Genomic DNA, 45,639 nt, shown 5'->3' with positions numbered 1-45,639 from the left:
ACCCGAAGCAGACCTTCGAACCCACATGCGCAGAATATGGTCCCCGGGCTCGCGAGCCGTGGTCTGCCCTCTAATGCCGGCTGCCGAGCCGCCAATCTTGGCCGCGATCGAGCAGATCGCCGCCCACTCCGAGCCATGCTCCCCGGCGCCGTCCGGCGCCAGCCGCAATCTTCTCTCCTTGACGGTTACGATGTGCCAGAAATCTTCCGCTCCGGCAGCCCGATGTTGAGCCTGGCTGGCCGCATCGGTCGCGCTGGCTGGCGGCGCGCGAACCGCGTCCAGATTTCGACCGGCAGGGTATAATCGCCGCCGCAACGGCGAGCGCCGACCGATCAGCCGCGACGCAAGAGCCGTTGGATCACCCATACGGCCATCGCTGGATGGCCCGATGGGCCGGCCATCCGGGGAATGTCGGCTCAAAGGGTCGCTCAGGTCACCGCGGCATCCCCAGCACCACCAGCCGATCTCCGACACGGGCCTTGTATTGTGCGCGTGTGGCCGACCAAGCCAGCCAGGGACTGCTGTTGACGAACCAGCGCTGGCTGATTTCCGGTGTCATGGTCCGCAGATGGTCGATATTGCGTCGCGCCTGATCGTCCAAGCCGAGCAGCGCGTAGCACGACGACAGGATGCGTCGCGGCACCACGTCCTGCGGGTTCAGCGAGAGCGACTTTAGCGCCAGCGCGGCGGCCTGCTCCGTCCGCCCCTCCCAGAGATGCGCCTGCGCCAGGCTGTTGAGGCACCCCGATATCGGCGCGCGCGGCCCGTTCAGGCCGATGGCGTGCTCGATGTGCCGGATGCCCCGGGCGGCATTGCCCGAGGCGACGTGATAGTACCCGCTCCGCTCCCAAGCCCATGACGACCCCGGGCTGATCGCGACGGCGCGAGACGTCAGCAGGTCGGCGGCGGCGGCGTCGCTCACGTGCATCGCGACGATGCTCCGCGCCGCCAGCGACAAGGGCTCGGATGGGTCGAGCGCTGCCGCGCGCGCATCCCAGCGGATCGCCATCGCCCGGTCGCCGGCCCAGTCTTTCGAGGCGCCGAGACCGACCCGCCGCGCGTAGCATGCGCCGATCAACGCCGCTGCCGCGGCATCGGTAGGATCGAGCTCCGCTGCGCGCATCGCGATACTGAATGCGCTCTCGTTGTTGGCGGCACCGCTGGCCCGGATCAAAGATATCGCGCGCATCACCAGGTCCCGCGCGAGCAACCGCTCCGGCGGCAGCCGCCACGCCCGCTCAGTTGCCGCATCTTCGATCCGCCCATGCATCGTGGCGGCGGCGCCGAGCACCTCGTCCTGCAGAGACAGCGCATCAGAGGGCATGCCGTCGAAGGCATCGCCCCATACGTGGGTGCCGTCCGTCGCGTCGAACAGTCGCAGCACCACCCGCAGCCGGTCGCCGGAACGCACGACGCGTCCCGCCAGGGCGTAGCAGGCCGAGCCGGCATCGGCCACCACCCGTTCACCCGGCCGTACGAGCCGCACCGGACCGGAGCGGATGCGGCTGAGCGCCATCGCCAACTGCTCTGCAAGCGCTTCGGCGAAGTCGCAGTCCTCCCGGCGAGCCGTGCCCTCGCTGCAGGCGACAGGGAGCACCAGGACAGGCGGTCCGCGCCCTGCCAGCGACGCGGCCGGCATGCGGGCGGCGACCACGGCCGCGCGCCCACGTTCCAGTGTCGCCGAAGGTGGCTCGCCGAAGCGGCGTCGGTAGTCCGCCGCGAAGCGCGCGAGGTGTGCTATGCCGAAGCGCGTCGCAGCCGCGCCGACGGTCTCGTTTGCCTGCGGTGCCAGCAGGGCCTCGCGGATCGCGGTGAGCCGCGCCTTATGCAGCCATTGCTGCGCCGACACGCCCAGGAACCTCCGGAAATGGGCCCGCAGGGTGCGTTCCGGCAGGCCGGCCGCCCGCGCCAGTTCGCGCCCGATCAGCGGGCGCCCGAGGTCGGTGCGCAGAAATGCGATTGCCCGGTGAAGTCCGCCGGGCAGTGCGTTGGCGCCCGGTTCGTTCGGATGCTGCGTGTCCATCCTGGATCCTCGCAAGCTATGCACCGGCATCAGATTGGCACCGCGTCACCCCGCTTCGCAGCGGAAACCTTCCCGAGGGCGGGCTATCTCGGCGCGGAGATAGTCGATCGGCCGATGAACGCTCCCCGGCAGCGGACCGCAGCTTCGCCTGTCCTGTTCCAGCGAGCCCATAAGGCACTCGTCAGCAACAGACCCGGTTCACGTTGGCACGGCAAAGCCGCTGCCCGCACGTGAATTCTGCCGCGAGTGGATCAATGGTGCCGCATCCGGATAACGGCTTGGCATCGGCCGCATGCAACAATGCCGCCGCTTCCTGGGCAGAGTGTCGGCGAGGAGGTGGGGCACATGGACCGCGTGACGCACACGATGTTGAGGCAGAGCGCGGAACCGGTTGCCGCCAATGGCTTGCTGCACCGAAGATTGCTAGTTTCGTTTGGCGCTGCGGCCGGTGCTTCGCTCTACGCGAGCGGCGATGCCCTGGCCACGTCCGAACCTCGCCTTTCGTCGCCCGCGAGCATGGTCGCGCCCGGAACACCGTTCCGCGCATATGGGATGCCGGCCAAGGCTGAAGAGGGGGTCCAGCGCGGCATCCCGCGGCCATTCGGCGATCTCGCCCCGGGCACGGGCCCGTCGAATACACCCCTGCACCGGCTCGAGGGCATCATCACGCCGATCGGCCTGCATTACGAGCGCCACCACAACGGCGTGCCCGACATCAACCGCGATGCACACCGGCTGCTAATTCACGGGCTGGTCGAGCGCCCCCTCACCTTCGGTGTGCCCGATCTGCTGCGCTACCAGATGACCTCGCGGCTCCTGTTCATCGAATGCGGCGGCAACAGCATGCAGTACGCAGCCAGGGAAGCGCCGCAGCTTCCCTTCCACATGATCAACGGGCGGGTGTCCTGCGCTGAATGGACCGGTGTGCCGCTTCGGACGCTGCTCGAAGAGGCAGGCATCGATCCGCGCGGGCGGTGGGTACTGGCCGAGAGCGCCGATGGCGCGGGCTACGGCCGCTCGCTTCCTGTCGAGAAGGCGATGAGCGACACACTCGTCGCGCTCTACCAGAACGGTGAGCGTGTCCGGCCGGAGAACGGGTATCCGATACGCCTCGTGGTACCCGGCTGGATTGGAGCTATCAGCGTGAAATGGCTGCGGCGCATCAAGGTTACCGAGGGGCCGACGCAGACGCGGGACGAGACTTCTCGCTACACCCACCCGCGTCCGGATGGCTTGGCGTGGCAGTTCAAGACGGCGATGGACGTGAAGTCGCTGATCTGCCGTCCAGCGCGCGGCCTGGCCATGACCGGGCCGGGCTTTTACGAGATCTCCGGCATTGCGTGGTCTGGGCATGGCCGCGTGGCGCGGGTCGAGGTGTCGGCCGACGGGGGCGCGTCCTGGGCCGAGGCCGCGTTGCAGGACCCAGTGCTGCCGTTGTGCCTCACCCGATTCCGTATCCCCTGGCGCTGGGACGGTGCGCCCGCCGTACTGATGAGCCGCGCGACTGACGACCAGGGCAACGTGCAGCCGAGTCGAGAGCAATGGCTCGCGCAGTACGCGCCCGGCCAGCCCTTTGGATACAACGCGACCGTCGCGAGCCGTATCGCTGCCAACGGGGAGGTGTTCAATGCATATGCGTAGCGCCTTCGGCGTCACCCTGGCGCTGCTGGCAACGAGCACGCCGCTCGCTGCGGATCATGCCACCTCGCCGCGGCTTGGCCGCCCGGCCAGTTCGGTGGAGGTGGAGAGCTGGGACATTTCCGTCGCGCCAGACGGCGAAGGTTTGCCGCCGGGGCGCGGCACCGTCGCGCAAGGGCGCGAGATCTACGTCCAGCGCTGCCAGTCCTGCCACGGCGAGCGCGGACAGGGGCGACCGGCCGACCGGCTGACCGGCGGTGTCGGCACGCTTGCCTCGCCCGCACCGATCAGGACGGTGGCGAGCTTCTGGCCGTACGCGACCACGTTGTTCGACTACGTCCGACGCGCCATGCCGATCCAAGCGCCGCTGTCGCTGACGGATAACGAAGTCTACGCGGTGGTTGGCTATATCCTCTCAGTCGACGCGATCGTCCCAGAGACGGCAGACCTCGACGCAGCGGGCATCAGGGCGATCCGCATGCCGAATCGAGACGGGTTCGTGCCCTGGCCGTCGAGCCGCTGATACCCACGACACTGAAATGGACACGCGATTGGGCCCCAGGCACCAACCCGCAATGCAACGCTGCGGGAGCAGCGCCCGCCGTCGCGCCACTGGTAAAGGGTGGGTTTGGCAAGAGGTGCATTGATGTTGCACGAGATGGCCAATGCTCGGCAGCATCCAAGCCAGTTGCGCTGTGACCGCCGCGCGAGCACGCCGCTGCAGATTAGATGGGAGAGCATGCCATGCGAACCGCCCTGACCGGGATGGCTGCTGCCGTGCTAGCGGCGCTGCTGCCCGTTAGCTCACCGGCCCAGCCGAGCGCCGACACCATTGCGGTAATCCGTGCCCGCGGGCAGCTCGTTTGCGGCGTCGGGATGAACGTCGTGGGCTTCGCCCGGCCAGATTCACGCGGCGAGATGCGCGGCCTCGACGTCGATGCCTGCCGCGCGGTCGCTGCCGCCATCCTCGGCGATGCGAACAAGGTGCGCTTCGTGCCAACCAGCACGCAAGTGCGCTTCACCGCGCTGCAGTCGGGCGAGGTGGACATGCTAGCGCGCAGCACGACTTGGACGCTGGGACGCGAGGCGCAACTCGGTCTGGCCTTCGCTTCGATCAATTTCTACGACGGCCAGGGCTTCATGGTGAAGCAATCCTCCGGTGTCACCTCTGCGCGCCAACTCGACGGCGCGACGATTTGCGTGTCGCCCGGCACGACGACCGAGTTGAACCTTGCTGACTTCTTCCGCACGAACAACATGCGCTTCACGCCGGTGGTGATCGAGCAGGGCGAGGAGATTCGCGCCGCCTTCATCGCCGGTCGCTGCGATGCCCTGACCAATGACGCCTCGGTGCTTGCCGCTTTCCGCGCCAGCCAGGGCGCGGCGGGCGAGCAGTACATCCTACTGCCGGAGATCATCTCGAAGGAGCCGTTGGGGGCGGTAGTGCGCAAGGGCGACTGGCGATTCTTCGACGTGGTGCGCTGGAGCCACTTCGCGATGGTGAGCGCGGAGGAACTCGGGATCACCAGCGCGAGCGTCGATAGCCACATGGACACCCGGAATCCCGACGTGCAGCGCCTGCTTGGGCGCAGCGGCGACTTCGGCCGTGCCATGGGGCTCGACAACGACTGGGCCGTCCGGATCATCCGCCAAGTCGGCAACTTCGGCGAGAGCTGGGAGCGCAACATCGCCCCGCTCGGCGTGCCGCGCGGGATCAACAACCTCTGGACCCGCGGTGGCCTACATTACGCGCCGCCGATCCGGTAGGAGCGAGGCAGGCACGCGGGCAGTGTCATTGTCGTGAGGTCACTGCTCCGGTTCCCACGCACTCAGCAGCGACGGTTCGAATCCCGTCGCACTCGCTCCACCGTGGACCGGAGCCGCGCCTCAGAGGCGCTCAGGCTATCGGACGTAAGTCGCTCCGTTAACATCCAGGGTCGCGCCCGAAAGGTGGCGGCAGCGGCCTTCAGCTAGAAAGGCGACCAGATCGGCCAGTTCCTGCGGCGGAACCCATTCGCCCATCGCGAGCGTCGCCGTCACGCGATCCTCTCCGCCCTGGAGCCGGGCAAAGTCCTCAGACATCTTCGTCCTGACGATTCCCGGCGCGATGATGTGGCTGAGGATTCCGTCCTTGGCGCCAGTACGTGCGATCGTCTTGGCCGCCGCAGTGATGGCGCCCTTGGTCGCGGCATAGGCGATCTGTGCCGCGCTGGTAGATCCACGTTGTGCGTTCCAGCTCGAGAAGGTGATGAGAACTCCGCCGCCACACTGGCGGAAATGATGCACTGCGCTCCGCATCAGCCAGGCCGGCGCCATCACATTGACCTGCCACTGGCTCGACCAGCTGTCCGCCCAGACTTCCGCACTGTCGTCCAGCCCACCATCGAAGCGCGTGATAGCCGCATTGAGTACGACGACGTCGATATGGCCCTTCCATCGGACGGCCGCGTCCCAGACCTCGCCGGCCGCCGACGACATGGAGAAGTCGCCCTTCACTGCCAGAAGGCGATCCGGCGCCGCGGAAGCCGCAAGCTCGGCCATGGCACCGTCATGTGCCGCGTCGCCGAAATAGTGCGCGACCACCGAAGCGCCCCCAGCGAGCAATGTCCGGGCCGTGACGGCGCCCACACCACTCGACGCGCCGGTCAGCAGTACCGTCCGTCCGTTCAGAGTGCCCACTTGCGTCGCTCCTGGAATGCGCGTGATCCGACTGCTACACCGACGCGGCGATTGTCCTTCGGAGGTGTCGCATGTCGATGGCCCTGCGCGAGTTCGGTGACCGGATCGCGATCGCCGAGGTCCTGGCGCGCTACTGCCGGCACCTCGACGAGATGAACCTGGACGGAATTCCGCCGCTTTTCACGCGGGATTGCTTGGTCAGCTACGGCCCCGACCCGCTGCTCGAAAGCCATGGGGCGGAGGCGCTGGCGCGCTCCCTCCAGAGGCTCTGGCGATGGTCGCGGACCTCGCACCATCTCTCGAATATTGAGATCAGCTTCGACGACGACGCGCATGCGAGGGTCCGAAGCTACGTCATCGCTTGGCACGAGCGAGACGACGGTTCCACCGCGACGCTGTTTGGGTCGTATTGCGACGAATTCCTTCGTGACGGCGAGATATGGCGGATCGCAAGACGGCGACAGGAGATGCACGGCAGCGACGCCGGGTTTCGCGTGAACCTCCATCGCCTTGCGCGGCGCCCGCCGCCGCGGGGGTGGCAGCCGCCGCAGATCGACGGCCGCTGAGGCCGCGACGCCGCCTGGTCGCCTACTCGCTAGCGTAGCTGCTGCGGCAGCCACAGCACGATTTCCGGAAAGGCGATGATGAGCCCAAGCGCGACGCCCTGCAGCAACATGAACGGCACGACCGAGGCGAAGATGTCCTCCAGCCTGATCTCCGGTGGCGTCACGCTCTTTAGGTAGAACGCGGACGGCCCGAAAGGTGGCGACATGTAGCCGATCTGCATGTTCATGCAGAACACGACCCCGAACCACACCGTATCGTAGCCCAGTTGCCGGATGACCGGGATGAAGATGGGCAGCGTCAAAAGGGCGATCCCGACCCAGTCGAGCAGCATCCCGAGAAAGATCAGGATGAGGTTCATCACGATAATTACGCCGATCGGCGGCAAGGGAAGACCGCTGATCAGCCCGGAGACGTAGGTGATCCCGCCGACGAGGGTGTAGATACCGACGAGGCTGGTGGCGCCGAAGAAGGTCCACATCACCGGGCCCATGGCACGCCCGGTCTGGACGATCGTGTCGTGGACGTCGCGCAGCCCGAACTTGCCCGTCATCAACGCCGCGAGGAGTGCGCCGGCGGTGCCGACGGCCGCCGCTTCGGTCGGCGACGCGACGCCCGCGTAGATCGAGCCGAGGACCGCGCAGACGATGCCGATCGGCAGGATGAGGTGACGGGCGAGCGCCAGCTTGTGTCCCAGCGGCAGATTCCGCTCCTCGGCGGAGGGCATGGGGGCGAGTTCAGGCTGCAGGACGCAGCGCGTCACCACGTAGACGGCGTAGAGCGCCGCAAGGATGAGCCCGGGGATCAGCGCCGCGGCAAACAACTCCGCAATGGAAGCGCCGGCGATCAGCCCATAGATCACGAGCACCAGGCTTGGCGGAATCATGGTGCCGAGCGTGCCGCTAGCACACACGACGCCGAGCGCCAGTCGGCGGTCGTAGCCGCGCCGGAGCATGGTCGGGAGCGCGACGAGACCGAGTGTGATGATGTCGGCGCCGACCACCCCGACCATTGCTGCCATGATCGCGCCTGCAAGAACGCAACCGACCGCCATCCCGCCCGGAATCCGGGCCGTCCATATGTGAAGTACGTTGAAGAGCGCCTGGGCGATCCCGCCCTTCTCCATGACGACGCCCATCATGATGAACAGGGGAACGGTGATCAGCACGTAGTTTGTGGAGGTGTCGTAGATTCGCCCGGCAATCAGCAGCAGGCTGTTGAAGCCGAAGCCGACGGTTCCGACAACGACGGCCGTGGCAAGCGTCGAGTAGCCGAGAGGAACGCCGGCCACGATCATCAGGAGCAGGAGCGAGAATGTCAGGAGGGTCGCGTACTCAGGTGTCATCCGACGCTCTCCGAGGCAGGAAGGACGCCGCGAGCAGCAGAATCATCAGGAGCAGGGCGACAGCCAGCGCGAGCTTGAGGATCACGGGAAGCGGCGAGTTCAGGATGGTCCCTGCCCTCTCGTCCCGTTCGATCGCTGTCCACGCCTGGATCGCGGCCCAGTAGAGAACGGCCGACATCGCGACTAGGCCGATGAGTCGGCCGAAAGCGTCCGCGGCACGCCGCGCAGGGGCCGGAAGGCGATCCGCGAGGAAGCTGATCCGAATATGGAGATCCGCAGCAATGGACTGCGGCCCGCTGAAGAAATAGTGGAGCGCCGCGACGATCAGCGCGACTTCGAGCGTCCATTGCGTCGGAGCGCGAAACGCATACCGCATCACCACTTCATAGATCGTGAGCAGAAAGACGATCGCATAGGAATAGGAGAGCAACTCGCCCAGTCCAACGCAGAGCTTCCTGATCGCCATCTGCTCTCCCTACCGAGCGGTCATCGCCCGGCTGTTCACCGACAAGCCCGCACGTTCGGCGAGCGCGCGCTCGGCCGGAACCCGCTTTCGCGGCTCCCGCCCGAGGCATTGTCGAGCGACTATTGCACGCCGCCCGCACGGATCGGGCGCTAGAGCTTCCCGATGCGCCGCAGATAAGCGATGTGGTTGTCGATCACCCGCTTCGAGAAGGGCGTGCGCGACGCCCACTCGGTCCACACCTCCTGGGCAAGCCGACGGTAGGTCGCGCGGTCCTCCGGTGTGAACTCCGCGACCTCGACGCCGCGGGCGCGGACCTGCGGCAATGCGTCGATGTCCTCGCGGTTTGCACGCAGGATGTTGCGAATCATCGTGTCCCGCACAGCAACCTGCAAGATCTCCTTGAGATCATCGGGCACGGCGTTCCAGCGAGCCCTGCCAACCGACACGTCGTAGAAGCCGTTGGAGTGAGGACTGTTGAGCAGCGTGAACTTCGCCTGCGCATAGTCGCCGTTCTGGAGATTGTAGGCGAGCGTCCCGTCATCCGCCGCGTCGATCACGCCCCGCTCCAGGGCGCTGAAGACCTCGCTTTGCGGCAGGTTGATGGGCACCGCGCCGAGCCGCTGCCAGATGAGGGAGCTGATCCCCGGCGGAGAGCGGAGTTTCACGCCCTGGAAGTCGGAGAGGCGCCGGAGAGGCACTCGCGAGGGGATGGCTTCAAAGGACCCCGTACCGGTCCCGATGGTAAACATATCGAAACGCGCATACGCCTCCCGCATGAGTTCCAGTCCGCCGTTGGCGTACTGGTATTCGTAGAGCTGGAAGGGAGCGTCGAAAGCGCCCGGCAGGTCTGCCAGCGGAGCGAAGCCGGCATCGATGCCCGAAAAGATAGTGGAGAACGAGACGTGGCCGTCGAGAACGCCGGCTCGGACGACATCGATCGTCTGGTTGGGGCCTGCGACGGCACCGACGGGCAGCATCTCGACTGTCAGCCGGCCTCCCGACATCACCCGCACCCGGTCTGCGAGCCCCTTGATCTCGTCGAAGAGGAGGTTGCCTGGCGGCCAGTTAGTCTGCAGACGCCAACTGATCCGGGCCTGCGCCCGCGCAATCAAAGGAGTGAACAGGACGCCCAATGCCGCTGCTGGGGCTAGGGTCAACGTCGCGCGCCGGGTTACCGTGCGACGTCCTTGCACTTCCTCAGCCAAGCTTTCCTCCTCCGGGTTCTGGCGACTTCTTCTCGTTCTGGAACCATTGTGACAGCTTTTGACACTGCGCGAGGCGAGCTGGGTGCCGATATACGCAGACGGGAGGGTCTCGAAGTCAGCGGCCCGCTGTTCTCACCTGCACGCAGACGACGGCGGTGGTGAGGCCGTCAGGGCAACCGCAGAGCGCGTAACGGTTCGACCGCGGATGCGTGTTCGATTATCACACCGCTCGGCTGACGGGCGTCAACCTCGTTGGTTGGATGACCCCATCGCTTTGGCGGACGGCGTGCACTTGCTCATTTTGCGAGCGATCCACCGCTCCGGCTCGCGTCGCCCAGTCGCGGTCGCCATTCTCTGCACCAGCCGGTCGCTGCGCTCGGCGTGGGCGGCGGTCAGCGCGCCCACCTCCAGCTCCGTCAGGTGCTTGGCGGCAAAGCCGATCATTCGCCGCAGGAAGCTCGCATCCAAGCCTTTCGCCAGCAGGTCGCAAAGGGCAGTCTGAACATCGTTGATCACAGTTAGTTCCGGAGTGAGGTTCAGCAGCCCAACCTTTACCCACAGCCACCGCCGTGCCCCGCCGCGGTCAGCGACATTCAGGCCCTACACCATCATCTGGGACCACCTCATAACGACATCGGCAGCCGACCACATGCAGCGACGGTTCGAATCCGGGTGCACTTCCTCCAGCATACGGGAAGCCTCGAACATGTCGGGGCCGGACTTCACCGCTGAGGCGCGGAGGACGTGGGTCACGGATCTCGATCACCTCCTTCAGCAACCCTCCTGTGCCGAGGAGAGTCCGCTTCCCGCCCAAGCCAGACTTTCGGAGTAGCCGTGTGCGGGGCAGAGCGCCGGGTTGCGACTCAGTAAGGCAGCCCGTCAACGTAATCAGGCCGGACACCGGATCGGCAACTCTCGGTGGCCTCTGGTCCCCGATTTGAACCTGCGCGGCAGGGGACGGCCTCAACACGATGTGCGCGTATCGAGGTAGGAGGGGCCAATCCCCATGGCCGCTCCAAGGAGCGCCGCCCGCACATTCCGCTCGACTTCCCTGCGACAGGAAGCATTGGTGCTGACACGCCGCGGGTAAAGGCAGCCCGCGAGAGCAAACCCGGCAGGTCCCGGGCTTCGGGTGGTGGGAGCGCCGCACGGGGCGGCGTCCCAGCAAGGAGCCATCCGATGCCCACCACCAAGACCCTCACTGTCGCCCAGTTGCTGATCCTCACCACCGCCGCGCAGCGGCCGGATCACATGGTCCTCCCCCTGCCGCCGACGATCCGGGCCCGCGGTGGCGCCCAGCGCAGCCTGCTCAGTGCCCTGCTCAAGATGGAACTCGTCGAGGAACTGCAGGTCGACGACGCGACCATCGCCTGGCGGACCGACGAGGCCGGCCAGCACCGCGGCCTCCGCCTCACCGCCGCCGGGCTGGCCGCCGCAGGCGCACTCGCCAATGCGACGGAATCGAAGGGGACCGACGGTGACAACGCAGAGGTTCCCGCCTCGACAGGCGGCGACGCCGCCGCGGAAGGCGAGCCTGCCGCAGAGCATGGCTCGCAGGACCCTCCGCCCCGGCGCCCGACCGGCAAGCTGGGCGAGTTGCTGCAGGCGGTCTCGACCGAAGCGGGTGCGACGCTCGCGGAGATCACGATGCTGACCGGCTGGTTGCCGCACACCGCCCGAGCCGCGGTGACCGGGCTGCGCAAGCGGGGTTTCGACGTGGCGCTCATCCAGCAGGACGGCCGCAAGGCCTACCGCGTCACCTCGGCGGGCTGACGAGGAGCGAATGCCGAGGTCGCGCAAAGCAGGCTCTGGCCTGGGCCGGCTGACGCTCAACATGCTGCTGTCCTTTGCCCAGTTCGAGCGAGAGGTCACCGGCGAGCGCATCCGCGACAAGATCGCTGCTTCCAAGCGCAAGGGCATGTGGATGGGCGGGTCGGTCCCGCTCGGCTACGAGGCCCGGGACCGAAAGCTCGTGGTCCACCCGGCCGAGGCCGCGCGCGTGCGGTCCATCTACCAGGCGTATCTCGATCTGGGGACGGTACGACTGGTCCAGCAGCACCTCGCAGAGGCGGGCATCTTGGGTAAGAGCGGCTGCCCTCTCGCCCGTGGCGCCCTATTCCACCTGCTGCAGAACCGGGTCTACCGAGGCGAGGTACCCCACCGCGGCAACGTGTATCCCGGCGAGCACGAGGCGATCGTCGATGCGGCACTATGGGAGGCGGTTCAGCAGCGCCTGACCGAAGGCCGGGCTGATCGCCGTCCGGGCGGCCATGCCAGCCATCCGAGCCTGCTGGCCGGGATGCTGACCGACCAGGCCGGGCAGCCGATGGTTCCGACGCATGCCACCAAGGGTGGGCGTCGGTATCGCTACTACGTCTCGAACGGCCTGGTGACCGGCACGCGCGAGGACCATGCGGATGCGCTGCGGGTTCCGGCGGCGGCGCTGGAGCGCGTCGTCACTGGCCGCATCACCCGCCTCCTGTCCGATGGGCCGGAATTGCTGAGCGCGATGCGACTCGTCGGAGCGCTACCAACAGAGGCGGCGCAACAGCGGCGGATGCTCGAGGCCGCAGGGAAACTGGCGCGCCGCTGGCAGCAGCAAGGCCTTGCAGCGCAGCGCGGGATCCTGCTTGCCCTCCAGGCTGATATGACGGTGCATCGGCAGGAGATCACCATTCATCTCGCGCCGCATGGATTGCTTGCTGTGCTCTCGGGCAGGAGCCCGTCCGCTGTCGCCGGCAACGATATCGGCAAGGCAAACGGGCACGGCAAAGATCGACATCTCCCGCGCATCACCCTCACTGAGCCGGCGGCCCTGCGTCGCGCCGGTCGGGAGATGGCGCTGCTGGTGGGATCGACCGTTGCCGCCGATCGGTCGGACCCGTCGCTGGCTCGCCTGATCGCCAAGGCCTGGGCGCTGCGTGAGGCGTTGGTGTCGAGCACAGCGCCCAGCCTGACTGCGGTGGCGGCGGAGCAGGGCATCTCGCAATCCTATGCGACCCGGCTGGTGCGACTCGCCTGGCTCGCGCCGGATATCGTCGGGGCGATCTTCGGGGGGTGCCAGCCGGCAAACCTGACGGCATCGCGGCTGATGCAGGACACCCGCATCCTGACCGACTGGCACGACCAGCGCCGGGTGGTCGGGTTCATCTGAGCCAGGTCGGCGCGCGTTGCGGTTGGGGGACAGCATCTCGCTTCCCCTTCAGCGTCCGTCCCCCCGAACACGTCCGACGCGGCAGAACTCGGGGGGCACAGCCTCGGTGTCCCTTCCTGAGGGCATCTAACCCAAGCCGTACATGCCGGGAGGGCCTGGAGAGACAGATCCGGCATTTCCCGGGCTGAACCCGCCGGACCGGCGTCTCTCAGGTACGAGTCGCGAATTGCCTCCGCGTGTCAGGCCGGAAAGCCGGGCCTTTCGCGGGCATGACCCGCGAAACCCAAAATCGTATGCGACACGCGGACTGGCTGGTTGGGGCGCCAGGATTCGAACCTGGGAATGGCGGTACCAAAAACCGCTGCCTTACCGCTTGGCGACGCCCCAGCGGAGGCGTGCAACTAGCCCGGACGGGCGCCGCATTCAACCGGGCCGGCGTGAACGCCCTGTGCCCGGCGTTCACGCCCTCTTCACGCCCGCACCGCACAATGGAACCCGCGGGGCGCGCCGGCGCGCAGCCCCTGTCCCGCAGGAGGCGGAGCCAGGCCGGGTCAGGAGGACCGGCCGACTCGCCGCCCTTCGAGCGACCCCGACGCGACATGTGCTGGCTCTGCTGGGCCAAGGATCCGGACGACGCCCTGGCCCCCTCGGCCGGGCTGACCGCAGATTCGCCGCAATCCGGTGCGCCGCGCCTGTTCCTCACCCCGACCGGCAACGCCGCGGTCGACGGGCTCTTCAGCGGCTATGCCTGGACGCTGGCCGACCCCGTCAGCTTCTCCTTCCCCGACAGCGCGACGGATTACGAGGCGTTCTACGGCTCGGCCGAGCCGTCCCGCGGCTTCGTGCAGATCGGCGCGACGATGCGCGATGCCGTGCGCAAGATCCTGCTCGGCGACGCCGCGGGCGTCGCGACCGGGCCGGGCAGCCCGGGACCCTCGGTCACCGGACTGACGAACCTGGCCATCGTGCAGGCCGCGCAGGACAATCTCGCAGATATCCGCATCGCGCGGTCCTCCGCCCCGTCCACGGCCTGGGCCTACTACCCGAATGCCAGGGAAGGCGGCGATGTCTGGTTCGGCAGCCGATACGCCTTCGACAACCCGCGGCTCGGCACCTACCAGTTCGTCACCGCCCTGCATGAGATCGGCCATGCGCTCGGCCTGAAGCATCCGCATGACGCGTCCAACGGCTTCTCGGCGATGCCGCTGGAATGGGACACGCTGGAATTCACGGTGATGTCCTACCGGTCCAAGGTCGACGCGTCGGTCACGCAGGGCTACACCAACGGCACCTTCGACTACGCCCAGGGCTACATGATGCTCGACATCGCGGCCCTGCAGCGGCTCTACGGCGCGGATTACGGCTATCGCGCCGGCGACACGCGCTATGCCTGGAATCCGCTGACCGGCGAGACCTTCGTGGACGGCGTCGGCCAGGGCGTGCCGGGCGACGGCAGCGCCGCGTCGAACCGCGTCTTCCTGACGATCTGGGACGGCGGCGGGGTGGATACCTACGATCTGTCGAACTACGCGAACGGCGTGGCAGCGGATCTCGCGCCCGGTGGCTGGTCCGTGCTGTCCTCCGCGCAGCTCGCGGTGCTCGACACGCGCGACGGCACCAAGCCGCGCGGCAACGTGTTCAACGCGCTGATGCAGGACGGCAACGCGGCCTCGCTGATCGAGAACGCGACCGGCGGGGCCGGCGCGGACACGCTGCTCGGCAACCCCGCCGCGAACCTGCTGCGCGGTGGCGCGGGCAATGACTGGCTGGACGGGCGCGACGGCGCCGACGTGCTGGATGGTGGGGAGGGCGCGGACACCATGACCGGGGGCGCGGGGGCGGACATCTTCGTCGTGGACGATGCGGGCGACGTCGCCATCGAAGCGCGCGGCGGCGGGGTGGACGCCATCGTCGCCGCGACCGCCGCCGCGATCCGTCTGCCCGCCAATGTCGAGATCCTGCGCCTCGGCACCGCCGGGCGCGCCGGGATCGGCGGGCCGGGCGCGGATTTCCTGTTCGGCAGCCCCTTCGCCGACCGGCTGGAGGGTGCGGCCGGCGCCGACGTGATCGAGGCCTGCCGCGGCAACGACACGCTGGTCGGCGGCACCGGGGCCGACCAGTTCATCCTGCGCCGCGGCGACGGCTTCGACCGCATCGAGGATTTCGCCCCCGGCCAGGACCACCTGGTGCTGACGGGCTTCGGGCTGACCGCGGCGCAGGTGCTGGCGCGCGCCACGGCGTCTCCAGGCGGCGTGGCGATGGACCTCGGCGACGGCGACGGCGTGCTGCTGGCGGGGCTGACGCTCGCGCAGGTCTCGGCCGGCGACCTGGTTCTCTAGGCCCAGAGTTCCGGCCGGGCGAGCTCCTCGGCCAGCCTTGTCGAGCCGGATTCCAGCAGCCGCTCCCCCTTCTCCGCGCTCGCCGCGCCGGGATCGCCGATGACGCCGGTGTCGGTCATCTCCGGAAAAGGGCGGGAGCGCCGGAACCCCGGCGGCGCCGGCGGGCTGAAGCGCCTCGGCACGGCGCGCGCGATGTTCTCGCGGCGCACGCAATCCGGCTGTACCGCCATCATCATGGAGGTCTCGGCCTCGCAGGCATGCATCACGTTGGGCTGGGTTTCCAGGATGCCGCCGAAGGTGTCCTCGTTCGCCAGCCAGTAGGTCACGCCGACGACGGGCACGCCAAGCGTGCGCGTGAGCTCGATCGCCGAGGCGGCGATCGCCTCGACATTGCCGCCATGCCCGTTGAGCAGCGCGATGCGCCGGAAGCCGTGCCGCGACACCGACCGCGCGATGCCGCCGACCATGGCCGAGAAGGTCGCGAGGTCGAGCGTCAGCGTGCCGCCGAAGGCCATGTGGTGCTCGGCCAGTCCTGCCCAGAGGCAGGGCGTCGCCAGCGCCGCGGTGCCGCCGGCCTGCAGCTTGCGCGCGGTGCGTTCCGCCATCGCGCCGGCGAGCCACATGTCCACGCCGGTCGTCAGGTGCGGACCGTGCTGCTCGACCGAGGCGACGGGGATGATGACGACCGTGCCTGGCGCGGCACGCGCCTGGATCTCCTCCGCCGTCAGCCGCGCCCAAAGGACCTCATCCGCCATCGCCGCCTCCTCTCGCTCCCGGCAGGAGGCTAGCGGCGATGGCGGGGCGAGTCAGGCCGCCTTCGCGGCCTGGTCGCGCCGGGCGCTGCCGCGCAGCGACAGGGCGAGCATCCCGGCACCCGCCAGCAGCGGCAGGTAGGCCGGACCGGGATCGATGCGGATGTTCCGCGTGCCCGCGATCTGCTGGATCATCGCGCGCAGGCTCGACCAGGCGTCGAGCGCGCTGACGAAGCCCCAGAGCGCGGGCGCGACGGTCAGCACGATCGCGAGCACCGTCGCCGTCTCCGCCCAGCGGCGCAGGCTCGGCACGAAGCGGGTCGCGAGGGCGGCAGTGAGCGCCAGGAAGGCGATCGCGCTCAGCACCGGCAGCTTCTCGATTATCGAGAGGTCGTGCACGGCGTTGCCCGTCCCCTTGAACACGATGGCCGGCATCACGTAGCCCAGCACGGCGGCGAAGGTGCCGGCCATGAGGAGCATGGTGCGGGTGTTCTCGGGATCGTCGCGGGACACGCTCATTGGGGACCTCCTTCAGATGGACGTTTCGTGGCTTGCCGGTAATGTTTCCGCGGGCCGAAGGCAAGGGGAAAGCGCATTGCGGAGGGCGTCGGCGCGATGGCTGGTCCTGCTGATGGCGCTGACCCTGCCGGCCGCGGCGCAGGAGGCGGTGCATGGCGGGCCGGTGCGGGCGCTGGCGCTGTCGGGCGGCGCGCTCGCCTCGGCGGGGTTCGACCAGTCCATGATCGTCTGGGACCAGGAGGCCGGGCGAGCGCGCGCCGTGGTGCGCTGGCATGCCGGGGCGGTGAATGCGCTGGCGGCGCTGCCGGGCGGCGGCTTCGCCTCTGCCGGAGAGGACGGGCGCATCGCGCTCTGGCCCGCCGCACCGGGATCGCGGCCTGACCGCGTGCTGGAAGGCCATACCGAGCCGGTGGCGGCCCTCGCGCTCTCGCCCGACGGCGCCTGGCTGGCCTCCGCGTCCTGGGACGGGACGGCAAGGCTCTGGCCGCTGGCGGGAGGAGAGGCGCGGGTGCTGGAGGGCCACCGCGGCAACGTCAACGCCGTGGCTTTCCGGCGGGATGGCGTGGTCACGACCGCCGGGTTCGACGGCACCATCCGGCTCTGGCCGGCGAACGAGGCGCCGACCGTGCTGGCGGAATTCGGCCTGCCGCTGAACGCGCTGGCCGCGCTGCCCGACGGCACGCTGGCGGCGGGAGACGTGGACGGGATGCTGCGCCTGGTCGCGCCGGACGGCGTGGTGCGGGAGGTGCGGGCGGGCGCGCGGCCGGTGGTGGCGCTGGCGGCCCCGGCGGATGGGGCGGTGCTGGCGGCGGGCTCGCTCGGCGGTGCCGTGACGCTGTGGGATGCCGCGACGCTCAGGCTACGTCACATGCTGGACGGGCCGGGGCTGCCGGTCTGGTCGGTCGCCTTTTCCGCAGACGGGCGCAGCCTCTGGACGGGCGGGGCGGACCGGCGCGTGCGACGCTGGGACGTGGCGACGGGGCGGCCGGTCGGGCCGATTGGCGGTGACTCCGCGGACGAGGTGCCGGCCGGCGCCGATCCGCAGGGTGCCCGGGTCTGGCGGGCCTGCGCGGCCTGCCATGCGCTGACCGCCGAGGGCGGCAACCGCGCGGGTCCGCATCTGCACGGGATCTTCGGCCGACGCATGGGCAGCGTCGCGGGATACGAATACTCCGACCGGCTGGCGCGCGGCGACATTGTCTGGACGCGCGAGACGGTGGCCGAGCTCTTCACCCGCGGCCCGGACGAGATGACGCCGGGCACCAAGATGCCGGTCCAGCGCGTCGGCAATCCCGAGGATCTGCACGCGCTGCTCGACTTCCTCGAGGCCGCGACGCGGTAGGTCAGGGCAGCAGGCGGTAGATCGTCACCTCGCGCAGGGTCCGGTCCTCGAGTTCGAGGCTGGTGGGCACCGCGTGCTTCGCGATCGGCGCGAGGCCGCTGCCCGGGAGGTAGGCGCGGCCGGGATCGGCGACCCAGACCTCCGCCTGCGCCGCCATGGCGCGCAGCCAGGGCAGGATATGCGCCGTCATCGGAGCCTCGTAGCAGACATCGCCGGCGAGGATGACGTCCCAGCGGCAGGGGCTGCCGACGACGTCGCCCTCGGCCACGTCCAGCGACACCGCGTTGAGCGCGGCGTTGAGGCGCAGCGCGGCGGTGGCGAGCGGATCTATCTCGGCGGCTTCCACGGTCGCGCCCGCACGCGCCGCGGCGATGGCCGCGATGCCGCAGCCCGCGGCGAAATCCAGCACGCGCCTGCCGGCCACGCGCTGGGGCTGGTCGAGCAGCAGCCGCGCCGTGGCCTGGCCGCCGGGCCAGGCAAAGGCCCAGAAGGGCGGCTCGATGTTGCGTTGCGCCAGCCACTCCTCGGTCGCGTGCCAGATCGGCGTGATCTCGGTGGCGAGGTGCAGCGCGATCTCCGGCACCAGCGAGGCGCGGGCGACGGCGGTGTGCGACGCGATGAACTGCTCGGGCGTCACATCCGGCCGACCAGATAGGCCAGCGCCACCAGCAGCCCGACTTCGCGGTTCAATTTGAACAGGCGAAGGCAGCGCGCGGGATCGTTGATGTCGAGCGTCGCGACCTGGTACGCGAGCAGCCCCGCCGCCGCCAGCAGCGCCGGCAGGAACAGCCAGTGCAGGCCGGCGAGCCAGCCCGACACGGCGAGCAGCAGGAGCATCGCGCCGTAGCAGGCGACCAGGAAGGGCCGCGTCGTCGTCTCGAAGCGCCGCGCGGTGGAGCGGATGCCGACCAGCGCGTCGTCCTCGCGGTCCTGGTGCGCATAGATCGTGTCGTAGCCGAGGATCCAGCAGAAGCCCGCGGCCCACAGCGCGATCCCGGCAGGGTCGAGGCCGCCTGTCGCCGCCGCCCATCCCGTCGGCGCCGCCCAGCTGAACACGAAGCCCAGCACCGCCTGCGGCCAGTCCGTCACGCGCTTCGCGAGCGGATAGAGTGCGATCGGCACCAACGAGAGCAGCCCGACCACGATCGCCGCCCCGGACAACTGGAACAGCACCGCGGCGCCCGCCAGGCAGAGCCCCGCCAGGAACCACAGCGCCTGCATAGGCGTGACCGCGCCGGAAGCCAGCGGCCGCCCGCGCGTGCGCTCGACCTGCTTGTCGAGGTCGCGATCCCAGAGGTCGTTCACCACGCAGCCCGCGCCGCGCATGGCAAAGGCGCCGACCAGGAAGAGCAGGGCCAGCCGGGTGCCCTCGGCCCAGGAGGGCGCGGTGGCGGCGAAGGCCCAGAACCCCGGCAGCACGAGCAGCCAGGCGCCGATCGGACGGTCGAAGCGCGCGAGCAGCGCGAAGGGGCGCCAGCCCGGCGGCAGAAGCGCGACCCATCCCCCGGTCCGGATATCCGTATAGCCCTGCACGAAGCGTCTATAGGCCCGCGCAGGCCCCCACCCCAACCCTCCCCCTCAAGCGGGGCGAGGGAGAATTCAGCGCCGGTACTGTTCGGCGCTGACCGGCTCCAGCCACGCCACGGCCTTGCCGTCCAGCCTTTCCTGCATGGCGATGTGCGACATGCCGGTGGCGGGCGCCGCGCCGTGCCAGTGCTTCTCGCCCGGCGGGAACCACACGACGTCGCCGGGGCGGATCTCCTCGACCGGGCCGCCCTCGCGCTGCGCCCATCCCAGGCCGCTGGTCACGATCACGGTCTGGCCGAGCGGGTGGGTGTGCCAGTGGGTCCGCGCCCCCGGCTCGAAGGTGACCAGCGCGGCGGCGATCCGCGCGGGATCGGGGGCCGTGATGAGCGGATCCAGCCGGACGCTGCCGGTGAACCAATCGGCCGGCCCCTTGCCGGAGGGCTCCGACCCCGCGCGCCTGATCTCCATCCCGCTTCTCCCGTGCTATGCCGCAGCCGCATGACCACCCCCCGCCTGCACCTGGACGCGGCGCTGGCCGAAGGCGCCGAGGTCGAGGCCCCGCCCGCCCAGGCCCATCACCTCGGCGTGCTGCGGCGCGGCGTGGGCGACCCCGTTCGCGTCTTCAACGCCGGGGATGGCGAATACGACGCCAGCATCGCGTTGCTGCGCAAGGACCGGCTGCGCCTGGCGCTGGGCGCGCGGGTCCGGCCCCCGGCAGCCGAGCCGGAGATCCGCCTGCTGGTCGCCGCGCTGAAGCGCGACGCGATGGACTGGCTGGTGGAGAAGGCGACCGAGCTCGGCGTAACCCGGGTCCAGCCTGTGCTGACCCGGCGGACGGTGGCCGACCGCGCCAATGCCCAGCGCCTGGCTGCCATCGCCCGCGGCGCCGCCGAGCAATGCGAGCGCCTGTCCGTGCCGGACGTGCGCGAGGCCGAGCCCCTGCACCGCGTGCTCGATGGCTGGGACGGTGTTCCCGTCCTCGCCGCGATGGAGCGCAGCGCTGCGCCGCCGCTGCGGTTGGCCCTGGGCGGAAGCGCCGCGCCGCTCGCTCTGCTGGTCGGGCCGGAGGGGGGGTTCGAGGCGGCGGAGCTTGACGATTTGCGACGGCGTGCCTTTGTTGTGCCGGCCGCCCTCGGCCCGCGCATCCTGCGGGCGGAGACCGCCGCCGTGGCCGGGCTGGCCGCGCTGCAGGCGATCGCCGGCGACTGGGCCTGAACGCCAGGAAGAGAACCGTATGTCGAATCCCGGCGAGGCCGACCTCACGCCGATCACGTCGCACCGGCAATTGGCCCTGTGGTTCGCCGCCGGTTCCAAGCCGCGCAATGCCTGGCGGATCGGCACGGAGCACGAGAAGTTCGGCTTCCGCCGCACGGACCTGGCCCCGCCGCCCTACGAGCCCGGCGGCATCCGGGCGATGCTGGAAGGCATCGCCGCCCAAGGTTGGGAGGAGATCCCCGACAATGGCAAGCCGATCGGGCTGAAGCGGGGCGAGGCCTCGGTCAGCCTTGAGCCCGGCGGGCAGTTCGAGCTCTCCGGCGCGCCGATGGCCGACCTGCACGCCGCCAAGGTCGAACTCGCCGCGCATCTGCGTGAGGTGCACGAGGTCGCGGGGCCGCTCGGCCTCGGCTTCGCGCCGCTTGGCTTCCATCCGCTGGCGACACGGGACCAGATGCCGTGGATGCCGAAGGGCCGCTACGCCATCATGCGGAACTACATGCCACGGGTCGGCGGCATGGGCCTCGACATGATGCTCCGAACCTGCACGGTGCAGGTGAACCTGGACTTCGGCGACGAGGCCGACATGGTCGAGAAGCTGCGCGTGTCGCTCGCGCTGCAGCCGCTCGCCACCGCGCTGTTCGCCAACTCGCCCTTCCTGGAAGGCAGGCCGAGCGGATACCTGTCGCTGCGCGGCCGCGTGTGGACCGACACTGATCCCGACCGGACCGGCATCCCGCCCGTCGTATTCGAGCAGGGCTTCGGGTTCGAGCGCTTCGCGCAATTCGTCCTCGACGTGCCGATGTACTTCATCATGCGCGAGGGCAGGTGGATCGACGCCGCCGGCATCCCTTTCCGCGCCTTCTTGGAAGGCCGGGCCGGCAACGCCCTGGAAGGCCACACGCCGACGATGGGCGACTGGGCCGACCATGTGACGACGGTCTTCACCGATGTGCGCCTCAAGCGCTTCCTGGAGATGCGCGGGGCGGATGCCGGCAATTTCGGGATGCTGATGGCCAAGCCCGCGTTCTGGACCGGGCTGCTGTACGACGACGCCGCGCAGAAGGCCGCCGCCGCGCTGATCCGTGGCTGGGACGTCGCCGCGATCCGCGCGCTGCGGATGGACGTGCCGAAGCGCGCGCTGAAGGCGACGCTGGCGGGCCGCACGCTGCGCGACATCGCGCGCGAGGTGCTGGCGATCGCGCGCGACGGGCTGAAGGCACGCGCGCTCGGCGAGGAGGTCTACCTCGCCCCGCTCGAGGAGATCGCGCAAAGCGGCATCACCCAGGCCGAGCGCTGGCTGCAGCGCTACGACACCGCCTGGGGCGGCGACGCCGGCCGGATCTTCGGGGAGGCCGAGGTCTGACCGCTCCAGGCCGGCATCGCGTTCCTGTGTTCGCGCCACGGCGCCCTGAGAATTAATCTCGCCGGGCGTCCGCACGAGGACCAAGGCGATGCCCCAGCACGAAGCCTGGCAGCTGCAGGGCGACGCGGCGGCGCTTTATGAGCGCCACCTCGTCCCCGCCATCACGGCTGTCTGGGCTGCCGATCTGGTGGAGCGGGCCGCCCCTGCTGCCGGCGAGGGCGTGCTCGACCTTGCCTGCGGCACCGGGATCGTCGCGCGCCTCGCGGCCGCGCGGATGGGGTCGGGCGAGGTCATCGGCCTGGACATCAACGCGCCCATGCTGGCCGTCGCGCGTTCGCTGCCCGCGCCCCCCGGCGTACGCGTCGCGTGGCAGGAGGGCAGCGCGGTTGCCATCCCGCTTCCGGAGGCGCGCGTCGATCTGTGCCTTTGTCAGCTCGGCCTGCAATTCTTTCCCGATCGCGCGGCGGCGCTGCACGAGATCGCGCGCGTGCTGCGCCACGGCGGGCGGCTCGCGCTGAGCGTCTACGACGCGATCGAGACGACGCCGCTTGCCCATGCGCTTGCGGAGGCGCTCGACCGGCGCATCGGCCCCGGCGCCTCCGCGACGAAGCGGGCGGAGCACGAGCTGTCGGATCCCGCGGTGTTGCGGGGCCTGGCGATGGCGGCCGGATTCCACGACATCTCAGTCCGGCGGGTCACGCAGACCATCCGCTTTCCTTCCGCGGCGCTCTACGCGCGCATCCAGCTCACCGCGACGCCGCTCGCCGCGCTGGCGGCAGGCCTGGGCGAAACGGCACGCGAGAGGCTGGCGGACGCCATTGCCGGCGACATCGCCGCCGCGCTCGGCAGCGTGGACGGCGAGGTCGTCTCCCCGGCGGGCGGCCTGGTGCTCCAGGCGCGGCGCTAGCTCACGGGCTCCGGCTGGCGCGCGTTGGGGAAGAAGAGCTGCTCGCCATTGATCCGGTAGGACGCGATCGCTTCCTGGCCCGCGGGCGAGACCAGCCAGTCCACGAAAAGCTGGCCGTCCGCGGCCTTCACATGCGGGTGGCGCTGCGGGTTCACCAGCATCACGCCATACTGGTTGAACAGCCGCGCATCGCCCTCGACCAAGATCCTGAGGTCCTGGCGGTTGCGGAAGCTGAGCCAGGTCCCGCGGTCGGTCACGACGTAGGCGCCCTGCGCGGCGGCGGTGTTCAGCGCCGGACCCATGCCCTGGCCGATCTCGCGGTACCAGGCGCCGCGGCCGCCGGCGGGATCGACGCCGGCGACCTGCCAGAGCCGAAGCTCCGCGGCGTGCGTCCCGCTGCGGTCGCCGCGGCTGACAAAGGGCGCGTGCGCGGCGGCGATGCGGCGCAGCGCCTCGGCACTGTCGCGCAGGCCCGCTATCCCCGCGGGATCGGTGCCGGGGCCGACGATCACGAAGTCGTTGAACATGACGTGCCGGCGCGGACCGCCGAAGCCCTCGGCCACGAAGCGCTCCTCGGCGGCGCGGTCATGGACGAAGACCACGTCGGCGTCGCCGCGCCTACCCACATCCAGCGCCTGGCCGGTGCCGAGCGCGACGACCCGCACCGCGATCCCGGTCTCCCGCGTGAAGATCGGCAGGATATGGCCGAACAGGCCGGACTGCTCGGTGCTCGTGGTGGAGGCGACAGTGATCGTGCGCTCCTGCGCCCCGGCGGCGATGGGCAGGGCGACCAGCAGGGCAAGCATCACGCGGCGGAGCATGGCGTTTCCCGGTCCCGTCAACCGCCAGATGGCGTGGCCTGCGCCGCCGGTCAAACCGCTTGCGTTGCAAGCCATGCCGCGATCTGCCGGACGCTGCCGGTCGGAACCGCCGGCACTGCGTCGTGTTCCGCTGCGATACCCCCGGGAGACGTCGCATGCGAGCACTGGCCTGGCACGGGAAGGAGGACATTCGCTGCGACAGCGTCCCCGACCCGCGCATCGAGCACCCGCGCGACGCAATCATCCGCGTGACCTCCTGCGCGATCTGCGGATCTGACCTGCACCTCTACGACAACATGATCCCCGCCATGAAGTCCGGCGACATCATGGGCCACGAGACCATGGGCGAGGTGATGGAGGTGGGCGCCGAGGCGAAGGGCTCGCTCAAGGTCGGCGACCGCGTCGTCATCCCCTTCACCATCACCTGCGGCGAATGCTGGCAGTGCCGGCGCGGCAACTTCTCGCTCTGCGAGAGGACCAACCGCAACGCCGCGATGGAGGAGAAGGTCTTCGGCCGCGTGGGCGCAGGGCTCTTCGGCTACACGCAGCTGACCGGCGGCTATGCCGGGGGGCAGGCGGAATACCTGCGCGTGCCCTTCGCCGACCAGACGCACATCAAGGTGCCGTCCACCCTGACCGACGAGCAGGTGCTGTTCCTGTCGGACATCCTGCCGACGGGCTGGCAGGGTGCCGTGCAGTGCGACATCCAGCCCACCGACACCGTCGCGATCTGGGGCGCCGGTCCCGTCGGGCTGATGTGCGTGATGTCGGCGGTGCTGCTCGGCGCGAAGCAGGTGATCTGCATCGACCGCGTGCCGGAGCGGCTCGCCATCGCGCGCGCCAACGGCGCCATCACGATCAACTTCGACGAAGAGAGCGTGATGGACCGCATCGACGAGCTGACAGATCGCAAGGGCCCGGAGAAATGCATCGACGCCGTGGGGATGGAGGCGCATGCGACCGCCACGCTCGACAGCGTCTATGACCGCGTGAAGCAGGCGGTGATGCTGACCTCCGACCGCGCGCATGTGCTGCGCGAGATGATCTACCTCGCGCGGCCCGGCGGCGTGCTGTCGGTGCCCGGCGTCTATGGTGGCCTGGTCGACAAGTTCCCGATGGGCCTGGTGATGAACAAGGGCCTGACCATCCGCACGGGCCAGACGCATGTGAAGCGCTGGACCGGCGACCTGCTGCGGCGGATCGAGGAAGGGCAGATCGACCCGTCCTTCGTCATCACGCACAAGGTGCCGCTGGAGAGGGGACCGGAGATGTACAGGACCTTCCGTGACAAGAAGGATGGCTGCGTGAAGGTGGTGCTGAAGCCATGACCGGTCGCACGCATCGCGGCTCCGCCGGCCGGATGGCCTGGGGTCTCGGCTGGTTCTCGATCGGGCTCGGGGTGCTCGAACTGGCGGCCGCGCGGCCGCTGGCCCGTTCGCTCGGGCTGCGCGGGGCGGAGAACCTGGTGCGCGCCTATGGCCTGCGGGAGATCGCGACCGGCATCGGCATCCTGACCGCGCGCGACCGGCGGCCCTGGATCATGGGCCGCGTTGCCGGCGATGCGTTGGACGCGGTCACGCTGCTGGCAGCGGCGCCGCGCGGATCGGCCTTCGGCACGGCAACGGCGTTGGCCTCGGTCGCCGGCGTCGCAATCTTCGACCTGCTCTGCGCCGAAGCGCTGCGCACCGAGGAAGGCGACCGCGCCGGGCATCGCCGCGCGGCCCGTGCCTACGCCGCGCGCAGCGCCTTCCCGCACGGCACCTGGACCACGCGCGGCCAGGCTGGCGACTTTGAGCCGCCGGCGGACTTCCGGATCCCGGAGCCGTTGCGGCCGTGGGCTGCGGCCTAGACTCGCTTCGCTGCCATGACCGCGGCGCTGCTCCCGGCGCCCACGATCCAGCCCCAGGCCCGCAGCAGCGCGCCGGTCACGCCGCCATGCAGGTCGCGCGCCTCGTCGCGGTGGTGCACTTCCTCCGCCTGGCAGGTCGCGAGCAGGGCGCGGATCTCGGGATGGATCCCCTCGGCGTCCAGGCGGTCGAGCTGCTGCTGGTAGTGGTGGTCCACGAAGGTCTCGACGGCGTCGATCGTGACGTGCACCGCGCGCGGGCCGAACAGCGCGGGCAGCGCCCCGGTCAGGAAGCCCGCGACCTTCCAGACCGGCAGCAGCAGCGACCGCTTCGCGGGCGGGAGCAGCTCCTCCAGCAGGTCGAGGTGTCCCTGCTCCGTCGTGCCGTGCCGCGCGGCGAAGTCGCGCAGCGCCTCGTCGCGTGTGACCGCGACGATGCCGCGATAGATCATCACTGCGCCGGTCTCCCCGGCGTGGTCGCTTCGCAATTCCCGCGCCAGCCAGGGTGGGATCGGCGGCAGCGAGGCGAGCGGCGGGGCGCGGAGCGGCTTCGTGGCATGCGTCATGGCGGCGCGGATGTGATGCGTACCTCGCAACCCGCAAGCGTCTTCCCCCGCATCCGCATCGCGGCGAAGGTGGCGCCATGGCTTCCTCCCCCCTCGCCGCGACGCTCGCGCGCACCGGCGCGCCGCGCATCGCGTCCTTCATCGTGACGGTCTGGGGCGATGCGGTCGCGCCACGCGGCGGCTCGCTCTGGCTCGGATCGCTGCAGGCGATCCTCGACCGGTTCGGCTGCACGCCGGGGCAGGTACGCACGGCCATGTCGCGCCTGACCGAGGAAGGCTGGCTGGCGCGCAATCGGGTCGGGCGGCACTCCTTCTACCGCCTCGGCCCGCGCGGCGAGAGCAGCTTTGCCGCGGCCGCTGCCCGCATCTATGCCGGCCGGCCCGAGGACTGGGACGGCCGCTTCCGCCTGGTGCTGTTCCCCGACGCGGAGGCGCGGGAGGCGCTGGCCGCGGCGGGCTTCGGCAGCCTGCCCGGCGGGGCGATGGTCGGCCTGCGCGGCGATCCCGCCCTGCTGCCGCGCCGCCTGCCTGTCCTGATCGCCGAGGGCCGCGCCGGCGAGGATGCCCGGTTGCTCGCCACGAGGGCCTGGCCGCTCGAGGCGCTGGCGGAGGGCTATGGCCGCTTCCTCGATGCCTTCGCACCCGTCGAACTGCTGCCCATTCCGCCGGAGGAGGCGCTGCCGCTGCGCCTGCTGCTCGTCCATGAATGGCGCCGCCTGGTGCTGCGCGATCCTCGCCTGCCCGCGGCCCTGCTGCCGGAGGCTTGGCCGGGCACGGCGGCGCATCGGCTGGCGGCGACGCTCTATCGCCACCTCACGCCGGCAGCCGAGGCCTGGCTTGACGCGGAGGGCCGGAACGAGGAGGGCCCGCTGCCGCCGTCCGAGGCGGATGGCCGTTTCGCAGGTTAACGCGTTACGGATTTCACTTGCATCCGTACAATTTTGTGACATATTGCGGCCTACCGAGGCGGAGGAAGCGGCGGGATGTACACCCAGGCGCTGAACCAGAGGGATACCGGCCCGCAGTTCGCGGAGGATCCGGAGCGGCTCGCCCGCTTCGAGGCGCGCGTCGCAGCCGAGGACAAGGTCGAGCCGAACGACTGGATGCCGGAGGCCTATCGCCGGACCCTGACGCGACAGATCAGCCAGCACGCGCATTCCGAGATCGTCGGCATGCTGCCCGAGGGCAACTGGATCACCCGCGCGCCGAGCCTGCGCCGCAAGGCCGCGCTGCTGGCCAAGGTGCAGGACGAGGGCGGCCACGGGCTGTACCTCTATGCCGCCGCGGAGACGCTGGGCACGAGCCGCGAGGAGCTGATCGAGCAGCTGCTGAGCGGGAAGGCGAAGTACAGCTCGATCTTCAACTACCCCACGCTCACCTGGGCCGATATCGGCGCGATCGGCTGGCTGGTGGATGGCGCGGCGATCATGAACCAGATCCCGCTCTGCCGGACGAGCTTCGGCCCCTATGCCCGGGCGATGATCCGCATCTGCAAGGAGGAGAGCTTCCACCAGCGCCAGGGCTACGAGATCATGCTGACGCTGGCGCGCGGCACGGAACAGCAGAAGGCGATGGCGCAGGACGCGCTGGACCGCTGGTGGTGGCCGTCGCTGATGATGTTCGGCCCGCCGGATGCGCAGAGCTCGCACACCGACACCTCCATGCGCTGGAAGATCAAGCGCTTCACCAACGACGCGCTGCGCCAGCAATTCGTCGATGCGACGGTGCCCCAGGGCCACTATCTCGGCCTGACCTTCCCTGACCCCAAGCTGCGCTTCAACGAGGCGACGAAGCACTGGGAATTCGGCGAGATCGACTGGGAGGAGTTCCGCCAGGTGCTGGCGGGCAACGGCCCCTGCAACCGCGAACGCATGGAAGCGCGCCGGAAGGCGCATGACGAGGGCGCCTGGGTGCGCGAGGCCGCGCTGGCGCATGCCGCGAAAAGGCGCGCGCGCAAGGCGGCCGCCCCGAAGCTCGCCGCGGAGTGACAGCCATGACCGAAGCCAGGATGCCGATCTGGGAGGTCTTCATCCGCGCCCGCGCGGGCCTGGCGCACCGCCATGCCGGCAGCGTCCACGCGCCCGACGCCGAGATGGCGCTGCAGGCCGCACGCGACACCTACACCCGGCGTGGCGAGGGACTTTCCATCTGGGTGGTGCCGAGCGTAGCGATCACCGCGAGCGATCCCGCCGACAAGGACAGCCTGTTCGAGCCGACGGCGGACAAGATCTACCGGCACCCCACCTTCTACGAAGTGCCCGACGAAGTGGGTCACATGTGATGACGACGATCGCGCTGGCGGAGACGCCGCTGCTGAACGCCGTGCTCGCGCGGGCCGACGACGCGCTGGTGCATGCGCATCGCCTGTCCGAATGGGTCGGCCAAGCGCCGATGATCGAGGAGGACCTGGCGCTGGGGAACGTCGCGCTGGACCTGCTGGGCCAGGCGCGCAGCCTCTACCAGTATGCCGGCGCGATCGAAGGTGTCGGCCGTTCCGAGGACGACTACGCCTATCTCCGCGACGCGCCGCGCTTCGGAAACCTGCTGATGCTGGAACAGCCGAACGGCGACTTCGCCTGCACGATCGCGCGGCTGTTCCTGCACAGCGCCTTCCTGCATCCGTGGTGGCAGGCGGCGATGGCGTCCACCGACGCGACGCTCGCCGCGATCGCGGCGAAGGCGGAGAAGGAAGTCGCGTACCACGTCCGCCATGCCGGCGAGTGGCTGATCCGCCTTGGCGACGGGACGGAGGAAAGCCACCGCCGCGCGGCCGATGCGCTGGACCGGCTCTGGCGCTTCACCGGCGAGATGTTCACGCCCGACGATGCCGACCTGGTCGCGGGTGGCGTGCTGCCTGACGTCGCAGCGATCCGGCCCGTATGGGATGCGACGGTCGCGCGCGTGCTGGCGGAGGCGACGCTCGACCGCCCTGGGGATGGCTGGATGCAGACCGGCGGGCGGCGTGGCGTGCACACGGAATCGCTCGGCCACATGCTGGCGGTGATGCAGCATCTGCAACGCGCCTATCCCGGGGCGACGTGGTGAGCGTCCTTCAATTCCCTCCCCCGCAAGCGGGGGAGGGCCAGGGTGGGGGTGCTTCGTCACCGACGCCCTCATCTTCCGCACCCCCACGATCTTCGGCACCCCCACCCTCTCCCTCCCCCGCTTGCGGGGGAGGGAACCGCGAAGCCGGGGAGGAGAACTCTCTCCGCCAACGCGCCCTCGCCATCGCGGGCGAGATCCCCGACCCCGAGATCCCCGTCCTCTCCATCGCCGACCTCGGCGTCCTGCGCGATGCGCGCGTCACCGACGCCGGCACCGTCGAGATCGACATCACGCCCACCTATTCCGGCTGCCCCGCGATGAACATGATCGCCCTGAACCTCGAGGCCGCGCTCGCCGCAGAGGGCATCGACGCGCGCGTGAAGCTCGTGCTCTCCCCGGCCTGGACCACCGACTGGATGACCCAGTCCGGCCGCGACAAGCTCCGCGCCTACGGCATCGCGCCGCCCGCGCCCAAGGCCTCGCGCCGCGCGCTGTTCGGCATGGACGAGGACCTCGCCTGCCCGCGCTGCGGCAGCAGCGAGACCGAGAAGCTCTCGGAATTCGGCTCCACCGCCTGCAAGTCTCTCTGGCGCTGCACGGCCTGCAAGGAGCCCTTCGACCACTTCAAGTGTCTGTAGCGGGGCACCACGCATGAACGCTGTCACGTCCACCCGCTTCCACCCGCTGCGCGTGACGCGCATCGACCGCGAGACCCTCGACGCCATCGCCGTCACGCTGCAGCCGCCGCCGCACACGGAGGACCTGTTCCGCTTCACGCCGGGCCAGTACCTCACGCTGCGCCGCGTCGAGGATGGCAAGGAACTGCGCCGCAGCTATTCCATCTGCGCGGGCCTCGACGAAGGCGCGCTGCGCGTCGGCATCAAGCGCGTCGAGGGCGGCCGCTTCTCCGCCTGGGCGGTGGACCACCTCAAGCCCGGCGACGTGATCGACGCGATGCCGCCCGAGGGCCGCTTCGGCATGATGCCCGACCCCGCCGCGCCGCCACGCACCATCCTTGGCATCGCGTGCGGCAGCGGCATCACGCCGGTGCTCTCCATCGCCTCGTCGGTGCTGGCACGCGAGCCGAACAGCCGCGTCGTGCTGCTCTACGGCAACCGCAGCGGCGCCGACATCATGTTCCGCACCGCGCTCGAGGAGCTGAAGGACCGCCACCTCGACCGCTTCGCCGTCGTGCATGTCCTCTCCCGCGAGAAGCACGAGCTCGACAGCCTGCACGGGCGCCTGGACGCGGCGCGCATCCAGGCGCTGCTGCCCGGCCTGGTGCCGCCGGGCGCGATCGCCGAGGCGTTCCTGTGCGGCCCGACGGGCTTGGCTGACGCCGCGACCCAGGCGCTGACCTCGCTCGGCCTGCCCGCGGCGCACATCCATGCCGAGCACTTCACGCCGGCGCCCGGCGCCGCCCCGCGCCCCGCGCCCGGCATCGCGCCCGGTGCGAAGCCCGTCGCGATGGCCGACATCACCATCGACGGCGTCACGCGCCGCATCCCTCTCGCAGACGGCGAGACGGTGCTGGAAGCCGGGCTGCGCGCCGGGCTCGACCTGCCGTGGTCCTGCCGCGGCGGCATGTGCTGCACCTGCCGTGCGAAGGTGGTCGAGGGCGAGGTGGAGATGGCGACGAACTACTCGCTGCAGCCCTGGGAGATCGAGGCCGGCTTCGCCCTGACCTGCCAGAGCCGACCGAAGACCGACCGCCTGGTCGTGGATTACGACGCCACCTGAAGGCGGCGACGCCTCAGTCGGGCGTCGCGCCAGTCGCCCGCACGATCGGCGCCCATTTCGCGGTCTCGTCGCGGATGAAGCGCGCGAGCTCCTCGGGCGATGATTGCAGCGGCTCCACCCCATGGCGGGCCAGGTGCGACACGATGTCGGGGTCGGTGACGGTGGCGCGCATTGCGGCGTTCAGCCGCTCCACGATCGGCGCCGGCAGCCCGCGCGGGCCGAGCAGCGAATACCAGTTGCCGACCTCGTAGCCCGGCAGGGTCTCGGCCACCGTCGGCACGTCGGGCAGGATCGCGGTGCGCCGCGCCGTTGGCACCGCCAGCGCGCGAAGCTTGCCCGCCTCGATCTGCGGGATGGCGGTAGGCGCGGTGGAGAAGGCGAAGTCCACCTTGGCACCGACCAGGTCGGTCATTAGAGGTCCGCCGCCGCGATAGGGCACGTGGACCGTCTTGATGCCCGCCATCTGGTCGAGCAGCGCGCCCGCCAGGTGCCCCGCGCCGCCGACGCCGGACGAGCCATAGGTGATGGTGTCGGGCCGCGCCTTGGCCGCGGCGATCAGCTCCGCGACCGAGCGCCAGGGCCGGTCGGCGGGCACCACCAGCACGTTCAGGATGTTCCCGGCCATGGCGATGGGCTGCAGGTCGGTTTGCGGGTTGAAGCCAAGATTGCTGTAGAGCGTCGGATTGATCGCCAGCGCGCCGATCGTGCCCATCAGCAGGGTGTAGCCATCGGCCGGCGCGCGGATCACGAGTTCGGTCGCAAGGTTGCCGCCGGCGCCGGGGCGGTTGTCCACGACGATCGGGCCGTTCAGCGCCTGCTGCAGCCGGGGCTGCATGGTGCGCGTCGTCAGGTCCGTCCCGCCGCCCGCGGCAAAGCCGACAACGATGCGGATTGGGCGGTTCGGGTAGTCGGACTGCGCGGCGGCCGGGCGGATCGCGACGAGCGCGATACCCGCGGGCAGGCCGAGCGCGAGCGTGCGGCGGCGCATGGTTTCCTCCTCGGTGTTGTTGACGCGCCCCTTACAGGAGCGAGCCCCCGCCGGGAAGCGCGGTCACTGCTCTCGCCAGGGATGCTGGTTCCACAGCGCCTGGTAGCGCGCCTGCAGCGCCCGGAGTTCGGCGAGGTAGGCGTCAGGGCCGAGGAAGCGCAGCGGCAGGCTCTGCTGCACCGCGACCGCCTGGAATTCCGGGTCCTCCACCGTGCGCCGGACCGACAGCGCGAGGCGCTCCAGCACGGCCGGCGGCATGCCCGCGGGCGCGGCCATGCCGCGCATCGAGCCCTCGACGACGTCGAAGCCCATCTCCTTCAGGGTCGGCACGTCGCCGGCGGGCTGCCAGCGCGTCTCGCCCATCTGCGCGAGCGCGCGCATCGTGCCCTGACGCGCATCGGCAACGCCCTCGGCCATGTTCATCACGCCGACCGGGATCGCGCGGGAGAGCAGGTTCTGCTTCACCTGCGCCGAGCCCGCGAAGGGAACATGCAGGAAGGAGGTGTTGGACGCGCGCTCCAGCGCCAGCATGGCGAGGTGGTCGTCGGAGCCGATCCCGGTCGTGCCATAGCCGATGGTCCCCGGCCGCTGCCGCGCCGCGGCCAGCAGGTCGGCCAACGTGCGATAGGGGCTGTCGGCCATGACCCAGAGCCCGCCGGGATCGTCCACGATGTTCCCGATCAGCGTGAAGTCGGTCAGGGTGAAGCGGGTGCGGCGCTCGATCGGGAGCGTGACGATGTGCGGCGTGTTGATGAAGCCGATGGTGGTGCCGTCGGGCCGCGCGCGGGCGAGCTCGGTGAAGCCGATCTCGCCGCCGGCGCCCGGCCGGTTCAGCACGACGACCGAGGCGCCGAGGTCCTTCTCCATGAAGCGCGCGATGGTGCGCGCCGCAAGGTCGGTGCCGCCCCCGGCCGCGAAGGCCACGATCATGGTGATGGAGCGATCCGGCACCCAGGCGCCCTGGGCCAGGGCAGGGGACACCAACGGCGTCGCGGCGAGCAGCAGGCGGCGTCGCGTGAGCATGGTCGTTCTCCCGTTGTCCGGACGCCTGCTATCGCGTGGTGGGCCGCGGCGGAAGAGGCCTACTCCGCGGCCTGAAGCCGGCTCGGCAGGCGGAAGCTGACATCCTCGGTGATGCCGGGCAGCGGCGCGACATCCCCGGCACCCAGCGCGCGGAGCGCTGCGATCACCTCCTCCACCAGCCATTCCGGAGCGGAGGCGCCGGCGGTGAGCCCGACGTTGCGCGCGCCCGTCACCATCGCGTTGGTCAGCGCGCCGGCATCGGCGATGAGGAAGGCGCGCGCGCCGCATTCCTCCGCGATCTCGCGCAGCCGGTTGGAGTTGGAGCTGTTCGCGGCACCCACCACCAGCACGACGTCGCAGACCTTGGCGAGGTCGCGTACCGCGGCCTGGCGGTTCTGCGTGGCGTAGCAGATGTCGCGCGTGCCGGGCCCGACGACGTCGGCGAAGCGCGCCTTGATCGCCTCGATCACGTCCTTCGTGTCGTCCACGCTGAGCGTGGTCTGGGTGACATAGGCGACCTTGCGGTCGGCTGGGATGGGCAGGGCGGCAACATCGGCGGCGTCGGCGACCAGGTGCACCTCGCCGTCGATCTGGCCGAGCGTGCCCTCGACCTCGGGGTGGCCGTCATGGCCGATCAGGATCACCGCGCGGCCGTCCCTGGCGTAGCGGCGGCCCTCGACATGCACCTTGGTCACCAGCGGGCAGGTCGCGTCCAGCACGTCGAGGCTGCGGTCGGAAGCGAGCTTTTCCACCACGCGGGCGACGCCATGGGCGGAGAAGATGGTCAGCGCGCCCTCCGGCACCTCGTCCAGCTCGTTGACGAAGACGGCGCCCTTGGCGCGGAGGTCCTCGACGACGTGGCGGTTATGGACGATCTCGTGGCGGACATAGACGGGGGCGCCATGCAGCGTCAGCGCACGCTCCACGATCTCGATCGCGCGGACGACGCCGGCGCAGAAGCCGCGCGGCTCGGCGAGCAGGATCCGCATGGATGTGTCCATCCCCCGTGACAGGCTGCTCCGAAGATGGGGGAGTTTGGCCAGGACGGGAAGGGTTTTCAGCCCAGGGTGTCGAGCCGGGCTGACAGCGTGGCGGGTTCGGGCGCGCGGGGATCGGCCAGTTCGGGCAGGCGCTCTTCGATGGAGCCTCGGTCGAGCAGGCGCGCCTCCACGGCGGCCCGCAGCCGGGCGATGTCCTTCTCCCGCCCGCTCCCGCCCGCTCCCGCCCGCTCCCGCCCGCTCCCGCCCGGCGCAGAGCTTGGCGACGGCCAGGTCCACGAGGTCGAGGCAGAGTGCCTTGACACCCGGCGCATCGGCGCTGGTGTAGGGGATCAGGCGGTCGCGCCGGCCCGTGGGCAGGATAGCGGTCTCCGGGCCGACGCCGTCGACGTGGAGAGCACATCTGACAGGTCTTTCGGATCGGGGACGCCGTCCGGATAGATGTCCACCTCGCTGGTGAGCATCATCGCAAGCGGCAGCCGCGGCTGTGTTGCGATCGCCGAGCCGCTGCCGATCATGACGAACCGGTCGTGGTTCAGGATGGCGGCCGAGGAGCGCCGCATGTGGTCCACGCCGGCGCGCTTCAGCATCAGCCAGCCATCCCGTCCAGCAGTTCCGCGACCTGCCGGGCCGTGATGACGCCGAAGGGCGGGCAGGTTTCCCGCAGATACTGGCCGCGCGGGGTGTCTTCCGTCAGGCGATCCGCGATCTCGGCCGGGGCGCCCGTCAGCAGTTCGTCCCAGATCGCGAGGTAATGCGCGGCATGCGGGTCATCGCGCCAGAAGCGGTCGATGAAGGCCCGCGCCTCGTCGATGACGGCCGGCGTGTCGACGATGCGGCGTGCCACGAACTCCGCCTTAAGGTACTGCAGATGCTCGTGACGATCATGGAACCGCATGGGCCGAAGATGGCGCGGCCCATCCGGTGAATTTAAGGAAGACCGCTGTCAGGCCGCGTCCTCGCGCCGGTCGCGGGCCTTCACATAGGCGACCGAGGCGTGCTCCGGGCAGTAGGGCTTGCCCATGATCGCGTCCGACGAACAGAAGCGGAAACCCGGCTTGCCGGGCTCGCCGATCGGCCAGCAGCAGGACCGCGTCGCCGACAGGCGCGGGAAGCTTCGCACCACCGCGGGCTGCGGCGGGGGCGAGGCCACCGGCGCCACCGCGACCGGTGCCGGCATGACCGGCGGCAGCGTGGTGCGCGGCGCCACCGGCGGGCGCGGGGTTCGCGGCTGGGCCGGGCGCGGCGCCGCGCCCAGCGTCTCGCGCCGGATCGGGCTCGGGCGTGCCGGCAGGCTCAGGCGATGCGCCTTGCCCACCACCGCATTTTTCGAGATGCCCATCCGGCGACCGATCTCCGCCGTGGAATGCCCCTCCGCCCACAGCGCCTTGAGCCGCTCGATCGCCTCCGCGGTCCAGTCCATGCCCGGAACCTCCCCTAAAGCCCCCCAACACCAGATACGGTAGGGCAACGCAGGGGCCGGACACAAGTTCTGGTTTCTGTCAGCGCGCTGAAATCTGTGGATGGATTCGCGGAAAACCCCGTGGACAAGGCCTGCGCTTCGCGTGGATCGCAAGGGCAAGCGACCAAATGCGACGCTGCGGCGCAGCAAGCGTGCGGAGACGAGAAGGGGACTGGCCGCCCCTTCCTTCACTCCACCGTCGCGTTGGCCACCCTGACGATGCCGGGCCAGCGAGCGCTTTCCTCGCGGATCAGCGCCGCGAAGGCCTGCGGCGTGCCGCCACGGAGGTCAAAGCCCTGGCTCGCCAGGCTGTCCGCGACATCGGGCTTCGCCAGCGCCTCGGCCAGGACGGCGTTGAGCCGTGCGACCACCGGCTCCGGCGTGCCGGCCGGCACCAGGATGCCCTGCCAGGTCACGACGTCGAAGCCGGGCAGGCCCTGCTCCGCGATGGTCGGGACCTCGGGCAGGGCGGCGCTGCGGTTCAGGCCGCTGACCGCCAGCGCCTTCAGCCGGCCGCCACGGATATGCTCGATGGCCGCAGGCAGCGTGACCAGCAGCGCGTCCAGGTGGCCGGCTACCACGTCCACCACGGCGGGTCCGCCGCCGCGATAGGGGACGTGGGTGAAGGCAACGCCCGTGCGCTGCGTCAGCACCGCGCCGGCGAGATGCCCGATCGAGCCATTGCCCTGGCTGCCCATGCTCATCGTGCCCCCCTCGCGCCTTGCGAGCGCCAGGAAGCTCGCGAGGTCGGTTGCCGGGCTAGAGGGATGCACGACCAGCACCTGCGGCGCGCGCACCAGCTCGATCACGGGCGCGAAGTCGCGCACGGGGTCGTAGCCCACGCGGCGGTAGAGTGAGGGGTTGATGGTCAGCGGGTCGGAGCCCACCAGCAGCGTCAGCCCGTCCGGCCGCGCGCGGGCCACCAGCTCGAAGGCGAGGTTCGACCCCGCGCCGGGGTGGTTCTCCGCCACCACGGGCTGGCCGAGCGCCGGCGAGATCGCGCGGGCGAAGGTGCGGCCGAGGATGTCCAGGCTGCCGCCGGGCGCGACGGGGATGATCACCCGCAGCGGCCGGTCGGGCCAGCTGGCCTGGGCATGGGCGACCGGGGCGAGGGCGGCGGCGCCGAGCAGGCCGAGCAGGCTGCGGCGGGGTAAGGGAGAGAGCGAGTTCATGGAAAGGCGTTCTGCCGTTCCTCTGAAATGATGCAAGCGAAAGATTTTCGTGCTACCCGGAAGGCAGGAAGCAATGACGGAGTTCCAAGATGGCGGGTATGGCGGAGTTGGACCGCATCGACCGCGAGATCCTGCGCCTGCTGATGCAGGACGCCTCCCGCTCGCTCGCCGAGATCGCGGGCGAGGTCGGCCTCACCCCCACCCCCTGCTGGAAGCGTATCAAGCGCATGGAGGAGCAGGGCGTCATCACCGGCCGGGTCGCCCTGGTGGACCCGCAGCGCGTCGGCCTGCCGATCTCGGTCTTCGTCGCGGTGGAGACCGGCGACCATTCCGCCGACTGGATCAGCCGCTTCGCCGCCGCGGTGGACAGCCTGCCGGAGATCGTGGAGTGCTGGCGGCTCGGCGGGGACGTGGACTACCTGCTCAGGGTCGTGGTGCCCGACATGGCGGGATACGACGCCTTCTACCGCCGCTTCGTCGCGGCGGTGCCGGCGCTGCGCAAGGTCACCGGCCGCTTCGCGATGGAGCGGGTCAAGGGAACGACAGCGCTGCCGATATGAGCGCCCACGGTGGTTCCGTGGCGGAGGCATGACGGCTAGAACCGTCGCATGTCCCGCCCGGTCCGAATCGCCCCCTCGCTGCTCGCCGCCGATTTCGCGCGGCTGGGCGAGGAGGTGCGCGCGATCGAGGCCGCCGGCGCGGACTGGCTGCACCTCGACATCATGGACGGGCATTTCGTGCCCAACATCAGCTTCGGGCCGGGGCTGGTGAAGGCGCTGCGACGGCACAGTGCCATGCCGTTCGACGTGCACCTCATGATTGCGCCGGCCGATCCCTTCCTCGCGGCCTTCGCCGAGGCCGGTGCGGACTGGATCAGCCTGCACCCCGAGGCCGGGCCGCATCTGCACCGCTCGCTGCAGACCATCCGCGCACTGGGGAAGAAGGCGGGCGTGGTGCTGAACCCGGCGACGCCGCTGGCGGCGGTGGAGACGGTGCTCGACCTCTGCGACCTCGTCCTGGTCATGTCGGTGAACCCGGGCTTCGGCGGGCAGTCCTTCATCCGCTCCCAACTCGCCAGGATTGCGGCGCTGCGCGCGATGATCGATGCGACGGGGCGCGAGATCGCGCTGCAGGTGGATGGCGGCGTCACCGCCGAGACCGCGCGGGACTGCATCGAAGCCGGCGCCGACGTGCTGGTCGCCGGCACCGCCGTCTTCGGCAAGCCGGACTACAAGGCCGCGATCGCCGCGATCCGGGGACGCTGAGATGGAAGGCATCCTCCGCGGCGCGCGTCGCATCCTGGCGAACCTCAAGCCGATCAAGGTGCCGGACGGTCCCGCGCGCGCCTTCCGCGACCTCTGGCCCGGCGACGCCGCGCGCGGCGCCCGCCTGCTGCGCGGCGAGTTCGAGGTGATGGGCACGGTCCGCCCGCTGCGGCCGGCCGAGCAGGACGGGTTGCTGGATTGGGGCCAGCAGGGCGGCAGCCCCGCCTGGCGCGCCGCGGCGCACGGCTTTGCCTGGCTGCGCGACCTCCGCGCTCTCGGCACCGACGCCGCGCGGCTGCGCGGGCGCGCGCTGGCTTCTGACTGGCTGTCGCTGGGCGGCGATCCGCTGGCCGAAGCGCCGGAGGTCGCCGGCGCGCGGATCTCCGCCTGGCTTGGGCATTGGGATTTCCTCGCCGCCACGGCGGACGACGCCTTCCGCAAGGCGCTGATGCAGCGCATGGCGCAGGACGCCCGCCAGGTGACCGCGGAACTCCCGGCCGAGGCGCAGCATCGCGGCGCGCTCGTCGCGCTGAAGGGCGCGATGGCCGCGGCGGTGGCGCTCGAGGAGGAGACCTGGCTCGGCCGTTGCGTGCGCTTCCTGCCCGCCGAACTCGAGCGGCAGTTCAACCCGGATGGCGGGCATGTCGAGCGCAGCCCGACGCAGCAGCTCGCCGCGTTGCAGGACGTGATCGAGATCCGCAACCTGCTGCACGGCGCGGGGGTGGAGGCGCCGCCGATCCTGAACGCCGTGCTGGACCGCGCCGCGCCGGCACTGCGGCTGCTGCGCCATGCCGATGGCGGCCTCGCGCTGTTCAACGGCACGCGGGAGGAACAGGCCGCGATGCTCGACCTCGCGCTGACCCAGGCGCAGTCGCGCGGCCGCGCGCCGAGCGCGCTGCCCGACACCGGCTTCCACCGCCTGGCCGCGAGCCGCACGCTGGTGATCTGCGACGTCGGCGCGCCGCCGCCCGGCAAGCGGGAGGCTGCGCCCGGCGGGCTGCCGCGCGGCGCCGACCGCTTCGCCCATGCCGGCACGCTGAGCTTCGAGATGTCGGTCGGCCGCGACCGGCTGATCGTGAATTGCGGCGCCGCGCCGGCTGCCGAAGGCGAATGGCGCGACGCGATGCGCGCGACCGCCGCGCATTCCACCCTGGTCCTCGCGGACACCAATTCCAGCGAGCTGAAGCCCGAAGGCCTCGGCCGCCGCGTGGACAAGGTCGAGGCCGACCGGCAGGAGGCGAACGGCGCGCAGTGGCTGGAGGCCATGCATGATGGCTGGCTGCGGCAATACGGGTTGCGGCATCGTCGGCGTCTGTATCTGTCGGAATCCGGCGACGATCTCCGCGGCGAAGACGTGCTGGAGCCCGACCGGGAGGTCGAGGTGCCGGGCTTCGCCATCCGCTTCCACCTGCATCCCGCGGTGGTCGCGAGCCTGCAGCAGGACGAGGCCGGCGTGCTGCTGCGCCTGCCCTCCGGCGTGGGCTGGCGCCTCCGCGCGAAGGGCGCGCGCGTCGCGATCGAGGAGAGCATCCACCTGGCCGCGGAGCCGCGGCGCAGCCAGCAGGTCGCGCTCTATGCCGAAGCCGGCGCCGCCAGCGTGCAATGGGCGATCAGCCGCGTGACGATGCAGGGGCCGGGCGAGGGCTAGGTGGGACAGCAAACGGGCCGCGAATGCGGCCTCGCGCGCAGCGCAACCTGGATCCCACGCGCAACCGCGCGTAGGCGCGACAGCCAGGCGCCCGGAGGGCGCGCCGGCGCCTGAGGCAAGATGAAGATCCTCGAAGTCACGAACGTCGACTTCTCGCTGCGCCACTTCCTGCTGCCGTTGATGCGCGGCCTGAGGGACCGCGGCCACGACGTGATCGGCGCCTGCGCGGACGGGCCGCTTCTCGACATCCCCCGAGGCGAAGGCTTCCGGGTCGAGCACATCCCGATGGCGCGCAGCTTGAACCCCGTCGCGCAGGCGAAGTGCCTGGCCGCGCTGGTCTCGCTGATCCGCCGCGAGAAGCCGGACATCGTCCACGCGCACATGCCGATCAGCAGCCTGATCGCGCGTTGTGCCGCCTGGCTCTGTGGTGTCCGCTGCATTGCCTTCACCTGCCACGGCTTCCTCTTCAACCAGCCCGGACCGGCCTGGCGGGCCAAGCTGTCGCTGGTCCTCGAGCGCCGCGCGGGCCGTGTCACCGACGTCTTCCTCACCGTCAGCGAGGAGGAGGCCGGCGACGCCCGCCGCCTCGGCATCCATCCCAACCCGATCCCCATCCTGAACGGGCGCGACCCCGCGCTATATCACCCCGATGCCGAGGCGCGCGCCGCGATCCGCGCGGAACTCGGCGCGAAGCCCGACGACTGCGTCGTCGTCGCGGTCTCGCGCCTGGTGCGCCACAAGGGCTATCCGGAACTACTGCAGGCCATGCAGGCGACGCCCGCGAACTGCGTGCTCTGGGTCGTCGGCGAGCGGCTGGCGACCGACCATGGCGAGGATCTCGATCCGCATTTCTCCCGCGCCGAGGCCGCGCTGCCCGGCCGCGTGAAGCGACTGGGCTACCGGCACGACGTCGCGCGGGTGCTGGCCGCGGCGGACGCCTTCGCCCTGCCCTCGCATTTCGAGGGCCTGCCGATGTCCATCATCGAGGCCATGATGACCGGCCTGCCCGTCGTCGCGACCGACATCCGCGGCCCGCGCGAACAGGTCGTGGATGGCGAGACCGGCTTCCTGGTCCCGCCGCTGACGGTCGAGCCGCTGGCCGAGGCGCTGTCGAAGCTGGCCGCCGACCCCGCGCTGCGTCGCCGACTCGGGGATGCCGGGCGGGCGCGCGCGCTCGACCGCTTCGATGAACCCAAGATCATCGCGAAGACCGTCGCGCTGCTGGAACAGGGCGCCCCTTCGCCGGCCGCATAGGTGAAGGCGGTTTCATCCGCAGCCCGTTGCCGCCCGCGGCGTTGGGCGCGATACGGCGCCATCACGACCTCCCTCGAGGCCTCCGAATGACCGACCGCCTTCCCGTCCGCCGCGCCCTGCTCTCCGTCTCCGACAAGACGGGCATCGTGGAGTTCGCGCGCTTCCTGGCGGCCCAGGGCGCCGAGATCCTGTCCACCGGCGGCACCGCGAGCGCAATCCGCGCGGCGGGTATCCCCGTCAAGGACGTCTCGGAGCACACCGGCTTCCCCGAGATCATGGATGGCCGCGTGAAGACGCTGGTGCCGCAGGTGCATGGCGGGCTGCTGGGCAGGCGCGACCTGGCCGAACACCTCGCCCAAATGGAGCAGCACTCGATCGCGCCGATCGACCTGGTCGCGGTCAATCTCTACCCGTTCGAGGCCACCGTCGCGAAGGGCGCGGATTTCGGGACCTGCATCGAGAACATCGACATCGGCGGCCCCGCGATGATCCGCAGCGCCGCGAAGAACCACGACAGCGTCGTGGTGATCACCGACCCCGAGCAGATCGCCGAGGTGCGGGCCGAACTCGAGGAAGGCGGCACGACGCTGGCGCTGCGTCGCCGCCTGGCCCACGCCGCCTACGCGCGCACCGCGTCCTATGATGCGGCGATCTCCACCTGGTTCGCGGGCCAGCGCAACGAGACCTTCCCGCCGCGGCTCGCCGTCGCCGGCGTGCTGCGGCAGTCGCTGCGCTACGGCGAGAACCCGCACCAGGCCGCGGCCTTCTACGTGGACGGCTCGGCGCGCCCGGGCCTCGCCACCGCGGAGCAGGTGCAGGGCAAGGAACTGTCCTACAACAACCTCAACGACACCGACGCGGCCTTCGAATGCGTGGCGGAATTCGACCGGCCGGCGATCGTCATCGTCAAGCACGCCAATCCCTGCGGCGTGGCGGAGGCTGAGGATCTCTCCGCGGCCTGGGACCTCGCGCTGCGCTGCGATCCCGTCTCGGCCTTCGGCGGCATCGTCGCGGCGAACCGGAGCCTGGATGCGGCGGCGGCGGAGCGCATCACCGCGATCTTCACCGAGGTGGTGGTCGCACCCGATGCCGACGCTGCCGCCAAGGCCATCTTCGCGAAGAAGAAGAACCTGCGACTGCTGCTGACGGGCGGCATGCCCGATCCCGCGACGCCGGGGTTGCTGGTGAAGTCGGTCGCCGGCGGCTTCCTCGCGCAGACGCGCGACAACGGCCGGATCGTCGCGCCCGACCTACGCGTCGTCACGCAGCGCGCGCCGTCCGATGCGGAGATGACGGACCTCCTCTTCGCCTTCCGCGTCTGCAAGCACGTCAAGTCGAACGCGATCGTCTATGCCAGGGGGCTGGCGACCGCCGGCATCGGCGCCGGCCAGATGAACCGCCTGGAGTCCGCGCGCATCGCGGCCTGGAAGGCGGAAGCCGCGGCGCAGATTGCGAAGCTGCCGGAGAGCCTGGCGAAGGGGTCGGTCGTCGCCTCCGATGCGTTCTTCCCCTTTGCCGACGGGCTGGAAGCCGCCGCAGCGGCGGGCGTCACGGCCGTGATCCAGCCCGGCGGCTCGATCCGGGACGCCGAGGTGATCGCCGCGGCCGACAACGCCGGCCTCGCGATGGTGTTCACCGGCATGCGCCACTTCAGGCACTAGACTCAACTCATGGGCCCCCTGCTCGACGGCTACCACCGCTTCCGCGAGGAGACCTGGCCGCAGCAGCGCGCGCGGTTCGAGGAACTGGCTGCGCAGGGCCAGAAGCCGCACACCATGGTCATCGCCTGCTCCGACAGCCGGGTCGATCCGCAGATGATCTTCTCGGCCGGCCCGGGCGAGCTTTTCGTCGTGCGCAACGTCGCCAACCTGGTGCCGCCCTACATGCCCGACGCCGCCTTCCACGGCACCTCGGCCGCGGTGGAGTTCGCGGTGCGCGTGCTCGGCGTCGGACGCATCGTGGTGATGGGCCACGCGCTCTGCGGCGGCATCCGCGCCTTGCTGGAAGGCACGCCCGACCTGGCCAGCGACTTCGTCGCGGGGTGGATCCACATAGCCGACCGCGCCCGCTCCACCGCGCTCCGCTGCGACACGCCGGAAGCCGCGCAGGAAGCCTGCGAGCACGAGGCGATCCGCATCTCGATCGAAAACCTGCTGACCTTCCCCTGGGTCGCCGAGGCCGTGGCGGCGGGGAAGCTCCACCTGCGCGGCGCGCATTTCGGCGTCGCGACGGGCCGGTTGCTCGTCCTCGACCCGGAGACGGACGGCTTCTCCCCGGTCTGACCCCCCTGTCGCGGCGGGTGTGGAACGGATTGCGAGGATCGAGACATTCTGCGACAATCCCATTCTCCCGACATTGCCGGGCGCGGGAGATCCTTGTCGAACACGGGGGTCGCGCATGGCGCTCGAGGTCATCGGGCCGGGTTTCGGCCGCACAGGCACCGCTTCGCTGAAGCGGGCGCTGGAGAAGCTGGGCTTCGGCCCGTGTCACCACATGGAAGAGGTCTTCGCCAATCCGCCGCAGGCAGCGCATTGGGTGAAAATCGCGGCCAGGCAGGCCGTTGACTGGGACGCGGTCTTCGCGGGCTACCGCAGCCAGGTGGATTGGCCCGGCGCGCATGTCTGGCGCGAGCTCGCGGCGCACTATCCCAGGGCGAAGGTGGTGCTTTCCGTCCGGCCGGAGGAAGCGTGGTGGAAGAGCTTCTCCGCCACGATCGCCAAGCTGGTGGACGAACGCGCGAACTTCCCGCTGCCGCCGCATGTCGCGACCATGCTGCAGGCCGCCGGCGTCGAGATGATCGAGCGGCAGACCTTCGACGGCCGCATCACCGACAAGGCCAACGCCCTGGCTGCCTTCCGCCGGCGCACGGAAGAGGTGAAGGCCGCGATCCCCCCCGACCGCCTGCTGGTCTTCGACGTGGCGGAGGGGTGGGCGCCGCTCTGCCGGTTCCTCGGCGTCCCCATGCCGTCCGATCCCTTCCCGCGCGTCAACTCGACCGAGGATTTCTGGCCGATGGTGCGCGGTGAGAAGCCGCTGGACTGACGGCCAGGGCGCTCGAGGTCATCGGCCAGGCGGTGCCGATGCAGTGACCGAAGGCTCGCCTTCGGCCTCGTCAAGGAAGAGATTGGGCTTCAGGAAGAAGCCAAGCACCAGCGCACCCTTCGGCGCGCGGGCGACGTGCCGGCTGCCGGCGGGGCGCCAGACATAGTTGCCCGCGGTCACCTCGCCATCCTGGTCCACCAGGGAGCCTTCCAGGATGAAGGACTGCTCGAGCTCGACGTGGATGTGTTCGGGCAGCTCCGATCCCGGATCCCAGCGGAACAGCGCGGTGAAGCGGCCGGTCGCCTCGTCGCGATAGAGCGTCTTGATCGCGATGCCGGGAAAACGCGTCGGCACCCAGTCCAGCGCGTCCACCTCGACGATCCGCGACGACAGGTCGGCTTCGGACATGGGCGTCTCTCCTCCTCGCGGCGGCCGCGCGGATTCAAACGGACCCGGCGGCGGGCGGCGGGCAGAGCGCAGCATAGAGCCGAAGCAGCTCGAGCGTGTATGCCTCGATCGCCTCGGGCCCGAGATGCTCGTCGCAGAATGCGGTCCCCTGGTGGGCGACCGGCGGCGCGAGTCCAGGCAGACGCCGGCCGAGATCGATGACCGCGGTCGCCCCGGCGCGCGAGCGCCATCGCCCGAAGGGCAGGAGAGGGCATCATGCGCCGCGCGGGCCGTGCCGGAGCGCGCCCGGCAGCGGCGTCACGCGGCCCCTGGCTTCAGGCCCGCCCGTGGCAGTGCTTGTACTTCTTGCCCGACCCGCAGGGGCAGGGTGCGTTGCGCGGCGTTGCGGCCCAGGTCGAGGGGTCGTTCGCATCCACTGCGGCCGAGACCAGGGGCTGGCGTTGCGCCTGCGCCGCCGTGCCATAGGGCTGAGCGGGCTCGGCGCCCGCCAGTTCCAGCTCGCCCGCCACCGCGTTCTCCGGCGCGGGGTGGCGCATGTCGAGCACGCTCACGGGCTCGGGCATCGGCGGCGGGGCCGAAGGCGAGATCTCGATGCGCATCAGCACGCTCGTCACGCGCTCCCGCAGATCCTCGAGCATCGCGTTGAACAGGTTGAAGGCCTCGGACTTGTACTCGTTCAGCGGGTCGCGCTGGCCGTAGGCGCGCAGGCCGATGCCCTGGCGCAGGTGATCGAGCGACAGCAGGTGTTCCTTCCACACGGCGTCGAAGATCTGCAGCAGCAGCGACTTCTCTACCATGCGCATGAGCTCGGGGCCGATATTGGCGACGCGCGCGGCATAGGCCTCGTTCACCGCCTTCTCCAGACGTTCCCGCACCGCGGTCTCGTCGATGCCTTCCTCTCGCGCCCAGTCGGCGACGGGCAGGTCGAGGCCGAGGATGGTCAGCACCTTCTCCTGCAGGCCCTGGACGTCCCACTGCTCGGGGTAGGCGTTCTCCGGGATCGCCTTGTCCACCAGCGCGCCGATGGTCTCGTGGCGCATCTCCGCGATGGTCTCGGAGACGTCGTCGGCGTTCATGAAGGCGCGGCGCTGCGCATAGACCTCGCGCCGCTGGTTGTTCATGACGTCGTCGTATTTCAGCAGGTTCTTGCGGGTGTCGAAGTTGCGCGCCTCGACCTTCTTCTGCGCCTTCTCGAGCGCCTTGTTGATCCAGGGATGGACGATCGCCTCGCCTTCCTTGAGGCCGAGCTTCTGCAGCATCCCGCCCATGCGGTCGCTGCCGAAGATGCGCATGAGGTCGTCCTCGAGCGACAGGAAGAAG

47 protein-coding genes, 1 tRNA gene and 2 pseudogenes (1 of these 50 running past the window's edge) are annotated in these 45,639 nt (G+C 70.3%); 26 read left to right on the top strand and 24 right to left on the bottom strand.

Annotated features, from left to right (window positions below):
* A pseudogene (locus ACLF3M_RS20815) lies at positions 1 to 192 on the bottom strand (hypothetical protein); the annotation flags it as partial.
* A 241-nt stretch (positions 193 to 433) separates the two neighbouring features.
* On the bottom strand, positions 434 to 2,023 hold the full coding sequence (locus ACLF3M_RS20810) for a helix-turn-helix domain-containing protein (protein WP_430658895.1): 1,590 nt from the start codon (positions 2,021 to 2,023) through the stop codon (positions 434 to 436).
* A gap of 345 nt (positions 2,024 to 2,368) precedes the next feature.
* Between ACLF3M_RS20810 and soxC the strand changes: the two genes are divergently transcribed.
* The 3 genes from soxC to ACLF3M_RS20795 all read left to right on the top strand — a co-directional run bounded on the left by soxC (position 2,369) and on the right by ACLF3M_RS20795 (position 5,428).
* The gene (soxC, locus tag ACLF3M_RS20805; RefSeq protein ID WP_430658894.1) at positions 2,369 to 3,664 is read left to right on the top strand and encodes a sulfite dehydrogenase; all 1,296 of its coding nucleotides are present in this window, start codon (positions 2,369 to 2,371) and stop codon (positions 3,662 to 3,664) included.
* Entirely contained in the window at positions 3,651 to 4,184 is a 534-nt protein-coding gene (locus tag ACLF3M_RS20800) for a c-type cytochrome (RefSeq protein ID WP_430658893.1), read from the top strand. Before soxC ends, ACLF3M_RS20800 begins: the two co-directional genes overlap by 14 nt.
* A 221-nt stretch (positions 4,185 to 4,405) precedes the next feature.
* Complete coding sequence (locus ACLF3M_RS20795) at positions 4,406 to 5,428, top strand: amino acid ABC transporter substrate-binding protein (RefSeq protein WP_430658892.1); 1,023 nt, start codon at positions 4,406 to 4,408, stop codon at positions 5,426 to 5,428.
* Between the two features lie 135 nt (positions 5,429 to 5,563).
* Here the strand turns inward: ACLF3M_RS20795 and ACLF3M_RS20790 are convergent, their stop codons facing one another.
* A complete protein-coding gene (locus ACLF3M_RS20790) occupies positions 5,564 to 6,340 on the bottom strand; it encodes an SDR family NAD(P)-dependent oxidoreductase (protein WP_430658891.1) in 777 nt (258 codons plus the stop codon).
* A 71-nt stretch (positions 6,341 to 6,411) separates the two neighbouring features.
* On the opposite strand from ACLF3M_RS20790, the gene ACLF3M_RS20785 reads away from it, so the two are divergent.
* Positions 6,412 to 6,906, top strand: coding sequence for a nuclear transport factor 2 family protein (locus ACLF3M_RS20785; protein ID WP_430658890.1), 495 nt, complete (start codon positions 6,412 to 6,414; stop codon positions 6,904 to 6,906).
* 29 nt (positions 6,907 to 6,935) lie between these two features.
* On the opposite strand, the gene ACLF3M_RS20780 is transcribed toward ACLF3M_RS20785, so the two are convergent.
* The 4 genes and pseudogenes from ACLF3M_RS20780 to ACLF3M_RS20765 all read right to left on the bottom strand — a co-directional run.
* Positions 6,936 to 8,249, bottom strand: coding sequence for a TRAP transporter large permease (locus ACLF3M_RS20780; protein ID WP_430658889.1), 1,314 nt, complete (start codon positions 8,247 to 8,249; stop codon positions 6,936 to 6,938).
* The gene (locus ACLF3M_RS20775) at positions 8,239 to 8,715 is read right to left on the bottom strand and encodes a TRAP transporter small permease subunit (protein WP_430658888.1); all 477 of its coding nucleotides are present in this window, start codon (positions 8,713 to 8,715) and stop codon (positions 8,239 to 8,241) included. The genes ACLF3M_RS20780 and ACLF3M_RS20775 overlap by 11 nt, the downstream gene beginning before the upstream one ends.
* Positions 8,716 to 8,864: 149 nt before the next feature.
* Complete coding sequence (gene dctP, locus ACLF3M_RS20770; protein ID WP_430658887.1) at positions 8,865 to 9,920, bottom strand: TRAP transporter substrate-binding protein DctP; 1,056 nt, start codon at positions 9,918 to 9,920, stop codon at positions 8,865 to 8,867.
* 310 nt (positions 9,921 to 10,230) lie between these two features.
* Positions 10,231 to 10,433 (bottom strand): annotated as a pseudogene (locus tag ACLF3M_RS20765) (IS256 family transposase); the annotation flags it as partial.
* Positions 10,434 to 11,099: 666 nt separating this feature from the next.
* On the opposite strand from ACLF3M_RS20765, the gene ACLF3M_RS20760 reads away from it, so the two are divergent.
* Together ACLF3M_RS20760 and ACLF3M_RS20755 are read left to right on the top strand one after the other, a co-directional pair.
* Positions 11,100 to 11,693: a DUF3489 domain-containing protein gene (locus ACLF3M_RS20760; protein ID WP_430658886.1), complete on the top strand. Its 594-nt coding sequence runs from the start codon at positions 11,100 to 11,102 to the stop codon at positions 11,691 to 11,693.
* Between the two features lie 10 nt (positions 11,694 to 11,703).
* On the top strand, positions 11,704 to 13,074 hold the full coding sequence (locus tag ACLF3M_RS20755) for a recombinase family protein (protein WP_430658885.1): 1,371 nt from the start codon (positions 11,704 to 11,706) through the stop codon (positions 13,072 to 13,074).
* A gap of 312 nt (positions 13,075 to 13,386) precedes the next feature.
* Here ACLF3M_RS20755 and ACLF3M_RS20750 read toward each other — a convergent pair.
* Positions 13,387 to 13,461: transfer RNA gene (locus ACLF3M_RS20750), tRNA-Gln, on the bottom strand.
* A 212-nt stretch (positions 13,462 to 13,673) separates the two neighbouring features.
* On the opposite strand from ACLF3M_RS20750, the gene ACLF3M_RS20745 reads away from it, so the two are divergent.
* Entirely contained in the window at positions 13,674 to 15,413 is a 1,740-nt protein-coding gene (locus ACLF3M_RS20745; RefSeq protein ID WP_430658884.1) for a M10 family metallopeptidase, read from the top strand.
* Here ACLF3M_RS20745 and ACLF3M_RS20740 read toward each other — a convergent pair.
* Entirely contained in the window at positions 15,410 to 16,168 is a 759-nt protein-coding gene (locus ACLF3M_RS20740; RefSeq protein WP_430658883.1) for a creatininase family protein, read from the bottom strand. The two genes, ACLF3M_RS20745 and ACLF3M_RS20740, sit on opposite strands and share 4 nt — an antisense overlap.
* A 51-nt stretch (positions 16,169 to 16,219) precedes the next feature.
* Positions 16,220 to 16,684 carry a hypothetical protein gene (locus ACLF3M_RS20735; RefSeq protein ID WP_430658882.1) on the bottom strand — a complete coding sequence of 155 codons (465 nt, stop codon included), beginning with the start codon at positions 16,682 to 16,684 and terminating at the stop codon, positions 16,220 to 16,222.
* A gap of 112 nt (positions 16,685 to 16,796) precedes the next feature.
* Between ACLF3M_RS20735 and ACLF3M_RS20730 the strand changes: the two genes are divergently transcribed.
* The gene (locus ACLF3M_RS20730) at positions 16,797 to 18,026 is read left to right on the top strand and encodes a c-type cytochrome (RefSeq protein ID WP_430658881.1); all 1,230 of its coding nucleotides are present in this window, start codon (positions 16,797 to 16,799) and stop codon (positions 18,024 to 18,026) included.
* Between the two features lies 1 nt (position 18,027).
* On the opposite strand, the gene ACLF3M_RS20725 is transcribed toward ACLF3M_RS20730, so the two are convergent.
* The 3 genes from ACLF3M_RS20725 to ACLF3M_RS20715 form a co-directional block, all read right to left on the bottom strand.
* Positions 18,028 to 18,663: a class I SAM-dependent methyltransferase gene (locus ACLF3M_RS20725; RefSeq protein ID WP_430658880.1), complete on the bottom strand. Its 636-nt coding sequence runs from the start codon at positions 18,661 to 18,663 to the stop codon at positions 18,028 to 18,030.
* A complete protein-coding gene (gene ubiA / locus ACLF3M_RS20720) occupies positions 18,660 to 19,559 on the bottom strand; it encodes a 4-hydroxybenzoate octaprenyltransferase (protein WP_430658879.1) in 900 nt (299 codons plus the stop codon). Before ubiA ends, ACLF3M_RS20725 begins: the two co-directional genes overlap by 4 nt.
* 66 nt (positions 19,560 to 19,625) lie before the next feature.
* Complete coding sequence (locus tag ACLF3M_RS20715; RefSeq protein ID WP_430658878.1) at positions 19,626 to 20,021, bottom strand: (R)-mandelonitrile lyase; 396 nt, start codon at positions 20,019 to 20,021, stop codon at positions 19,626 to 19,628.
* 30 nt (positions 20,022 to 20,051) lie between these two features.
* On the opposite strand from ACLF3M_RS20715, the gene ACLF3M_RS20710 reads away from it, so the two are divergent.
* From ACLF3M_RS20710 to ACLF3M_RS20700, 3 genes are all read left to right on the top strand, one after another.
* On the top strand, positions 20,052 to 20,768 hold the full coding sequence (locus ACLF3M_RS20710; RefSeq protein WP_430658877.1) for a 16S rRNA (uracil(1498)-N(3))-methyltransferase: 717 nt from the start codon (positions 20,052 to 20,054) through the stop codon (positions 20,766 to 20,768).
* 19 nt (positions 20,769 to 20,787) lie between these two features.
* Positions 20,788 to 22,134, top strand: coding sequence for a glutamate--cysteine ligase (locus ACLF3M_RS20705; protein ID WP_430658876.1), 1,347 nt, complete (start codon positions 20,788 to 20,790; stop codon positions 22,132 to 22,134).
* An 88-nt stretch (positions 22,135 to 22,222) separates the two neighbouring features.
* Complete coding sequence (locus ACLF3M_RS20700) at positions 22,223 to 23,041, top strand: class I SAM-dependent methyltransferase (protein WP_430658875.1); 819 nt, start codon at positions 22,223 to 22,225, stop codon at positions 23,039 to 23,041.
* Here the strand turns inward: ACLF3M_RS20700 and ACLF3M_RS20695 are convergent.
* Positions 23,038 to 23,862 (bottom strand): substrate-binding domain-containing protein, encoded by an 825-nt coding sequence (locus tag ACLF3M_RS20695; protein ID WP_430658874.1) that lies wholly within the window; start codon positions 23,860 to 23,862, stop codon positions 23,038 to 23,040. The genes ACLF3M_RS20700 and ACLF3M_RS20695 overlap by 4 nt on opposite strands.
* Before the next feature lie 155 nt (positions 23,863 to 24,017).
* On the opposite strand from ACLF3M_RS20695, the gene ACLF3M_RS20690 reads away from it, so the two are divergent.
* The gene (locus ACLF3M_RS20690; RefSeq protein ID WP_430658873.1) at positions 24,018 to 25,190 is read left to right on the top strand and encodes a zinc-dependent alcohol dehydrogenase; all 1,173 of its coding nucleotides are present in this window, start codon (positions 24,018 to 24,020) and stop codon (positions 25,188 to 25,190) included.
* Entirely contained in the window at positions 25,187 to 25,711 is a 525-nt protein-coding gene (locus ACLF3M_RS20685) for a hypothetical protein (RefSeq protein WP_430658872.1), read from the top strand. Before ACLF3M_RS20690 ends, ACLF3M_RS20685 begins: the two co-directional genes overlap by 4 nt.
* Here ACLF3M_RS20685 and ACLF3M_RS20680 read toward each other — a convergent pair.
* Complete coding sequence (locus ACLF3M_RS20680) at positions 25,708 to 26,274, bottom strand: demethoxyubiquinone hydroxylase family protein (protein WP_430658871.1); 567 nt, start codon at positions 26,272 to 26,274, stop codon at positions 25,708 to 25,710. The genes ACLF3M_RS20685 and ACLF3M_RS20680 overlap by 4 nt on opposite strands.
* A gap of 77 nt (positions 26,275 to 26,351) precedes the next feature.
* Here ACLF3M_RS20680 and ACLF3M_RS20675 point away from each other — a divergent pair, with 77 nt between their 5' ends.
* From ACLF3M_RS20675 to ACLF3M_RS20650, 6 genes are all read left to right on the top strand, one after another.
* Positions 26,352 to 27,182 (top strand): PaaX family transcriptional regulator C-terminal domain-containing protein, encoded by an 831-nt coding sequence (locus tag ACLF3M_RS20675; RefSeq protein WP_430658870.1) that lies wholly within the window; start codon positions 26,352 to 26,354, stop codon positions 27,180 to 27,182.
* 75 nt (positions 27,183 to 27,257) lie between these two features.
* Positions 27,258 to 28,262, top strand: coding sequence for a 1,2-phenylacetyl-CoA epoxidase subunit PaaA (gene paaA / locus ACLF3M_RS20670; RefSeq protein ID WP_430658869.1), 1,005 nt, complete (start codon positions 27,258 to 27,260; stop codon positions 28,260 to 28,262).
* A gap of 5 nt (positions 28,263 to 28,267) precedes the next feature.
* The gene (paaB, locus tag ACLF3M_RS20665) at positions 28,268 to 28,555 is read left to right on the top strand and encodes a 1,2-phenylacetyl-CoA epoxidase subunit PaaB (RefSeq protein WP_430658868.1); all 288 of its coding nucleotides are present in this window, start codon (positions 28,268 to 28,270) and stop codon (positions 28,553 to 28,555) included.
* Positions 28,555 to 29,319, top strand: coding sequence for a 1,2-phenylacetyl-CoA epoxidase subunit PaaC (gene paaC / locus ACLF3M_RS20660; protein WP_430658867.1), 765 nt, complete (start codon positions 28,555 to 28,557; stop codon positions 29,317 to 29,319). The genes paaB and paaC overlap by 1 nt, the downstream gene beginning before the upstream one ends.
* Positions 29,313 to 29,957: a 1,2-phenylacetyl-CoA epoxidase subunit PaaD gene (paaD, locus tag ACLF3M_RS20655; RefSeq protein WP_430658866.1), complete on the top strand. Its 645-nt coding sequence runs from the start codon at positions 29,313 to 29,315 to the stop codon at positions 29,955 to 29,957. Before paaC ends, paaD begins: the two co-directional genes overlap by 7 nt.
* A 13-nt stretch (positions 29,958 to 29,970) precedes the next feature.
* Complete coding sequence (locus ACLF3M_RS20650; protein WP_430658865.1) at positions 29,971 to 31,059, top strand: 2Fe-2S iron-sulfur cluster-binding protein; 1,089 nt, start codon at positions 29,971 to 29,973, stop codon at positions 31,057 to 31,059.
* A gap of 13 nt (positions 31,060 to 31,072) precedes the next feature.
* Here the strand turns inward: ACLF3M_RS20650 and ACLF3M_RS20645 are convergent, their stop codons facing one another.
* The 7 genes from ACLF3M_RS20645 to ACLF3M_RS20615 all read right to left on the bottom strand — a co-directional run bounded on the left by ACLF3M_RS20645 (position 31,073) and on the right by ACLF3M_RS20615 (position 36,702).
* A complete protein-coding gene (locus ACLF3M_RS20645) occupies positions 31,073 to 32,047 on the bottom strand; it encodes a Bug family tripartite tricarboxylate transporter substrate binding protein (RefSeq protein WP_430658864.1) in 975 nt (324 codons plus the stop codon).
* Between the two features lie 63 nt (positions 32,048 to 32,110).
* Positions 32,111 to 33,070 carry a tripartite tricarboxylate transporter substrate binding protein gene (locus ACLF3M_RS20640; protein ID WP_430658863.1) on the bottom strand — a complete coding sequence of 320 codons (960 nt, stop codon included), beginning with the start codon at positions 33,068 to 33,070 and terminating at the stop codon, positions 32,111 to 32,113.
* Positions 33,071 to 33,129: 59 nt separating this feature from the next.
* On the bottom strand, positions 33,130 to 34,059 hold the full coding sequence (gene ispH, locus ACLF3M_RS20635; protein ID WP_430658862.1) for a 4-hydroxy-3-methylbut-2-enyl diphosphate reductase: 930 nt from the start codon (positions 34,057 to 34,059) through the stop codon (positions 33,130 to 33,132).
* 341 nt (positions 34,060 to 34,400) lie between these two features.
* A complete protein-coding gene (locus tag ACLF3M_RS20630; protein ID WP_430658861.1) occupies positions 34,401 to 34,658 on the bottom strand; it encodes a hypothetical protein in 258 nt (85 codons plus the stop codon).
* Entirely contained in the window at positions 34,658 to 34,966 is a 309-nt protein-coding gene (locus ACLF3M_RS20625) for a hypothetical protein (protein ID WP_430658860.1), read from the bottom strand. The genes ACLF3M_RS20630 and ACLF3M_RS20625 overlap by 1 nt, the downstream gene beginning before the upstream one ends.
* A 48-nt stretch (positions 34,967 to 35,014) precedes the next feature.
* Positions 35,015 to 35,491 (bottom strand): GcrA family cell cycle regulator, encoded by a 477-nt coding sequence (locus ACLF3M_RS20620; protein ID WP_430658859.1) that lies wholly within the window; start codon positions 35,489 to 35,491, stop codon positions 35,015 to 35,017.
* A gap of 227 nt (positions 35,492 to 35,718) precedes the next feature.
* A complete protein-coding gene (locus ACLF3M_RS20615) occupies positions 35,719 to 36,702 on the bottom strand; it encodes a Bug family tripartite tricarboxylate transporter substrate binding protein (protein ID WP_430658858.1) in 984 nt (327 codons plus the stop codon).
* 89 nt (positions 36,703 to 36,791) lie between these two features.
* Between ACLF3M_RS20615 and ACLF3M_RS20610 the strand changes: the two genes are divergently transcribed.
* The 7 genes from ACLF3M_RS20610 (at position 36,792) to ACLF3M_RS20580 (ending at position 43,911) form a co-directional block, all read left to right on the top strand.
* Positions 36,792 to 37,262 carry an Lrp/AsnC family transcriptional regulator gene (locus tag ACLF3M_RS20610; protein WP_430658857.1) on the top strand — a complete coding sequence of 157 codons (471 nt, stop codon included), beginning with the start codon at positions 36,792 to 36,794 and terminating at the stop codon, positions 37,260 to 37,262.
* A 48-nt stretch (positions 37,263 to 37,310) separates the two neighbouring features.
* Positions 37,311 to 37,967: a ribulose-phosphate 3-epimerase gene (rpe, locus tag ACLF3M_RS20605; RefSeq protein WP_430658856.1), complete on the top strand. Its 657-nt coding sequence runs from the start codon at positions 37,311 to 37,313 to the stop codon at positions 37,965 to 37,967.
* A gap of 1 nt (position 37,968) precedes the next feature.
* Entirely contained in the window at positions 37,969 to 39,615 is a 1,647-nt protein-coding gene (locus tag ACLF3M_RS20600) for a heparinase II/III family protein (RefSeq protein ID WP_430658855.1), read from the top strand.
* A 120-nt stretch (positions 39,616 to 39,735) separates the two neighbouring features.
* A complete protein-coding gene (locus ACLF3M_RS20595; RefSeq protein ID WP_430658854.1) occupies positions 39,736 to 40,869 on the top strand; it encodes a glycosyltransferase family 4 protein in 1,134 nt (377 codons plus the stop codon).
* A gap of 86 nt (positions 40,870 to 40,955) precedes the next feature.
* A complete protein-coding gene (gene purH / locus ACLF3M_RS20590; protein ID WP_430658853.1) occupies positions 40,956 to 42,530 on the top strand; it encodes a bifunctional phosphoribosylaminoimidazolecarboxamide formyltransferase/IMP cyclohydrolase in 1,575 nt (524 codons plus the stop codon).
* 9 nt (positions 42,531 to 42,539) lie between these two features.
* The gene (locus ACLF3M_RS20585) at positions 42,540 to 43,151 is read left to right on the top strand and encodes a carbonic anhydrase (protein WP_430658852.1); all 612 of its coding nucleotides are present in this window, start codon (positions 42,540 to 42,542) and stop codon (positions 43,149 to 43,151) included.
* Positions 43,152 to 43,266: 115 nt separating this feature from the next.
* Positions 43,267 to 43,911: a sulfotransferase family protein gene (locus ACLF3M_RS20580; RefSeq protein WP_430658851.1), complete on the top strand. Its 645-nt coding sequence runs from the start codon at positions 43,267 to 43,269 to the stop codon at positions 43,909 to 43,911.
* Between the two features lie 18 nt (positions 43,912 to 43,929).
* On the opposite strand, the gene ACLF3M_RS20575 is transcribed toward ACLF3M_RS20580, so the two are convergent.
* Both ACLF3M_RS20575 and secA read right to left on the bottom strand, forming a co-directional pair.
* On the bottom strand, positions 43,930 to 44,319 hold the full coding sequence (locus tag ACLF3M_RS20575) for a cupin domain-containing protein (protein WP_430658850.1): 390 nt from the start codon (positions 44,317 to 44,319) through the stop codon (positions 43,930 to 43,932).
* Between the two features lie 314 nt (positions 44,320 to 44,633).
* A protein-coding gene (gene secA, locus ACLF3M_RS20570; protein WP_430658849.1) for a preprotein translocase subunit SecA crosses the window boundary here: on the bottom strand, positions 44,634 to 45,639 show its end. The gene runs 1,760 nt beyond the window's last position; 1,006 of the gene's 2,766 nt are visible here — the last part of the coding sequence; its start codon lies beyond the right edge, outside the window; the stop codon is at positions 44,634 to 44,636.

The organism is Falsiroseomonas sp. HW251 (assembly GCF_050563545.1).
Taxonomy (GTDB): Bacteria; Pseudomonadota; Alphaproteobacteria; order Acetobacterales; family Acetobacteraceae; genus Falsiroseomonas.
The sequence above is the reverse complement of the archived record's forward strand: the minus strand, read 5'-3'. Positions and strand labels throughout refer to the sequence as shown.

Excerpts from the sequence above, each read along its gene's own strand:
- ACLF3M_RS20810 (WP_430658895.1), bottom strand. The coding sequence starts at position 2,023 with ATGGACACGCAGCATCCGAACGAACCGGGCGCCAACGCACTGCCCGGC.
- soxC (WP_430658894.1), top strand. The coding sequence starts at position 2,369 with ATGGACCGCGTGACGCACACGATGTTGAGGCAGAGCGCGGAACCGGTT.
- ACLF3M_RS20800 (WP_430658893.1), top strand. The coding sequence starts at position 3,651 with ATGCATATGCGTAGCGCCTTCGGCGTCACCCTGGCGCTGCTGGCAACG.
- ACLF3M_RS20795 (WP_430658892.1), top strand. The coding sequence starts at position 4,406 with ATGCGAACCGCCCTGACCGGGATGGCTGCTGCCGTGCTAGCGGCGCTG.
- ACLF3M_RS20785 (WP_430658890.1), top strand. The coding sequence starts at position 6,412 with ATGTCGATGGCCCTGCGCGAGTTCGGTGACCGGATCGCGATCGCCGAG.
- ACLF3M_RS20780 (WP_430658889.1), bottom strand. The coding sequence starts at position 8,249 with ATGACACCTGAGTACGCGACCCTCCTGACATTCTCGCTCCTGCTCCTG.
- ACLF3M_RS20775 (WP_430658888.1), bottom strand. The coding sequence starts at position 8,715 with ATGGCGATCAGGAAGCTCTGCGTTGGACTGGGCGAGTTGCTCTCCTAT.
- ACLF3M_RS20760 (WP_430658886.1), top strand. The coding sequence starts at position 11,100 with ATGCCCACCACCAAGACCCTCACTGTCGCCCAGTTGCTGATCCTCACC.
- ACLF3M_RS20755 (WP_430658885.1), top strand. The coding sequence starts at position 11,704 with ATGCCGAGGTCGCGCAAAGCAGGCTCTGGCCTGGGCCGGCTGACGCTC.
- ACLF3M_RS20745 (WP_430658884.1), top strand. The coding sequence starts at position 13,674 with ATGTGCTGGCTCTGCTGGGCCAAGGATCCGGACGACGCCCTGGCCCCC.
- ACLF3M_RS20740 (WP_430658883.1), bottom strand. The coding sequence starts at position 16,168 with ATGGCGGATGAGGTCCTTTGGGCGCGGCTGACGGCGGAGGAGATCCAG.
- ACLF3M_RS20735 (WP_430658882.1), bottom strand. The coding sequence starts at position 16,684 with ATGAGCGTGTCCCGCGACGATCCCGAGAACACCCGCACCATGCTCCTC.
- ACLF3M_RS20730 (WP_430658881.1), top strand. The coding sequence starts at position 16,797 with ATGGCGCTGACCCTGCCGGCCGCGGCGCAGGAGGCGGTGCATGGCGGG.
- ACLF3M_RS20715 (WP_430658878.1), bottom strand. The coding sequence starts at position 20,021 with ATGGAGATCAGGCGCGCGGGGTCGGAGCCCTCCGGCAAGGGGCCGGCC.
- ACLF3M_RS20710 (WP_430658877.1), top strand. The coding sequence starts at position 20,052 with ATGACCACCCCCCGCCTGCACCTGGACGCGGCGCTGGCCGAAGGCGCC.
- ACLF3M_RS20705 (WP_430658876.1), top strand. The coding sequence starts at position 20,788 with ATGTCGAATCCCGGCGAGGCCGACCTCACGCCGATCACGTCGCACCGG.
- ACLF3M_RS20700 (WP_430658875.1), top strand. The coding sequence starts at position 22,223 with ATGCCCCAGCACGAAGCCTGGCAGCTGCAGGGCGACGCGGCGGCGCTT.
- ACLF3M_RS20695 (WP_430658874.1), bottom strand. The coding sequence starts at position 23,862 with ATGCTCCGCCGCGTGATGCTTGCCCTGCTGGTCGCCCTGCCCATCGCC.
- ACLF3M_RS20690 (WP_430658873.1), top strand. The coding sequence starts at position 24,018 with ATGCGAGCACTGGCCTGGCACGGGAAGGAGGACATTCGCTGCGACAGC.
- ACLF3M_RS20685 (WP_430658872.1), top strand. The coding sequence starts at position 25,187 with ATGACCGGTCGCACGCATCGCGGCTCCGCCGGCCGGATGGCCTGGGGT.
- ACLF3M_RS20680 (WP_430658871.1), bottom strand. The coding sequence starts at position 26,274 with ATGACGCATGCCACGAAGCCGCTCCGCGCCCCGCCGCTCGCCTCGCTG.
- ACLF3M_RS20675 (WP_430658870.1), top strand. The coding sequence starts at position 26,352 with ATGGCTTCCTCCCCCCTCGCCGCGACGCTCGCGCGCACCGGCGCGCCG.
- paaA (WP_430658869.1), top strand. The coding sequence starts at position 27,258 with ATGTACACCCAGGCGCTGAACCAGAGGGATACCGGCCCGCAGTTCGCG.
- paaB (WP_430658868.1), top strand. The coding sequence starts at position 28,268 with ATGACCGAAGCCAGGATGCCGATCTGGGAGGTCTTCATCCGCGCCCGC.
- paaC (WP_430658867.1), top strand. The coding sequence starts at position 28,555 with ATGACGACGATCGCGCTGGCGGAGACGCCGCTGCTGAACGCCGTGCTC.
- ACLF3M_RS20650 (WP_430658865.1), top strand. The coding sequence starts at position 29,971 with ATGAACGCTGTCACGTCCACCCGCTTCCACCCGCTGCGCGTGACGCGC.
- ACLF3M_RS20645 (WP_430658864.1), bottom strand. The coding sequence starts at position 32,047 with ATGCGCCGCCGCACGCTCGCGCTCGGCCTGCCCGCGGGTATCGCGCTC.
- ACLF3M_RS20640 (WP_430658863.1), bottom strand. The coding sequence starts at position 33,070 with ATGCTCACGCGACGCCGCCTGCTGCTCGCCGCGACGCCGTTGGTGTCC.
- ispH (WP_430658862.1), bottom strand. The coding sequence starts at position 34,059 with ATGCGGATCCTGCTCGCCGAGCCGCGCGGCTTCTGCGCCGGCGTCGTC.
- ACLF3M_RS20630 (WP_430658861.1), bottom strand. The coding sequence starts at position 34,658 with ATGCTGAAGCGCGCCGGCGTGGACCACATGCGGCGCTCCTCGGCCGCC.
- ACLF3M_RS20625 (WP_430658860.1), bottom strand. The coding sequence starts at position 34,966 with ATGCGGTTCCATGATCGTCACGAGCATCTGCAGTACCTTAAGGCGGAG.
- ACLF3M_RS20620 (WP_430658859.1), bottom strand. The coding sequence starts at position 35,491 with ATGGACTGGACCGCGGAGGCGATCGAGCGGCTCAAGGCGCTGTGGGCG.
- ACLF3M_RS20615 (WP_430658858.1), bottom strand. The coding sequence starts at position 36,702 with ATGAACTCGCTCTCTCCCTTACCCCGCCGCAGCCTGCTCGGCCTGCTC.
- ACLF3M_RS20610 (WP_430658857.1), top strand. The coding sequence starts at position 36,792 with ATGGCGGGTATGGCGGAGTTGGACCGCATCGACCGCGAGATCCTGCGC.
- rpe (WP_430658856.1), top strand. The coding sequence starts at position 37,311 with ATGTCCCGCCCGGTCCGAATCGCCCCCTCGCTGCTCGCCGCCGATTTC.
- ACLF3M_RS20600 (WP_430658855.1), top strand. The coding sequence starts at position 37,969 with ATGGAAGGCATCCTCCGCGGCGCGCGTCGCATCCTGGCGAACCTCAAG.
- ACLF3M_RS20595 (WP_430658854.1), top strand. The coding sequence starts at position 39,736 with ATGAAGATCCTCGAAGTCACGAACGTCGACTTCTCGCTGCGCCACTTC.
- purH (WP_430658853.1), top strand. The coding sequence starts at position 40,956 with ATGACCGACCGCCTTCCCGTCCGCCGCGCCCTGCTCTCCGTCTCCGAC.
- ACLF3M_RS20585 (WP_430658852.1), top strand. The coding sequence starts at position 42,540 with ATGGGCCCCCTGCTCGACGGCTACCACCGCTTCCGCGAGGAGACCTGG.
- ACLF3M_RS20580 (WP_430658851.1), top strand. The coding sequence starts at position 43,267 with ATGGCGCTCGAGGTCATCGGGCCGGGTTTCGGCCGCACAGGCACCGCT.
- ACLF3M_RS20575 (WP_430658850.1), bottom strand. The coding sequence starts at position 44,319 with ATGTCCGAAGCCGACCTGTCGTCGCGGATCGTCGAGGTGGACGCGCTG.